Origin of the sequence: Streptomyces sp. NPDC058653 (genome assembly GCF_042716895.1) — a bacterium.
Taxonomy (GTDB): Bacteria; Actinomycetota; Actinomycetes; order Streptomycetales; family Streptomycetaceae; genus Streptomyces.
On the sequence record NZ_JBHXRM010000015.1, the window covers coordinates 1 to 57,671 of the forward strand.

Annotated in this window: 39 protein-coding genes, 1 tRNA gene and 1 pseudogene (1 of these 41 running past the window's edge); 18 read left to right on the forward strand and 23 right to left on the reverse strand. The window is 71.9% G+C overall.

Going from position 1 to position 57,671, the window contains the following annotated elements:
- Positions 1 to 284: 284 nt before the first annotated feature.
- From ACFWU9_RS15210 to ACFWU9_RS15250, 9 genes are all read left to right on the forward strand, one after another.
- The gene (locus ACFWU9_RS15210; protein ID WP_384318319.1) at positions 285 to 2,699 is read left to right on the forward strand and encodes a sodium-translocating pyrophosphatase; all 2,415 of its coding nucleotides are present in this window, start codon (positions 285 to 287) and stop codon (positions 2,697 to 2,699) included.
- A 288-nt stretch (positions 2,700 to 2,987) separates the two neighbouring features.
- Positions 2,988 to 3,599, forward strand: a complete 612-nt coding sequence (locus ACFWU9_RS15215; RefSeq protein ID WP_384318321.1) for a small secreted protein — start codon at positions 2,988 to 2,990, stop codon at positions 3,597 to 3,599.
- Positions 3,600 to 3,827: 228 nt separating this feature from the next.
- Positions 3,828 to 5,438, forward strand: coding sequence for a methyltransferase (locus tag ACFWU9_RS15220; protein ID WP_384318323.1), 1,611 nt, complete (start codon positions 3,828 to 3,830; stop codon positions 5,436 to 5,438).
- A 1,361-nt stretch (positions 5,439 to 6,799) separates the two neighbouring features.
- Positions 6,800 to 6,997, forward strand: a complete 198-nt coding sequence (locus ACFWU9_RS15225) for a hypothetical protein (RefSeq protein WP_384318325.1) — start codon at positions 6,800 to 6,802, stop codon at positions 6,995 to 6,997.
- A gap of 405 nt (positions 6,998 to 7,402) precedes the next feature.
- Positions 7,403 to 10,318: a type I DNA topoisomerase gene (topA, locus tag ACFWU9_RS15230; RefSeq protein WP_384318327.1), complete on the forward strand. Its 2,916-nt coding sequence runs from the start codon at positions 7,403 to 7,405 to the stop codon at positions 10,316 to 10,318.
- Positions 10,319 to 10,519: 201 nt separating this feature from the next.
- Positions 10,520 to 14,038 (forward strand): dTMP kinase, encoded by a 3,519-nt coding sequence (gene tmk / locus ACFWU9_RS15235; RefSeq protein WP_384318329.1) that lies wholly within the window; start codon positions 10,520 to 10,522, stop codon positions 14,036 to 14,038.
- Positions 14,039 to 14,205: 167 nt separating this feature from the next.
- Positions 14,206 to 15,411 carry a DNA polymerase III subunit delta' gene (locus ACFWU9_RS15240; RefSeq protein WP_384318331.1) on the forward strand — a complete coding sequence of 402 codons (1,206 nt, stop codon included), beginning with the start codon at positions 14,206 to 14,208 and terminating at the stop codon, positions 15,409 to 15,411.
- 167 nt (positions 15,412 to 15,578) lie between these two features.
- Positions 15,579 to 17,108: an alpha/beta hydrolase gene (locus tag ACFWU9_RS15245; protein WP_384318332.1), complete on the forward strand. Its 1,530-nt coding sequence runs from the start codon at positions 15,579 to 15,581 to the stop codon at positions 17,106 to 17,108.
- A 114-nt stretch (positions 17,109 to 17,222) separates the two neighbouring features.
- Positions 17,223 to 17,296, forward strand: a tRNA-Thr gene (locus ACFWU9_RS15250).
- Between the two features lie 658 nt (positions 17,297 to 17,954).
- On the opposite strand, the gene ACFWU9_RS15255 is transcribed toward ACFWU9_RS15250, so the two are convergent.
- Together ACFWU9_RS15255 and ACFWU9_RS15260 are read right to left on the reverse strand one after the other, a co-directional pair.
- Complete coding sequence (locus tag ACFWU9_RS15255) at positions 17,955 to 18,218, reverse strand: hypothetical protein (protein ID WP_384318334.1); 264 nt, start codon at positions 18,216 to 18,218, stop codon at positions 17,955 to 17,957.
- 280 nt (positions 18,219 to 18,498) lie between these two features.
- On the reverse strand, positions 18,499 to 20,649 hold the full coding sequence (locus ACFWU9_RS15260; protein WP_384318336.1) for an AIPR family protein: 2,151 nt from the start codon (positions 20,647 to 20,649) through the stop codon (positions 18,499 to 18,501).
- A 589-nt stretch (positions 20,650 to 21,238) separates the two neighbouring features.
- On the opposite strand from ACFWU9_RS15260, the gene ACFWU9_RS15265 reads away from it, so the two are divergent.
- Positions 21,239 to 21,373 (forward strand): hypothetical protein, encoded by a 135-nt coding sequence (locus tag ACFWU9_RS15265; protein ID WP_384318338.1) that lies wholly within the window; start codon positions 21,239 to 21,241, stop codon positions 21,371 to 21,373.
- Positions 21,374 to 21,388: 15 nt separating this feature from the next.
- Here the strand turns inward: ACFWU9_RS15265 and ACFWU9_RS15270 are convergent, their stop codons facing one another.
- From ACFWU9_RS15270 to ACFWU9_RS15345, 16 genes are all read right to left on the reverse strand, one after another.
- Positions 21,389 to 22,933 (reverse strand): hypothetical protein, encoded by a 1,545-nt coding sequence (locus ACFWU9_RS15270; protein ID WP_384318340.1) that lies wholly within the window; start codon positions 22,931 to 22,933, stop codon positions 21,389 to 21,391.
- A gap of 4 nt (positions 22,934 to 22,937) precedes the next feature.
- Positions 22,938 to 25,382 carry a GTPase-associated protein 1-related protein gene (locus tag ACFWU9_RS15275; protein WP_384318342.1) on the reverse strand — a complete coding sequence of 815 codons (2,445 nt, stop codon included), beginning with the start codon at positions 25,380 to 25,382 and terminating at the stop codon, positions 22,938 to 22,940.
- Positions 25,379 to 26,566, reverse strand: coding sequence for a hypothetical protein (locus ACFWU9_RS15280; RefSeq protein WP_384318344.1), 1,188 nt, complete (start codon positions 26,564 to 26,566; stop codon positions 25,379 to 25,381). Before ACFWU9_RS15280 ends, ACFWU9_RS15275 begins: the two co-directional genes overlap by 4 nt.
- A complete protein-coding gene (locus ACFWU9_RS15285) occupies positions 26,566 to 28,173 on the reverse strand; it encodes an Hsp70 family protein (protein ID WP_384318346.1) in 1,608 nt (535 codons plus the stop codon). The genes ACFWU9_RS15280 and ACFWU9_RS15285 overlap by 1 nt, the downstream gene beginning before the upstream one ends.
- A 4-nt stretch (positions 28,174 to 28,177) precedes the next feature.
- A complete protein-coding gene (locus ACFWU9_RS15290) occupies positions 28,178 to 30,133 on the reverse strand; it encodes an AAA family ATPase (protein ID WP_384318348.1) in 1,956 nt (651 codons plus the stop codon).
- Positions 30,130 to 31,596 (reverse strand): hypothetical protein, encoded by a 1,467-nt coding sequence (locus ACFWU9_RS15295; RefSeq protein ID WP_384318349.1) that lies wholly within the window; start codon positions 31,594 to 31,596, stop codon positions 30,130 to 30,132. The genes ACFWU9_RS15290 and ACFWU9_RS15295 overlap by 4 nt, the downstream gene beginning before the upstream one ends.
- On the reverse strand, positions 31,593 to 32,237 hold the full coding sequence (locus ACFWU9_RS15300) for a 4Fe-4S single cluster domain-containing protein (RefSeq protein ID WP_384318351.1): 645 nt from the start codon (positions 32,235 to 32,237) through the stop codon (positions 31,593 to 31,595). The genes ACFWU9_RS15295 and ACFWU9_RS15300 overlap by 4 nt, the downstream gene beginning before the upstream one ends.
- Entirely contained in the window at positions 32,234 to 33,286 is a 1,053-nt protein-coding gene (locus ACFWU9_RS15305) for a hypothetical protein (protein ID WP_384318353.1), read from the reverse strand. Before ACFWU9_RS15305 ends, ACFWU9_RS15300 begins: the two co-directional genes overlap by 4 nt.
- Positions 33,287 to 33,288: 2 nt before the next feature.
- Entirely contained in the window at positions 33,289 to 34,179 is an 891-nt protein-coding gene (locus tag ACFWU9_RS15310; protein WP_384318355.1) for a protein phosphatase 2C domain-containing protein, read from the reverse strand.
- Positions 34,176 to 34,946: a hypothetical protein gene (locus ACFWU9_RS15315; RefSeq protein ID WP_384318357.1), complete on the reverse strand. Its 771-nt coding sequence runs from the start codon at positions 34,944 to 34,946 to the stop codon at positions 34,176 to 34,178. The genes ACFWU9_RS15310 and ACFWU9_RS15315 overlap by 4 nt, the downstream gene beginning before the upstream one ends.
- A complete protein-coding gene (locus ACFWU9_RS15320; protein WP_384318359.1) occupies positions 34,943 to 35,158 on the reverse strand; it encodes a hypothetical protein in 216 nt (71 codons plus the stop codon). The genes ACFWU9_RS15315 and ACFWU9_RS15320 overlap by 4 nt, the downstream gene beginning before the upstream one ends.
- Before the next feature lie 187 nt (positions 35,159 to 35,345).
- Complete coding sequence (locus ACFWU9_RS15325; RefSeq protein WP_384318361.1) at positions 35,346 to 36,449, reverse strand: macro domain-containing protein; 1,104 nt, start codon at positions 36,447 to 36,449, stop codon at positions 35,346 to 35,348.
- A gap of 59 nt (positions 36,450 to 36,508) precedes the next feature.
- A complete protein-coding gene (locus ACFWU9_RS15330; protein WP_384318363.1) occupies positions 36,509 to 37,186 on the reverse strand; it encodes an RES family NAD+ phosphorylase in 678 nt (225 codons plus the stop codon).
- Positions 37,186 to 37,962, reverse strand: coding sequence for a hypothetical protein (locus ACFWU9_RS15335; protein WP_384318365.1), 777 nt, complete (start codon positions 37,960 to 37,962; stop codon positions 37,186 to 37,188). The genes ACFWU9_RS15330 and ACFWU9_RS15335 overlap by 1 nt, the downstream gene beginning before the upstream one ends.
- A 19-nt stretch (positions 37,963 to 37,981) precedes the next feature.
- Positions 37,982 to 41,407, reverse strand: coding sequence for a CHAT domain-containing protein (locus ACFWU9_RS15340; RefSeq protein ID WP_384318367.1), 3,426 nt, complete (start codon positions 41,405 to 41,407; stop codon positions 37,982 to 37,984).
- 156 nt (positions 41,408 to 41,563) lie between these two features.
- Positions 41,564 to 42,172, reverse strand: a complete 609-nt coding sequence (locus ACFWU9_RS15345) for a hypothetical protein (protein ID WP_384318369.1) — start codon at positions 42,170 to 42,172, stop codon at positions 41,564 to 41,566.
- Positions 42,173 to 42,433: 261 nt separating this feature from the next.
- Here ACFWU9_RS15345 and ACFWU9_RS15350 point away from each other — a divergent pair, with 261 nt between their 5' ends.
- On the forward strand, positions 42,434 to 42,880 hold the full coding sequence (locus ACFWU9_RS15350; RefSeq protein ID WP_384318371.1) for a hypothetical protein: 447 nt from the start codon (positions 42,434 to 42,436) through the stop codon (positions 42,878 to 42,880).
- Between the two features lie 41 nt (positions 42,881 to 42,921).
- Positions 42,922 to 43,608 (forward strand): TetR/AcrR family transcriptional regulator, encoded by a 687-nt coding sequence (locus tag ACFWU9_RS15355; protein WP_384318373.1) that lies wholly within the window; start codon positions 42,922 to 42,924, stop codon positions 43,606 to 43,608.
- Positions 43,609 to 43,704: 96 nt separating this feature from the next.
- On the opposite strand, the gene ACFWU9_RS15360 is transcribed toward ACFWU9_RS15355, so the two are convergent.
- Positions 43,705 to 44,376 carry a TetR/AcrR family transcriptional regulator gene (locus tag ACFWU9_RS15360; protein WP_384318375.1) on the reverse strand — a complete coding sequence of 224 codons (672 nt, stop codon included), beginning with the start codon at positions 44,374 to 44,376 and terminating at the stop codon, positions 43,705 to 43,707.
- A gap of 93 nt (positions 44,377 to 44,469) precedes the next feature.
- Here ACFWU9_RS15360 and ACFWU9_RS15365 point away from each other — a divergent pair, with 93 nt between their 5' ends.
- A complete protein-coding gene (locus tag ACFWU9_RS15365) occupies positions 44,470 to 45,402 on the forward strand; it encodes a zinc-binding dehydrogenase (RefSeq protein WP_384318377.1) in 933 nt (310 codons plus the stop codon).
- Positions 45,403 to 45,490: 88 nt separating this feature from the next.
- On the opposite strand, the gene ACFWU9_RS15370 is transcribed toward ACFWU9_RS15365, so the two are convergent.
- Positions 45,491 to 47,206, reverse strand: a complete 1,716-nt coding sequence (locus tag ACFWU9_RS15370) for a lysyl oxidase family protein (protein ID WP_384318379.1) — start codon at positions 47,204 to 47,206, stop codon at positions 45,491 to 45,493.
- A gap of 331 nt (positions 47,207 to 47,537) precedes the next feature.
- Complete coding sequence (locus ACFWU9_RS15375) at positions 47,538 to 48,557, reverse strand: LuxR C-terminal-related transcriptional regulator (RefSeq protein ID WP_384318381.1); 1,020 nt, start codon at positions 48,555 to 48,557, stop codon at positions 47,538 to 47,540.
- Positions 48,558 to 48,750: 193 nt separating this feature from the next.
- Between ACFWU9_RS15375 and ACFWU9_RS15380 the strand changes: the two genes are divergently transcribed.
- Positions 48,751 to 49,578, forward strand: a complete 828-nt coding sequence (locus ACFWU9_RS15380; protein ID WP_384318383.1) for a BTAD domain-containing putative transcriptional regulator — start codon at positions 48,751 to 48,753, stop codon at positions 49,576 to 49,578.
- A gap of 364 nt (positions 49,579 to 49,942) precedes the next feature.
- On the opposite strand, the gene ACFWU9_RS15385 is transcribed toward ACFWU9_RS15380, so the two are convergent.
- Positions 49,943 to 52,585, reverse strand: coding sequence for a polysaccharide lyase family 8 super-sandwich domain-containing protein (locus ACFWU9_RS15385; RefSeq protein WP_384318385.1), 2,643 nt, complete (start codon positions 52,583 to 52,585; stop codon positions 49,943 to 49,945).
- Between the two features lie 183 nt (positions 52,586 to 52,768).
- Between ACFWU9_RS15385 and ACFWU9_RS15390 the strand changes: the two genes are divergently transcribed.
- The 4 genes and pseudogenes from ACFWU9_RS15390 to ACFWU9_RS15405 all read left to right on the forward strand — a co-directional run bounded on the left by ACFWU9_RS15390 (position 52,769) and on the right by ACFWU9_RS15405 (position 57,357).
- Positions 52,769 to 53,293 carry a PadR family transcriptional regulator gene (locus ACFWU9_RS15390; protein ID WP_384318387.1) on the forward strand — a complete coding sequence of 175 codons (525 nt, stop codon included), beginning with the start codon at positions 52,769 to 52,771 and terminating at the stop codon, positions 53,291 to 53,293.
- Positions 53,290 to 54,000, forward strand: a pseudogene (locus ACFWU9_RS15395) (ABC transporter ATP-binding protein); the annotation flags it as partial. The gene ACFWU9_RS15390 and the pseudogene ACFWU9_RS15395, both read left to right, overlap by 4 nt.
- A 176-nt stretch (positions 54,001 to 54,176) precedes the next feature.
- Entirely contained in the window at positions 54,177 to 56,627 is a 2,451-nt protein-coding gene (locus ACFWU9_RS15400) for an FtsX-like permease family protein (protein WP_384318389.1), read from the forward strand.
- Positions 56,628 to 56,715: 88 nt separating this feature from the next.
- The gene (locus ACFWU9_RS15405; RefSeq protein ID WP_384318391.1) at positions 56,716 to 57,357 is read left to right on the forward strand and encodes a GNAT family N-acetyltransferase; all 642 of its coding nucleotides are present in this window, start codon (positions 56,716 to 56,718) and stop codon (positions 57,355 to 57,357) included.
- Positions 57,358 to 57,567: 210 nt separating this feature from the next.
- On the opposite strand, the gene metE is transcribed toward ACFWU9_RS15405, so the two are convergent.
- Positions 57,568 to 57,671, reverse strand: the 3' end of a protein-coding gene (gene metE / locus ACFWU9_RS15410) for a 5-methyltetrahydropteroyltriglutamate--homocysteine S-methyltransferase (RefSeq protein ID WP_384318393.1). The gene runs 2,218 nt beyond the window's last position; only the last 104 of its 2,322 coding nucleotides appear in the window; the start codon falls outside the window, past its right edge; the stop codon is at positions 57,568 to 57,570.

The following is a 57,671-nucleotide window of genomic DNA, read 5'->3' on the forward strand; positions in this document are numbered from 1 at the left end:
CGGACGGGCGGCCCGCCCGTCCGGGAGCGTACGCAGACGGAGCGGGAGCAAGAGCGTGATCCAATTTCTTTGGGGCCCTGCTGAGCAGGGCCTTTTCTATTTCTCCCGGGAAATTGATCACGAGTGAATGCGCTGATCCCATTACGTATTTCCGGGTGTCTTTCAAGTCCCGATCATTTGCGACACCGTAAGTCAAGGTCAATTACATGGGGCGCACCCTGTTTTGATCAGCTTCCGCTCCCTACAATCCGTCCATCTTGAGCGCTGAGCGTCAAGGAGGACGAATGGCGGGGCACATCGATCCACAACTGTCCGAGCACCCCACTTCTCTCGCCGCCGCGGTACTGACGGACGGCAACAGACTGATCGTGATCGTCGTCGCGGTCATCGCGCTGGCGGCGCTGCTCGTCGCCCAGCGACTGGTCCGTCAGGTGCTGGCCGCCGACGAGGGCACCGATTCCATGAAGGAGATCGCGGCCGCTGTACAGGAAGGCGCGAATGCCTATCTGGCACGGCAGTTGCGCACCCTCGGCGTTTTCGCCGTCGTGGTGTTCTTCCTGCTGTTGTTGCTGCCGGCCGACGGTTGGTCGGAACGTGCGGGACGTTCACTGTTCTTCCTGGTGGGTGCGCTTTTCTCGGCGGCCACCGGATACTTCGGCATGCGCCTCGCCGTACGCAGCAATGTGCGCGTCGCGGCGGCGGCGCGAGAAGCGACCCCGGCGGAGGGAGAACCTGAAAAGGATCTGACCGCCGTCGCGCACAAGGCAATGAAGATCGCTTTTCGCACCGGTGGTGTCGTCGGCATGTTCACGGTGGGCCTCGGCCTGCTCGGCGCCTCCTGCGTGGTCCTCGTCTACGCCGAGGACGCGCCCAAGGTGCTGGAGGGCTTCGGTCTCGGCGCCGCGCTGATCGCGATGTTCATGCGTGTCGGCGGCGGCATCTTCACCAAGGCCGCGGACGTCGGCGCCGACCTCGTCGGCAAGGTCGAGCAGGGCATCCCCGAGGACGACCCGCGCAACGCGGCGACCATCGCCGACAACGTCGGGGACAACGTGGGCGACTGCGCCGGAATGGCGGCCGACCTCTTCGAGTCGTACGCCGTGACGCTCGTCGCCGCGCTCATCCTCGGCACGGCCGCGTTCGGCGACTTCGGGCTCGGCTTCCCACTGATCGTCCCCGCGATCGGCGTCATCACGGCGATGATCGGCATCTTCGCCGTCGCACCGCGGTCCTCCGACCGCAGCGGGATGACCGCGATCAACCGCGGTTTCTTCATCTCCGCGGTGATCTCGCTGATCCTGGTGGCCGTGGCGGCGTACACGTATCTGCCGTCCAGCTACGCCGAGTTGGACGGCGTGACGGCCGAGGAGATCACCTCGCACTCCGGTGACCCGAGGCTGTTCGCGCTGGTCGCCGTCGCCATCGGTATCGTGCTCGCGGCGCTCATCCAGCAGCTCACGGGCTACTTCACGGAGACCAACCGGCGCCCGGTGCGCGACATCGGCAAATCGGCGCTCACCGGGCCGGCCACCGTCGTCCTGGCCGGTGTGGCCATAGGTCTGGAGTCCGCCGTCTACACCGCGCTGCTGATCGGTCTCGGTGTGTACGGGGCATTCCTGCTCGGTGGTACGTCGATCATGCTCGCGCTCTTCGCGGTGGCGCTGGCCGGCACCGGACTGCTCACCACCGTCGGTGTGATCGTCGCCATGGACACCTTCGGTCCCGTCTCCGACAACGCCCAGGGCATCGCGGAGATGTCCGGGGACGTGGAGGGCGCGGGCGCGCAGGTGCTCACCGACCTCGACGCCGTGGGCAACACCACGAAGGCCATCACCAAGGGCATCGCCATCGCGACCGCCGTACTGGCGGCGGCGGCGCTCTTCGGCTCGTACCGCGACGCGATCGCCACGGCGGTGGCGGACGTGGGGGCGGGGGCGGGTGAGATGGGCCTGAGCCTGGACATCTCGCAGCCCAACAACCTGGTCGGGCTGATCCTGGGCGCCGCGGTCGTGTTCCTCTTCTCGGGGCTCGCGATCAACGCCGTGTCGCGGTCGGCGGGTTCGGTGGTCTACGAGGTGCGGCGGCAGTTCCGCGAGCACCCCGGGATCATGGACTACACGGAGAAGCCGGAGTACGGGCGCGTCGTCGACATCTGTACGAAGGACGCGTTGCGCGAGCTGGCGACGCCGGGTCTGCTCGCGGTGCTCACCCCGATCGCGGTCGGGTTCTCGCTCGGCGTCGGGGCGCTCGGGTCGTTCCTGGCGGGCGCGATCGGTACCGGCACGCTGATGGCCGTCTTCCTCGCCAACTCCGGCGGGGCCTGGGACAACGCGAAGAAGCTCGTCGAGGACGGTCACCACGGCGGCAAGGGCAGCGACGCCCACGCCGCGACGGTGATCGGCGACACCGTCGGTGACCCGTTCAAGGACACGGCGGGACCGGCGATCAACCCGCTGCTGAAGGTCATGAACCTGGTGGCGCTGCTGATCGCTCCTGCGGTCGTGCAGTTCAGCTACGGGGAAGACGCCAACGCCGGGGTGCGCGCGGTGGTGGCGGTGCTCGCGATCGGTGTCATCGTCGGAGCGGTGTACGTCTCCAAGCGGCGCTCGGTGGCCGTGGACGACGGGGGCGACGGCGCAGGCGGTACCGGGGACGGGGACGGGACGACCAAGTCGCCGGATACGGTGGTCGCTTCGTAGGAACGGTACGTAACCGCCTCGTAGCGCTCAGGGCGGGGCGGGCCCGACCGGCGGGCGGGCGGCGCGACTTGACGCGTCGCCCGCCTGTCTGGCGCCGAATGTCTTCCGTGGGTCGGTGGGTCGGTGGGCCGTGGGCCGTGGGCTGTGGGTCGTGCGGCGAGGGCGTGAGCGTTCTCTCCCTGGGTGCAAATGCATCCAATAGCCAATTCATCGGACACATGGCGTGCGGTAGGCGTGCCCATGGCGTGTATGTTCCGGGGCCGAGAGCCTTGGAAGGGACCCAATCCGGTGAACAAGAAGCTCGCAGCCGCGCTGTCCGGCGGTTCGATACTGCTCATGGCGCTGTCGGGGTGCAGTGACGACGGCGGCAGCAAGGTGAACGACTGGTCGAAGAAGGTCTGTGACCAGGTCCAGCCGCAGCTGGCGAAGATCGCGAACGCCAACGCCTCGATCCAGCAGGCGACCTCGGACAGCAGCACGCCCGCCGACGTCAAGAAGACCGACGCCGCCGCCTTCCAGTCCATCTCGGACGCCTACAAGGCGCTGGGCGCGGCCGTGAACGGTGCGGGCGCCCCGCCCGTCGACGACGGCGAGACGACCCAGAAGGAGGCCGTGAGCGAGCTCAACGCCACCTCCACGGCCTACGCGGGACTCAAGACCAAGGTCGACGATCTGGACACCAAGGACCAGGCGAGGTTCGCGGACGGCCTCAAGGGCGTGGCCGACGAACTCGACAAGCTCAGCAAGACCGGTGACCAGGCGCTGCGGAAGCTCCAGTCCGGTGAGGTCGGAGCGGCGATGGCCAAGCAGCCCGGCTGCCAGCGGCCGAAGACGTCGGTGCCCGCCGGGACCGGATCGGACGGGGCGTCGACGGAATCGAGCGCCGGCCAGGCCTCCTGAGGAGGCGGCCTTCTGCCGATTCGTCAGAAGAACGCCCGGCGGTCGGAAGAACGCTCCGTGGGCTCCGCAGACTCCTCAGGCTTCTCGGGAGCCGCCACGAACGCTCCTCGGCTTGAGCAGGAAGGCGCCTGAGCGCGCTCCTTAGTACATAAGCCTCACACCACAGGTGCCCCGTTATCGGGGGCCGGGCCGCGGGCGTTTGTCAGTGGCAGCCGCCACAATGGAGGGGTGAGTACGACCAGCCTTCCCGCGCCCGACAACTCGCCCCGACTGCGCGAGGCCCTGCTCGCCGCCGGCTTCACCGTCGACGGCCTGCTCGACCTGCTCGGCGCGCCCGCGTACGCCGCGCTGGCCCGCAGCGAGACCGTCCCGGCCCTGCGGGCCACCCGTGGCGACAGCCCGCTCGTCACGCTCGTCAGACTCTTCCTGCTCCGGCGGGCGGTCCCGGCCGAGCGGGCCCGCGCGGCGCTGCCGTTCGCGGAGTGCCTGGCCGACGGCTGGGTCGTGGAGAGCGACGGCGCGGGCGGTGGCGCGGAGGCCGGAACGGCGGACGCGGCGGCGGCCGGCGTGACGGCGGCCACGGAAGGCGGTACGGGGCACGACCAAGACGGCGCGTTCGTCCGGGCAACCGTGGACGTACGGCCGTACGGCGGCCCGGAAGGAGAGGACTGGTTCATCGTCTCCGACCTGGGCTGCTCGGTCGGCGGTGCCGCCGGGGCGTCCGGCCACGGCGGGGGTGTCGTGCTCGGCGTCGGCGGGGCATCCACCACGCTCGCCGGGCTCACCGTCCGTACGCCCGTCGCCAGGGCCCTCGACGTCGGCACCGGCTCCGGCATCCAGGCCCTGCACGCGGCGCGGCATGCCACCACGGTCACCGCCACGGACCTCAACCCGCGCGCGCTGGACTTCGCCCGGCTGACCCTCGCCCTGTCCGGGGCGCCCGCCGCCGACCTGCGCGAAGGGTCGCTGTTCGAACCGGTCGAGGGCGAGAGGTACGACCTGATCGTGTCGAACCCGCCCTTCGTGATCTCGCCCGGCGCCCGGCTCACCTACCGCGACGGCGGCATGGGCGGCGACGACCTGTGCCGGACGCTCGTCCAGGAGACGGGCGACCGCCTCGCCGACGGGGGGTACGCGCACTTCCTCGCCAACTGGCAGCACGTGGAGGGCGAGGAGTGGCAGGACCGGCTGCGGTCCTGGGTGCCGCGCGGCTGCGACGCGTGGATCGTGCAGCGGGAGGTGCAGGACGTGACGCAGTACGCGGAGCTGTGGCTGCGCGACAGCGGCGACCACCGGACGGACCCGGAGGCGTACGAGGCGCGGTACGAGGCGTGGCTGGACGAGTTCGACGCGCGGAAGACCAAGGCGGTCGGCTTCGGCTGGATCACCCTGAGGAAGTCGGGGCACGAGTTTCCGTCGGTGGTGGTGGAGGAGTGGCCGCATCCGGTCGAGCAGCCGCTCGGGGAGACCGTACGGGCGCACTTCGAGCGTCAGGACTACTTGCGCGCCCATGACGACGCCGCGCTGCTCACCGCGCACTTCGCGGTCGCCCCCGAGGTCGTCCAGGAGCAGGTGGGGCTGCCTGGCGCGGAGGACCCCGAGCATGTGGTGCTGCGTCAGAACCGCGGGATGCGGCGGGCGACGAAGGTGGACACGATCGCGGCGGGCTTCACCGGGGTCTGCGACGGGTCGCTGAGCGCGGGGCGGATCCTGGACGCGATCGCCCAGCTGGTCGGGGAGGACCCGGTTCTGCTGCGTGACCGGACACCACAGGCGATCCGACTCCTGGTGGAGGAGGGCTTCCTACTGCCGGTACCGACGCCGACGGCGGAGGTCTGAGGGGGAGCGGGGGGCGGACCCGGGGTGCCGGTACGGGAGGGGCTCGTGGGCTGAGGGGAGCCGGTCCCGAGATCTGACGGGAGCCCAGGCCTGACGGGGAGGCAGTGGGGCGGCGGCCCGACGTGACCGACCGGGCGGGGCCCGGCCCGGCCAGCGGCACGCCGGTCGTACGGCGCGGTGACACGGCACGCCTGGCCGCACGGCACGTCGGCGCCGATGCGCAAGTCGCACCGCGCCGGTTCCGGTCGCCCGGGCCGTGCCCGCCCACGCCATGCCCCTGGCGTAAGCCGAGTGCGCCCGGCGACGGAGACCGTACGGCTACGGTCGGCGGGTGCCGGAGCCCGAATCGGGCACCGCGCGCGGGGCGCTACCGCCGTACGGCCACCCGCGTACGCGCACCTGAGATGGCGCCATCCCCGCGCAGCGCCGACCCCGTACCGGCACCTGTGTACCGGCATCCGCGGGGGCACCACCCGCGTCCCCGCCCCCTCGGGTACCGCCACCCACCTATCCCGTACTGGCACCGGCGGGCACCGCCGCCGTACCGGCTCTCGCCTACCGGCACCCCCGTTCCGCCGCTGCCGTACCGGCACCCGCGGGGCCCCCGCCGTACCGGCGTCCGCGTCCCCGCACCCGTGGGGGCACCACGCCACCCGCGTCCCCGCACCCGCGCAGCGCCACCGCCGTACCGGCGACCCGCAGGGGCGCCACCCGCGTACCCGCACCGCGCAGCGCCGACCCCGTGTCGGCTTCCGCCTACCGGCACCCGCGCAGCGCCGACCCCGTACCGCCAGTGCACGGGGGCGCCACCGCTTACGGCCACCCCCGTACCGGCACCCGTGGGGGCACCACCCGCGTCCCCGCGCCCGCGCAGCGCCACCGCCGTACCCGCACCCACCTACCGGCACCCGCCGGGCGACCCCCGTGCCGGAACCCGCGCGCCGCCAGCGCGGCACCGGCGCCTGCGTTCCGGCACCCGTGGGGGCGCCACCCCCGTCCCCGCCACCCGCCACCCGCCACTCGCTCACGGGCACCCGCAGGGCCGTCCCCCGTACCGGAACCCGCGCAGCGCCACCCGCCTACCGGGACCAGCGCAAGCGTCGCCCCCGTATCGCCACCGCGTACCGGCACCCATGGGGCCTCACCGCCGTACCGGCACCCGCGTCCCCCCCCGTACCGCCACCCGCAGGAGCGCCACCCCCGTACCGCCACCCCCCCACCCCCCCCGTACCCGCACCCGGCGGATACCGCGGGAGTGAACCCACGCGCCGTTCACGCGGAATTCGCGCCAATGACGTACCGAGGTGCCAGCCTCGGGCCCCGGGGCCAGCTCGGTTCCGGGAATCGAACGGGGTACGGGCATGGAGAGCGGGCCGGCGATCTTCGCGGGGGCGGCGTTCGCGCTGTTCGGAGGCGCGCTGTTGCTGTGGACGGGAGCGCGCGTGCTGCACCGCGCCCCCGTGGCGCACGGTGTCAGTCCTGCGACTTCCATCACGCTGGCGACCCTCGCGGGCGTGTCGTTCGTGGCCCTCGGCTTCTGGTGCTTCGGCCGGATCTGATCCCTGACCCCGGGGCCCGGCCGGGCCTCTCCCAGGACCGGCGCGCCCGACCGGTCGTACGGTGGCCGGAAACGCCGGGATCCCGCCCGGGGTATGCCCGTCGCCGACCCCCGGGACCTGCGGCGAAGCGCCTCCCGAGGTCCGCGGCCGGCCCGCTCCGTACGGCGCTCACGGGCCGTCCCGCGCGGCGGGCACATGGGTCCGGGCGGCAGAAACGTACGGACTCGGGTTACCGTTCGAGTGGCCGTTGCGGTCTTTCGCCGTTTGACACGGGGGCGGGTTGTACCGTCACACTCCGCAGCGAAGCAGCGTCATAGCGGGGCATGTCCTGCCCCGCGCTGCCGCGCTGCCGTACCGCGTCAGGCTGTACGGGCCATCGAGTGCCGACCGGAGAGAAGAGCGAAGTTGTCCCCGACCAGCGAGACCGGACACGCCGGCCGCCGACTCGTCATCGTCGAGTCGCCGGCCAAGGCGAAGACGATCAAGGGCTACCTCGGCCCGGGATATGTCGTCGAGGCGAGCGTCGGGCACATCCGCGACCTCCCGAACGGCGCCGCCGAGGTGCCCGAGAAGTACACCGGCGAGGTGCGCCGCCTCGGTGTGGACGTCGAACATGACTTCCAGCCGATCTATGTCGTCAACGCCGACAAGAAGTCCCAGGTCAGAAAGCTCAAGGAGCTGCTGGCGGACTCGGACGAACTCTTCCTCGCCACCGATGAGGACCGCGAGGGCGAGGCCATCGCGTGGCATCTCCAGGAAGTGCTCAAGCCCAAGGTCCCGGTCCACCGGATGGTCTTCCACGAGATCACCAAGGAAGCGATCAGGGCCGCTGTCGCCAACCCCCGCCAGCTGAACAAGCTGATGGTGGACGCGCAGGAGACGCGCCGGATCCTCGACCGCCTGTACGGCTACGAGGTCTCGCCCGTCCTGTGGAAGAAGGTCATGCGCGGCCTGTCCGCCGGCCGTGTCCAGTCCGTCGCCACCCGGCTCGTCGTCGAGCGCGAACGCGAGCGCATCGCCTTCCGCTCCGCCGAGTACTGGGACCTGACGGGCACCTTCGGCACGGGCCGTACGGGCGACGCCTCCGACCCCTCCGTACTGAACGCGCGGCTGTCGGCCGTCGACGGCCGCAGGATCGCCCAGGGCCGCGACTTCGGCCCGGACGGGCAGCTCAAGTCCGACCAGGTGCTGCATCTGGACGAGGCCAACGCGCAGGCGCTGGCCACCGCCCTCCAGGACTCCTCGTTCGCCGTCCGCTCGGTCGAGTCGAAGCCGTACCGCCGCTCCCCGTACGCCCCCTTCCGTACGACGACGCTCCAGCAGGAGGCCTCGCGCAAGCTCGGCTTCGGGGCGAAGTCGACGATGCAGGTCGCGCAGAAGCTGTACGAGAACGGCTTCATCACCTATATGCGTACGGACTCCACGACCCTGTCCGCCACGGCCGTCTCGGCGGCGCGGGCGCAGGTCACGCAGCTGTACGGGGCGAGCTATCTGCCCGACAAGCCGCGTACGTACGCGGGCAAGGTCAAGAACGCGCAGGAGGCGCACGAGGCGATCCGTCCCTCGGGTGACCGCTTCCGTACGCCCGCCGAGACCGGGCTGACCGGCGACCAGTTCCGGCTCTACGAGCTGATCTGGAAGCGGACTGTCGCCTCCCAGATGAAGGACGCGGTCGGTCACAGCGTCACCGTCAAGATCGCGGGAACGTCGAGCGACGGCCGGGACGCCGAGTTCTCCGCGTCCGGCAAGACGATCACCTTCCACGGCTTCATGAAGGCCTATGTAGAAGGCGCCGACGACCCGAACGCCGAGCTCGACGACCGTGAGCGCCGGCTGCCGCAGGTCGCGGAGGGCGACGCGCTCTCGGTCGAAGAGATCACCGTCGACGGCCACGCCACCAAGCCGCCGGCCCGCTACACCGAGGCCTCGCTGGTCAAGGAGTTGGAAGAGCGCGAGATCGGCCGCCCGTCGACGTACGCGTCGATCATCGGCACGATCCTCGACCGCGGCTACGTCTTCAAGAAGGGCACGGCGCTCGTCCCGTCCTTCCTCTCCTTCGCCGTGGTGAATCTGCTGGAGACGCACTTCGGCCGGCTCGTCGACTACGACTTCACCGCGCGGATGGAGGACGACCTCGACCGCATCGCGCGGGGCGAGGCGCAGTCCGTGCCGTGGCTCAAGCGGTTCTACTTCGGTACCGGTGACGACTCCGACGGCGCCGCCGCCGTCGCGACCGCCGCCGCCGCGGGCAACGGCGACGGGGACCACCTGGGCGGGCTCAAGGAGCTCGTCACGGACCTCGGTGCGATCGACGCCCGCGAGATCTCGTCCTTCCCGATCGGCGACGGCATCATGCTCCGCGTCGGCCGCTACGGCCCCTACGTCGAGCGCGGCGAGAAGGACGCGGAGGGCCACCAGCGGGCCGACGTGCCCGAGGACCTGGCGCCCGACGAGCTGACCGTCGGGTACGCGGAGGAGCTGCTGGCGAAGCCGAGCGGCGACTTCGAGCTCGGTGTGGACCCGGGGAGCGGGCACCAGATCGTGGCCAGGGACGGGCGTTACGGCCCGTACGTGACCGAGGTCCTGCCCGACGGCACGCCCAAGACCGGGAAGAACGCGGTCAAGCCGCGGACCGCCTCGCTGTTCAAGTCGATGTCCCTGGACACGGTGACGCTGGCGGACGCGATGAAGCTGATGTCGCTGCCGCGTGTGGTCGGTACGGACGCCGAGGGCGTGGAGATCACCGCGCAGAACGGCCGCTACGGCCCGTATCTCAAGAAGGGCACCGACTCGCGGTCGCTGACCGGCGAGGAGCAGCTCTTCGACATCACGCTCGACGAGGCGCTGGCGATCTACGCCCAGCCCAAGCAGCGCGGTCGGGCGGCGGCGAAGCCTCCTTTGAAGGAGCTCGGGACGGACCCGGTGAGCGGGAGTCCGGTGGTCGTGAAGGACGGCCGTTTCGGGGCGTACGTCACCGACGGCGAGACCAACGCGACGCTGCGGACGGACGACAGCGTCGAGGAGATCACGCCGGAGCGCGGTTACGAGCTGCTCGCCGAGAAGCGCGCCAAGGGACCCGCCAAGAAGAAGACGGCGAAGAAGGCCCCGGCGAAGAAGGCGACCGCCAAGAAGGCTCCTGCCAAGAAGGCGACGGCGACGAAGAAGACCGCGGCCAAGAAGACGACGACGGCCGCCAAGAAGACCGCCACGAAGTCGACGGCCGCGAAGAAGTCGACGGCGTCGTCCCGTACGGGAACAGGAACAGGAACAGGAACGGGAACGGGCTCGGGCACCAACTCGGGTGCGGGCGACGGCGAATAGGGCACGAATAGGGTACGGAGAACGGCGCGGGGCGTCGCGGCGAGCCGAGCGCGGAGAACAGCGCGAGCGCAGGTGAGCAGGGCGCCGGGAACGGCGTGACCGCCGCACGGAGCCTCCACCGGGACCGCCCGGAGACCCGTGCGGCGGTTCTTTGTTCGGGCGGGGCTCGGAGGACAGGCGGGCTCCGGATAGGCTGGGCGGATGACGCGAGCCGAGCAGCCAACGGTCGTGAGCCCCACCTCCGACTCCGACGCACTTGCCGCAGACTCACGAGAGCGTGCCGTACGAGCTTTGTTGCGCTTCCCTCCGCTCCGGCGGCTGTGGGGCGCACAGCTCGTGGGCGGCATCGGCGATGCACTCGCCCTTCTCGTGCTTCTGCTGCTGTCGTTGCAGGCGGCGGTCGCCGAGGGCTCGTTCGGGGCGGGATACCGGGGAGTGGCGTTCGCCGTCGCCGCGGTGTTCGGTGCCCGGATCCTTGCCACAGTGCTCTTCGGAGCCGTACTCCTCGGGCCGCTGGCCGCCCTCACCGCGCCCGGGTCCGGGACGCGGGCGACCACGTCACGGGGTGCGAAGGCGGCCGCCGAGGGTGACCCGGCAGGCGCCCCGACCACCCCCGCGCCCGAGGTCGCCACCGGTACCAAGGGCGGCCCGCTGGACCGGCGCTGGACGATGATCGTGGCGGACGGCGTACGCCTCGCGCTCCTCATCGTCGCGCCGCTCTGGCTCGACTGGAGCCCCGAGAACGCGCTGCCCATCCTCCTCAGCACGGTCTTCGTCGCCGGTGTGGCCGAGCGCTTCTGGACGGTGGCCAAGGAGAGCGCGGCGCCCGCCCTGCTCCCGGCGCCGCCGCCGGAGGGCTCCGCCGTACGGCCGATGCCCGACCACCTCGACGCGCTGCGCCGGCTCTCGCTGCGTACCAGCTTCGTCGCGATCCCCGTGGCCGCGGCCGTCCTGCTCGTCGTCACGCTGATCGGGAATCTGCTCGGCACGGGCGTCGAGTGGTTCTCGCAGCACCAGGCGGCCCTCGGGTCGTACGTCGCGGCCGGACTGTTCGCCGCGTCCGTGTCCACCCTCTTCATGCTGGAGCTGCCCGGCGGCCCCACCCCGCGCCCGCGCTCGCCCCTCGAAGGGCTGCGCCGACCGACGACCGGGACCGGTCCCGACAAGGGCCGTACGGGCGCGGTGTCGCTGCTCGTCCTCGCCTCCGGAGCCGTCGCCGCGGCGATCGCGTCCGCGGTCGCCGTCTCCGTACTGCACGCCAAGGACCTGGGCGGCGGGCCCGTCGCCTTCGCTCTCCTGGTCCTCGCCCTGACGGGCGGCGTGGTGGTCGGTATCCGCGCCGCCGCGAAGGTGCTGCCGGGGCTGTCACGCCGCCGGCTGCTCGCGCTGGCGATCGCCTTCACCGGCGTCGCGCTGCTGGCCATGGGTCTCGTACCGGACACCGCGACGGTGCTGTTCGTCGCGGTGCTCGCCGGTGTGTCCGCCGGTGTCGCGGCGAACACCGGGCACGGGCTGATCGACCAGGAGACCGAGGAGTACCGGCGCGACCGGCAGACCGACCACCTCCAGGCCGTCGTCCGGATCTTCGTGGCGCTGGGCGCGATCGCGGCGCCCCTTCTGGCCGCGGCGATCGGACCGCACCGGCTGGCCTCGGGCGACTTCGTCTTCGCCCACGGCGGCGCGGCCTTCACACTGATGCTGGCCGGCGCGCTGCTGCTGCCCGTGGCCGCCGTCGTCCTGGCGAAGACCGACGACAGGTCGGGCGTACCGCTGCGACGCGATCTGCGCGACGCGCTGCGCGGCGGGGCCGACCCGGCCCAGGCCCAGGCGGCGAACGGCTTCTTCCTCGCGGTGGAGGGCGGCGACGGCGCGGGTAAGTCGACCCAGGTCGAGGCGCTGGCGGAGTGGATCCGCGCCAAGGGCCACGAGGTCGTCGTCACCCGCGAGCCGGGCGCCACGGCGGTCGGCAAGCGGCTCCGGTCGATCCTGCTGGACGTGTCGAGCGCCGGTCTGTCCCACCGCGCGGAGGCGCTGCTGTACGCCGCCGACCGCGCGGAGCACGTCGACTCGGTCGTACGCCCCGCCCTGGAGCGCGGCGCGATCGTCATCTCGGACCGCTACATCGACTCCTCCGTGGCCTACCAGGGCGCGGGGCGCGATCTGGCGCCGACCGAGATCGCGCGGATCTCGCGCTGGGCCACGGACGGTCTCGTACCGAATCTGACGGTGCTGCTCGACGTCTCGCCCGAGGCGGCGCGTGAGCGGTTCACGGAGGCGCCCGACCGGCTGGAGTCCGAGCCGGCCGAATTCCACCAGCGGGTACGGGACGGTTTCCTCACGCTCGCCGCTTCGGACCCAGGCCGGTATCTGGTCGTGGACGGGGCGCAGGAGCCCGAGGCCGTCACCACCGTCGTGAGGCACCGGCTCGACCAGATGCTGCCGCTGTCCGCCGCCGAGGTGAAGGCGCAGGAGGACGCGCGGAAGGCCGCCGTCGAGGAGGCGCGGCGCCGGGCCGAGGAAGAGGCGGCGCGCAAGGCCGAGGAGGAGCGCCAGGAGCGCGAGCGGCAGGCGCAGCTCGCCAAGCTCCGGGCCGAGGAGGAGGAGCGCAAGCGCCGCGAGCTGGAGGAGGCGCGGCAGCGCGAGGCCGACCGGCAGGCGATGGAGGCCAGGGAGCGGGCCGCGGAGGCGCGCAGGCTGGCCGAGGAGGAGCGCGTACGGCGCGAGGCGGAGGACGCCACGCGGCGGGCGGAGGAGGAGCGGCTGCGGCGGCTCGCCGAGGAGGAGAGCCGGCTCAGGGCCGAGGCTGAGGAGCGTCGGCGCGAGAAGCAGCGCAAGGCGGAGGAGGCGCTGCTGCGGGCCGAGGAGGCGCGTCGGCTGGCGGAGGCGACCGCTGCCGTGCAGGCGGCGGAGGGCGAACATCCGCAGTCGGACAGCGAGTTGACGGTGCCGACGCCGGTGGTGCCGGAGCCGTCCGAGGACGCGGCTCGGGAGAAGCGGGTGGTCACCCCGGACGACGCGACGCAGGAGGTGCCGGCGCCGTCGGGCGGGGAGGGCGAGTCGGGGGGCACTGGTGACTCCGGTGGTTCGCGTGGTTCGCGTGACTCGGGCGGTCAGGGTGGCGCTCGTGGCTCAGGTGGCTCGCGTGGCTCAGGCGCCTCGGGTGCCTCGGGTGCCTCGGGTGCGGACAACGACGAGACGCGGGTGATTCCGAAGGTTCCGGAGCCGGGGGAGGAGTCGGGGCGGTCCGGCTCCGGCGGGTCCTCGGGGTCCGGTTCCGGCAGTGGCTCCGGTGCGTCGGGTTCGGGTTCGGGGCCGTCGGGAGGGGTGAGCATGGCGCTCGACGAGACCGCCGTACTGCCGCCCGTACGGGACGCGCATCCGGCCGACCGGGTGCCGCCGGGCTACTTCCGGGACGACGCGCCGGGATCCGCTCCCGCCCCGTCGGTGCCGCCGGCGACACCGGCTGCGTCCGGGCAGCCCGGGCAGTCGGCGCAGTCCGCGCCGGCTCCGGTGACTCCGGTGGCTCCGGTGGCGGGCAACGACCAGACGCGCGAACTGCCGCAGGTCGATCCGGAGCGGCCGTCCCGGCGGCGTTCGGACTGGGCCGAGGAGACTCCGCTGGACGATCTTCCGTCGCTCGCCGACGAGCTGCTCGGCCCGCGTGACGACGACGAGGGCACCGGCGGCGGGCGCGGCGGTTTCGGCCGGGGCCGTCACTGAGGCTCCGGTTGTGCCGAGGCAGAGGGCGGGGGCCGGAACGTCGGCCTCCGCCCTCTGTGGGACGGGATTGTCAGACCCCGGCCCCACAATGGATCTCGACAGTCGGCGTCCGGTCCCGATCCCGGTCCGGATGCCCAGGCGCGCGACTTCGGAGGCGGTGACGGCGCATGACCGTATGGGACGACCTGGTCGGGCAGGACCGCGTCGCCGAGACGCTCACGGCCGCCGCCCGTGACGCGGACGCCCGTGTCACCGCCGAGGCCGCGGGCACCCCGCCCCCCGAGGCGACCAGGATGACGCACGCGTGGCTGTTCACGGGCCCGCCGGGCTCCGGCCGCTCCACCGCGGCCCGTGCCTTCGCCGCCGCCCTCCAGTGCACCAGCCCGGACCGCGCGCTGGGCGGTGTGCCCGGCTGCGGGTTCTGCGACGGGTGTCATACGAGCCTGATCGGTACGCACGCCGACGTCGAGGTGATCCGCACCGACCTGCTCTCCATCGGCGTCAAGGAGACCAGGGAACAGGTCCGCCGGGCCCAGCTCTCCCCGGCCGTCGGCCGATGGCAGGTCATCGTCCTCGAAGACGCGGACCGGCTCACCGAGGGCGCGGGCAATGTGCTGCTGAAGGCCATCGAGGAGCCCGCGCCCCGTACGGTCTGGCTGCTCTGCGCCCCGTCCTTGGAAGACGTCCTGCCCACGATCCGCTCCCGCTGCCGGCACCTCACGCTCCGTACGCCACCGGTGGACGCCGTCGCGGACGTCCTGATGCGGCGCGACGGCATCGAGCCGGAGGCCGCCGCCGCCGCGGCGCGCGCCACCCAGGGGCACATCGGCCGTGCCCGCCGTCTCGCCACCGACGAACGGGCCCGCGCCCGCCGGGCCACCGTCCTCAAGGTCCCCCTGCGCGTCGACGACATCGGCGGCTGCCTCCGGGCCGCCCAGGAACTCATCGACGCGGCGGGGGAGGACTCCAAGGAGGTCGCCGAGGGCGTGGACGTCAAGGAGACCGAGGAGATGAAGGCCGCGCTCGGGGCGGCGCCCGGCGGCCGGATGCCGCGCGGTACGGCGGGCGTCATGAAGGAGCTGGCGGACCGGCAGAAGCGCCGTTCGACCCGTACGCAGCGGGACAGCCTCGACCTGGCCCTCACCGATCTGACGGGCTTCTACCGGGACGTTCTGGCGATCCAGTTCGGCTCGCGCATCGGGCTGGCCAACGAGGACGTACGGGACGCGCTCGACCGGATCGCGAGAGCGTCGACGCCCGAGGCGACGCTGCGCCGGATAGAGGCGATCGTGGCCTGCCGCCAGGCGCTCGACCGCAATGTGGCGCCGCTGCTGGCGGTGGAGGCGATGACGGTGTCGCTGCGGGCCGGCTGAGCGGGCGGTTCCAGCGGGCGCCCGCCGAGCGGCCGGTCCGAGCGGGCGCCCGCCGAGCCGTCCCGGTCGGCCTTCCGGGTGGGGCGTGTAGGGCCGTCCCGTTCGCGGGGGCCATCTGCACGAGGAGGGAAAAGCGGCACCCGCCCGGCGACGGCTACGCTCCTCGAATGGACTTCAGGCGCCTCCTCCGTCTCTCCGCCGCCGGGCTCGCCGCGGCCGGTCTGCTCCTGTCCGGCTGCTCCTCCGAGGACTCGTCGTCGGGCGAGGCGTCGCCGGAGTCGGGGGCTCCCGCCGCGCTGAAGAAGTACTACGGGCAGAAGGTCGACTGGCGCGGCTGCGGAGTTCCCGATTTCCAGTGCGCCTCGCTGAGGGTGCCGCTCGACTACGACCGGCCGAACGGCACCGAGATCAAACTCGCCATCGCACGCAAGAAGGCGACCGGCCCCGGCAAGCGCCTGGGCTCCCTCCAGGTCAACCCGGGCGGGCCCGGCGGCTCGGCGATCGACTACCTCCAGGGGTATGCGGGCATCGGCTACCCCGCCCCGGTCCGGGCCCGCTACGACATGGTCGCCATGGACCCGCGCGGCGTCGCCCGCAGCGCGCCCGTCGAATGCCTCACGGGCAAGCAGATGGACACCTACACCCAGGTCGACCAGACACCCGACGACCTGGCCGAGCGCGGCCTGCTGTCGGGGTCCTTCAAGAAGCTCGCGGCGACGTGCGAGAAGCGCTCGGCCGAGCTGCTGCCGCACGTCTCCACCAAGGACGCCGCCCGTGACATGGACATCTTCCGGGCGGTTCTGCGCGACGAGAGGCTGACGTACGTGGGGGCGTCGTACGGCACGTTCCTCGGCGCCACGTACGCCGAGCTCTTCCCCCGGCGCGTGGGCCGCCTCGTCCTCGACGGCGCGATGGACCCCTCGCTGCCGGCCGAGAAACTCAACCGCGACCAGACGGAGGGCTTCGAGACCGCGTTCGAGGCGTTCGCGGCGGACTGCGCGAAGCAGCCGGACTGCCCCCTGGGCACCGGGTCGCCCGAGTCGGCGGGCCGCCGTCTGACGGCCTTCTTCAAGTCCCTCGACACGAGGCCGATCCCGACGGGCGAGCCCCGCAAACTCGGCGAGGCCCTGGCCACAACGGGTGTGATCAACGCCATGTACGACGAGTCCGCCTGGCCCGGCCTCCGCGAATCCCTCAGCAGCGCGATGGACGACGACGACGGCTCCGGCCTCCTCGCCCTGGCGGACAGCTACTACGAACGCGAGGGCGACGGCTCCTACACGAACCTGATCTTCGCCAACGCGGCCGTGAACTGCGTGGACCTCCCGCCGGCCTTCACGAAGCCCGAGGAGGTCGACGCGGCGGTGCCCGCGTTCAAGAAGGCCTCCCCGGTCTTCGGCACGAGCCTCGCCTGGGCCTCGCTGAACTGCGCGTACTGGCCGGCCAAGGCAACCGGCACCCCCCACCGCATCGAGGCGAAGGGCGCCCCGCCGATCCTGGTGGTCGGCACCACCCGCGACCCGGCGACCCCGTACAAGTGGGCCAAGTCCCTCGCCGAGCAACTCTCCTCAGGCGTCCTGCTGACGTACGACGGCGACGGCCACACGGCGTACGGCCGGGGGAGCGACTGCGTGGACACGGCGATCAACACCTACCTCCTCGAAGGCACCCCTCCGAAGAACGGCAAGAAGTGCTGACCACACCCCCCTCCCTCCCCCCGGACCTGGTTCGGGGCACCCCCGACAACCCTGTAGACTTGCGGCTGCTGCTGATGCGAACCTGACCGTGCGCGGACAGCCGATCCGCAGCTTGCCGCCTTAGCTCAGTTGGCCAGAGCAACGCACTCGTAATGCGTAGGTCTCGGGTTCGAATCCCGAAGGCGGCTCTGTGAAGGCCCCAGAACTCACTCGCCGTGATCTGGGGCTTTTGCTTTTACCGGGGTCGGTTGGGGTGTGGCGGGGCGCGTGAGCGGAGCTGCGGATGACCTGCTTCTGGGACTTCTTCTGCTTGCTCGTTCTTCGGGCTTTGGCCGGAGCATCATCCTTCTTGGCGGCCTTGGGGGCTTTCGCTTCCTCGCCCTTGCGCTGGCGGGGGACAACTTGGCGGTGGCCTTGGCGGAGCTCTTGCCGACGTGGGACAAGGCGCTCTAGTAGATGCCGCGTGTGATGGGGGTTTGTGCCCGAGGGCGTCGGACACGATCTTCATATCGATTCCGACTACAAGCATGCGTGTGCTTTCGCAATAGCGTAGGTCGTGCGGGCGGATCGGCGGGATGCCGGAAGTGGGGCCAGTTGTTGGCTGATGCCAACCTGGCACGCACTCGTCAAGGTCGACGAACTGCCCAAGGAGGAGCGCAAGGTCCTCGAGGACAACGGTGATTGCGACGATGTGCCGTACTACCGCCCGGACCCCTGGCTGGGGGACCTTACTACTACCAACAAGCAGCTCAACTTTCTTCAGCACATCGGGACTTTGCTCACCGAGCGAGGGCGAGCCGCTGTTGTTCTTCCGGACAACGCCCGGATGATGCGTGCCTTCCCCCATCATGCCCTCAGCCTCGAGCCGCCTCGCCGAAGTTTCTTGTGACGGGCGAGTTTGATCGCGAAAACGAGGAGGGGCACCGCGAGTCTGGGGACGAGCATCAGGCTTGAGAACACATCGAGGAGCATCCCGCCGAGGACCACACCGGCGACGGAGCTTGTTGCTATGACCAGGGCGAAGCCGCAGCTTGAGCCGAGCACAGCGAAGCTGCCGTCACGGCTGTACCGCGCGAAGGTCACCAGCAGTGACAGGCTTCCGGCGGTCATGATGTCCACTCCGAAGAGCAGCAGGATCAGGCATACGACAGCTTAGACAGCCGACCGATCTTGTGGGCGGGTTACTACAGGGGTGGTGGTCAGCTTGGCAGGTCCCCCACTACCCGGCCAGCCTGGCAGTGTCCGCTACGGGGCACCGGCAGGTGCCAGCCGTAAAACATGACGTTTACGTGATCCCGAAAGGCGCCTGCCGCCGCCTCGCTGAAGCGCTTGTTCGACCGCTTGCTGTGGTGAGCGAGCAAGTGTTCCTTAGCCTGCGTTGCGGCGTTGCCTACACTCGTTCCTGTTCCGCCCGTTCCGCCTGTTCGTCAAGCAATGTCCGTGCCAGTTCTGAGAGGGTTGCACCACCGTCCAGAGTCCACCGTGCTGGGCCCTGGACCGCCACAGGCGCTTCCTCCCAGCCGGCGAGCTCGTAGAGGTTCAGGACCAGGCGCGTTGGCGAGTAAGCGCGTCCGTCGACCGCCCACACGAGGCATCGCGTTCGGTCGTTCACCCAGGTCGCCTCGCTGCGGCGAGGGTCTAGGGCAAGCCAGGACTTGAGCGCGTCAATCTCGGGTTTGTTCAAAAGGCGTAGACGGACTGGCGTTCCATCCGTAATTCTTCCGTTGTCGACGAGGGTCGGCACAGCGTTGGGGCGGCGCGGCTTGCGCTTACTCTCCTTGGTGGCTTTATAGATGGCCGGGAGATCGGGGATGACCCCTTCCCGTTCGGCGTCGTGCAGCACTAGCTCCGCGAGCCGTTTGCAACGCCTGGCGTCAGTAAGTGTTCCGCTAAGGAAGGACGTTGGCCCGTACTCCGTGTCGATGTGATGGATAAGCCAGGACAGGACGCGATTTGTGAGTGCTGGGACTTCTTGCAGGGATGTGTCCCAGTCGCACTCTGGATCGTCGATGCGGTCTTGATCAAGAAGTTGAAAGACCAGATGTGTAACGAGTAGGTCACCTCGCTGACTTACGTCGGCGGCGCGGTTCTGGAATCGCTTGCGTTCTTCGTTCAGGGCGGCGCCCACGGCGCGGTGTACAAGTACCGAACGCCAGATCTGGAAGGCCCCTGGGCGCTCTCCGAAGAGACGATGGTAGGCACCTCCGCTGCCACGCTCCCAGAGAAGGTCTGTGTCCCGCTTAGCGCGGACTACCAGTTCGGTTCCCCGATACGCACAAGCTAGGGCAATGGCTGCATGCACAACAGAGCAACCCTCGTCTGGCGCGGGGTCGGGCTCACCGCGCTTAAAGACGTAGGACTTTTGGAGGGACAACATAAAGTCCTCGCGGATCATCGCCTGAACTTCGTCCAAGGCGATGAAGTCGCGCTGCTCGACGTGGTTCTGAGTATTGGTTGTCTCGGTGATGCGCTGGGCGAGATCAAGCATGCCCTTGTCGACGACGATCACTTTGACCGTGACCTCGGCGTCCTCGACTGCCTCGGAGGACGTCTTCGCGGCGCGGTGAGCCGCTGCGACGGTTTGCGCACCGTTTACAACGCTGACTCCTGAGAGATGTAGGTGTACGGGCTCGTCAGGACGACGGCGCCCCGGCCATTCCTCTTCTAGATGTTCGCAAAGCACCGTCACGCCATTGTTGAAGAGCCAAAAATTCTCTGGCTCTTCAACGAGAGTGCTGAGCATGCCTGAGTTGACTCGAGTTGTACCAAGAGACTGACGCAGGTTCTGTTCGTACAGCCGGTTTTCATGCTTGTGGTACCACTCGGCGATATTGCTAGCCGGAACGGTTCCTTGGTACGCGGTGAGGGGTGTGTTCCGCCGTATCCAGTTTGTCATTCTCACGATTACCCGCACAGGTTCGGGAGTGAGGTCTTCACGGATCTGCCGCAGGATGTCAGCAGCATGAACTACCCGATACTCGAGGACTGGACCCAGGCCATTGAATTCTTTTCGAGCATCATTGAGAATGTTTGCGGTTTCCTTGCTGAGCGTCCCCACGCCCATAACAGCGACTACCAGAGTCACCTTGAGCCGGGCATCGTGCATCGCGGCGTTGACACGAGCGGCGATCGGCTCCAGACGGTCGTTGAAGCGGTCAAAACTTCGCTGCTCGATGAGGCGAAGGCCGGCGATGAGCTTGTGCGCCGCATTGGTGTCGAGCTTGCCCTTCCCGTCGTCACTCCATTTGGCTTGGACGAGCCAGATTTCTTGCGTGCCCTCGGTGACTGCCACACCGTCGATGCCTTGGTCATCTTCTCCATCGATGACGGAGGCGCCAGCGGTCTTGTGGTCACAGCCTGTAACTTCGCGGACAGCAGCTGCTGTCAACGCGCGTGAAAGGAAGCGCTGATCGTAGCCCTTTTGGTCGTACCCCTTGAGGTCCTCGTCGTAAATGAGTCCCTCGTATTGCTGCAGAAGGGCACTGCGGATCTGGTGGATACGGATGGGCGCCGTTGCAGCCCTGCGTTGTGTCTCTTCCAACTCTGCCCCCAGTGCTGTGGGCTGCGTCGCCCTGACACAGTCTAGGGACAAAACGCGAGGGCGGGGTGTTGATCGTCACCAAAATGACTCTCGGGCTGGACACGCTAAGGCACAGTCATCCTGCTCGGACGACGCCAAAACGTGAGCCGACGGGGTGGGACAGGCTGGATTGGGCAGTTTGAGGTGCCAGGCCGGATCTTCCTGGCCTGGGGATGCAGGATTCCGTGGAATTGTTCGGCGTCAGCCGGGACGATCTTGCAGGCCCTCGCTAAAGCGTAGGTCAGGGGTTCGAATCCCGAAGGCGGCTCCGTGAAATCCCAGGTCAGGCGTTTGTTGGCCTGGGATTGTTACTTCCCTCCGGGGTGGTCCTCTTCGCGTGCGCGCGGCTCTCGAACGCTCGTGGCCGCCCCCGTCGGGCCACGTCTCCCCGATGTGTCGTGCGCGGGTCTGGCGACAGACGGTGACGGTGTCGCTACCGCGAATGTTGTCCGGTGATGCGAAATGACCCCAAGGACCCTGTACGGAAGCCGAGTTGGCGGCGCCCGCGACCCCGGGGTGGTCGCCGGGCTGGAGGGGGCGGTTGCGGTAGTTGCTGTGGGAGGATCCCTCCGCGGTCGCCGCGCTCCAGGTGCTGATCGCGGTACACAACGCCATCGGCGGTGGGGAGTTCCAGCAGATGGTCATCCAGGCGGGAACCATCCACGGGGGTGTGCATCAGGGATGACGCCCTCACCCCTCCTCAGTCCCGCAGGCACCAGTCGGTGAGGACCTCGATGCTGGGGTCCACCCGGCCGTCGCCGGTGGTCACCGCCGCCGTGCAGAAGAAGTGGACCTCGGCGAATTCCAGGTCCATCGTCTTCACCAGATTGCGCAGGCCCAGACGTTCGCACAGCCACTCGCGGGTCGCGGCGCTGTCGTCCGGGTGGGTGGGGAGCAGGGCGGGCTGGTCGGTCAGGAGGTCTCTCTTGCTGACCGCGACCGCGAGGCGGGCTCTGGCCAGGGGCGTGCCCATCGTGCGTATCGTCTGGATCGTGCGGGAGAAGACGTCCTCCGGGTCGACCGTCGAGGCCAGGGTGCGGTCCACCTGCGGGCCCGCCGGGTCGAGGCGGGTCCAGAACGCGTCGACGGCCATCGGGTCGAGGACGAAGAGGAAGGTGCGGGCCGCGCGGACGTAGCGCAGCGCGTCGGTCTCCTCGCGGTTGAGGAAGCGCTCGCCCGCCGTGTCGAAGACATGGACCAGCCGTTCCGCGCGGCCGGTGCCCCGGACGAAGGAGTGGGCCCGGGGCAGCGACTTCTGCGTGGGGCGGGTGTGGCCCTGGATCTCCAGCACCTCGTTGAGGACCCGCTGGTTGGTGGTCGACTCGGGGTCCGCGAGGCGGATCGGGGGGCCGCCGTTCGCCGCGCTGTCCTCCAGCGACTTCACCATCGCCGCCATCAGCTGGGTCTTGCCCGCGGCCCGGCCGCCGATCAGCGGCAGGATCAGTTCGGGCATGTGCCCGGCGTCCGGGTTCATCGGGCGCCCGCAGTGTTCGTGGACGCAGTGGCCGCTCAGCCGGGCGTTCCTGCTCATCAGCATCAGCAGGGTCGGTACGCGTTGGTCGCAGGCGCAGCGGCGGCGGAGGAGGCCGAAGGTGCCCGGGCGGATGTCGGCGTGCCGGCGGCGGCAGGTGTCGCGCGGGCAGTCGTACGCCGGGTAGGGGACGCGTTCGAAGCAGCTCGGGCACAGCATGCCCCGGGGCAGCCCGCGCAGGATCATCATCGCGCGGTCGACGGCCCGCAGGGTGAGCGCGGTCAGCCGGGCGCCGGCCATCAGCAGGACGACGCCCAGCGCCTGTACGCCGAGGAGCAGGCCCAGCACGGGGACCGCCGCGGCGGCGCCGACGCCGAGACCCAGATGGAGCGTCACGCCGTACGGGACCGAGACGGCCCGGTGCCTGGAGGGCGCCCTGAACTGGTTCGCGGTGACCCGGCGGAAGGTGTCGGTGACCGTACGGACGTACAACCGCCGCCCCTGGGTGAGGAGTTGGCGCAGATCGCGAGTGGCGGGGCCGAAGAAGTAGTTGCGGTGGGCCAGTTCGTCGGCGGGGCGGTACGGCGGGACGCTCACGTACTCGGGGGTGCGCAGGCGCAGCACACCGTTGAGCAACTGGCAGTAGCGCCAGACCAGTTCACTGACCAGTGCCGCCCCGCGCAGGCCCGCGACCACCGGGACGAAGGGCAGACAGAGGAGCAGCAGCGCCAGATAGGCGGCGGGGACGAGGATGAAGGTCACGATGTCGTCCATCTGCTCACTCCTTTTCCGGTCGGTCGCTGTCCGAGGACCCCCGCCGGCTGCGCTTGCGGCTCCACTGGCGCATCCGGCCCAGACGGTTCTCGGCGTACTCCTGATAGGCGTCGGCGAGCCGCGAGTCGTAGGGCCGGAGCGCACGGGCCAGACGTTCCAGGTCGCCCGAGCGCCAGTGGCCGGCGGTGTGCAGCCGCACCGCCTCGACGATCTCCAGATGTGCCTGCGGCAGTGCGACCCGTTCGCCCCTGACCGCGATCACGCCGGTGACATGGCTGAACAGCACATCGCCGACCCGGCCCGAGGTCACGGCGGCCCGCTGCACGGCGCGCAGATAGCCGTCGGCGAGGGAGAAGCCGAACTCCCCGATCTCGGTGCGCAGTCGGCCCGGGTCCGCGTGCAGCCGGAGCATGGCGGGGAGCAGCCGGTGGTGCTTCAGGGCGCGGGGCGGCGCCCACGCGTCGATCTGCGGGATCCGGAACGTACGGGCGAGCGCGGTCGCCTCGGTGGCCTCGCGCAGGGCGGTCTCCAGCCGGAGGGTGGTCCGTACGCACTCCTCGGTGACCGGCCGCAGCCAGTCGCGGCGGCCGGGCGCGGTGAGCGTGTCGCACAGCACCAGACACGCCCGTAACGCCCGCTCGTCGTCGACCTCCTGTTTCACCGCACGGTCGAACCACTCGCCGACCGCCTCGTCCACCGCCTCGTCCAGCGGCAGCCGGCGGGCGATCTCGGTCGCCTCCTCGTACGTCCAGGCCGGCGACGGCTGCCGCCACAGCCCGCGCAGCAGCTCCGCGTCCGGCGAGGACCGGCCGCGTACCTGAAGGATTCTGAACAGCAGGTCGACCGTGCGGGCGGGCTCCCGCTCGGCCTGCGCTCGCCAGTAGTGCTCAAGGAGGACCGGCCGCCCGTCGAGGTCCTCCTCGCCGAGCAGAGTCGCCGGCCACTGGGCGAACAACTGCTCCTGACCGCCGCGTTCCGCCAGTACCTCCTGCACCGAGGTCGCCAGCGCGGCCCTGAACTCCGGGAGGAGGCGCACGAGTCGGGCGACCTCCTCGCGCAGACCGGGGCCCGAGCCGGAGAAGCCGAGCAGGGCGCGGGCCAGGTCCAGGCTCTGGGCCGCGAGCACCTCGGGCGGCGGGGCGAGCCGCGCGCCCACCGCCCACAGCAGCAGCCGTACCCGCTGACGGCTGGTGGCGGCCTCGCCGAGCAGCCGCTCCCACAGGGCGGTGGCCTGCTCCCGGTCGGTGGGATTCGTGAGCGGTACGGGGCCGGGGGCGTTCTCCACGCCCGTCACATAGGCGCGGATACGGGACTGGTGGAGCTTGCCCTCCAGCTCGCGGTGCAGCGCCGTGTCGCCGCCGCTCTCGGCCGCCGCGCTCAGGGCGGCGAGCTGGTCGTCGTCCAGGTCCCGGTAGGTGTGGTGGATGTCCGCCGCCACCGCCGCCCGCCGGGGCCCGAGATGCCCGGCGTCGGGCAGCCAGTCGGTCACCGCGCGGACGTCGGCCGAGGTCAGCTCCACGCCGCCCGCCGCCGCGGCGGCGGCCACCGGGGCGTGCCAGTCGCCCAGCGCCCGCTCCTGGCCGTGCGTGTACTCGCCCGTCCAGGACCAGACGGAGCGGATCGACCCGAATCCGATGCGGACCAGCAGCCGTACCAGATGGTGGGTCGGGACCACCTCGGGGAACCGGCCCGCCGAGAAGTCGAAGACGGTGTACGACTCCTCGTCGTCGGGGCCGAGATCGGGGTGCGCCTCGGGCACCGTGCCGATCAGATGCAGTCGGCTTCGGGTGGGGCGGAAGAGGTACGTGGCGAAGGAGAGGTCCCGCGCCAGCGGAGGCGGCAGGAGGTAGGAGACGGTCGCGAACCAGTGCGCGATCCGGTCCGTCGTATCGTCGATCACCACCACCGAACCGTCCTCCGCGAGCGCGGCGAACACCGCCGCCAGCAGGGCCGGCAGCTGCTCGGCGTACGGGTGCGCGCGCAGGAAGGCGCGCGCCGAACGGGGCGACAGCGGGCCGCGTGCCAGCGGCCCGGGCAGCTCCGGGATCTCGGTCGTGGCGGCGACCCGCGCGGTCCACACCGGCGAGTCCCAGAGCTCGATCGCGAGCAGCCCGCCGCTGTCCGCCGTGAACTCGCCGTCGGTGTGCAGGGCGTGGGCGAAGTAGTTGCCGAAGCGGCGCGCGGAGTCCCGGCCGACGTACCGCACGCTCATCGTGGTCGCGCCGGCCCCCCGGCCCGGTGTGTGGCACAGGTTCACCGGGCAGCGGGCCAGCGGCCCGGGGGCGTCCGACTCGACCAGGGAGCGCGGTGGTTCGTACCCGGCCAGGCCCTCCACCCGGTGCCGGGTCTCGGCCGAGACCCGCTCGCTCACCGCGTTGAACTGGAAGCCGGACGAACCGCTGAGCCCGTGGTCGCACGAGGTGTAGTAGAGCTGCTGGAAGCCCCTCATCCCCGGCCGGCCTTCGGCACCGAGCCGAACTCGCTCAGCAGCCAGAGCAGCGGGTCCGCGACCCGGTAGGGCTGGATACCGGTGTCGGCGACCCGGGCCTCCCTCGTGGCGTCGCGGCCCAGCGCGGAGACACCGAAGTAGCGGTAGCGGGCGAACGTGTTCTCCAGGGACTGGTCGATGGGCACGCCGTCCCACTCCCTGAGCAACTGCCGTACCTCCTCGTGGACGTTGAGGCTGTCGGTCACGTCGAAACGGCCGAGCGCGGGCGCGTGCGAACGCAGCGGGCTGCCGTTCTCCATCAGATGCCAGAAGGCGTCCATCTTGGAGAAGACCACCGCGATCGGGGTGTCGACCTTCGCGGCCTTGCCGCCCCGCGCGGCGAGCAGCATGCCGCTCACCCGGCTCAGGACGTTGATCGGCGGATCGATGCCGTCCATGGCGGGCAGCTCGGTGCCGGGCGCCGCGTTGTTCCGGGCACCCGGCATCTGGAGCGGGTCGAGCAGCAGGATGATGCCGTCCGCGTTCGCCAGATAGCGGGTGTTGAGCTCGACGCTCTCCCTGCTGTTGAAGTCCTCGCCCGCCGTGTCGAAGAAGGACAGCACGGTGTGCTGCGGCTTCTCCCTGAACAGCACCTTGCGGCGCAGCCCGAACCGGAACACCAGCGGCTCCACCCGGTTGGCGTTGGTGGTCGCCGTCTGCGTCGGCGGGAACATCTGCCGGTCGCGGTAGAGCCTGTCCTCGTACTCCGAGCTGTAGCGGCGCATGGTGGTGTCGTCCAGGCCCATCAGCGAGGCGCCGTACGCCTCGCCGACCTGGTTGCGCATCTCGTGCAGCAGCACGGTCATGTAGATCGTCTTGCCGGAGGACCGCGCGCCCACCATGGCGATCAGCCGGTTCTCCACCATCCCGAACTGCACGGGCAGTTGGACGTGGCAGACCGGGCAGATGCGGTAGGTCGTCTCGCCGTCGCAGTCCGGGCAGACCGCGCTCGTCGCACGGCCGTCGGCGGCGAAGTCCGGGCCCACGTCGTGCTGGGGGCGCCTGCCGAACCGCTCGTCGAGGACGGGGTCGCGGCGGCGCTCGCACTGCTTACGGGTGCGGCTGAGCCGGCAGTTGCAGCGGAACCGGATCTCGCGCGGGGCGAAGGTCTCGTAACAGTAGGAGCAGGTCAGTCGTCTGGCCATCAGGTCACTCGCAGCCGGTGCAGCGCCGTGGGGCGGATGTCGATGTCGCGGGCCTGGTCGGGGTCGGGGCCGTCCACCGGGAAGCAGACGAGCCAGGAGGGACCCCGGGTGCTGGGGAGGGGGAACTCCACGGTGAGGGGCGTGCCCCGGGAGAGGCGCTGGGCGGGGACCTCGTGGAGGACGACCCCCTCCGCCGTGCTGGTGGGCCGGTAGCGGCCGAGGCCGTGGACCACCCGGAGGGCGGGGAGGTCGCAGGAGGTCCGGGCGGTGAAGGTGACGGTCGCGACGCGGGCGCCGGTGAGCCGGCGGCGCAGGGAGGGCTCGTACTCGACGATGGGCGGTTCGGCCGGGATACGGAGGGAGGCGGCGCCCTCGGTGTCGAGGGTGGAGCCGGGGACCAGGGCTTCGACGGTGAGTGTGAGCGCGCCCCGGCCGAGGGGGAGATCGAGGCCGCCGTCGTGTTCGTAGACCCGCCGCTGACAGCGGATGTCGCCGTCACGGGGGCCGTCGCCGGACGCGGTCGCGTCCTCACGGCGCCAGCGGACGCGAGCGGTGAGGGCGGAGTCGGGCCAGGCCCAGAGGACGAGGAGGTGGTCGTCGCGGCGGATGTACTGGAGTTGGGTGACGGGGACGGAGTGGAGGGTGGAGGTGGCAGGTGAGGAGGGGGTGGAAGGGGAGGCGGGTGAGGGCTCCGGCGGGGACGCCGGGGCGGGCTCCGGCGGGGGCGGGGTCGCGGGCGCTGGTTCTCGCTCGGGCTCCGGCTGGGGCTCCGGCTCGCGCGTGGGCGTCGGGCCGGGAACGGTCGGCGCCGTGACCGGTTCGCCGGCGGACGGGGGCGGCTCCTCGCTTCTCGGCGCCGGATCCGGGTGAGCCGGCGGCGCGGGCTCCGGTTCCGGGAGAGGGTGCCAGGGGCGCGGATCGGGGTCCTGCAAGGGAGGGGGGAAGTAGCTCCTCGTCGGTGCCGGCCCCGTGGCCGTGCGCAGAAGGCCGAAGTCCTCCAGCAGCAGAAGGCCGTGTACGACGGCCAGTTCGGGCTCCCGGCAGCGGACCGTCACACCCTGGGCCTCGGGCAGGTTCTCGATGTCCGTGGCGTGCGCCTCGGTTCCGTACAGCTCTCCGGAGAGAAGCACGGCGTCCGGGGCCGCCCCGGAGAGTTCCCGGGCTATCGCCGTGAGGGCGTGGTCGTCGGCCGGCTCCTCCGTGCGCGTGGTGACGGTGCGTACCGTCAGGTCCGGGGTGATGGCGAGGACGGTCAGATCCGCCGTCGTCCCCGCCTGGTCGACCACCAGGACCGTACGGTGCACGCCCTCGTCGATCGCGCCGTAGTGCAGGGCGACCGCCACCGGTTCCGGGACGATCCTGCTGACGTGGAGGCCGGCGTCCTCGGCGGCGCGGCGGAGGCGGACCTCGGCGTCGCGGTCGGCGGACGCCGGCAGGGCGAGCACCGCCTCCTCGTCCGTGGCTCCCGCGAGGACCGTGGCCAGGGCGGTGGCGGGGTCGGCGACTCCGTCCGTCCCGGCCAGGTCCGTCACCGTCACGGCCGGGCGGCCCTCGGCGTTGATACGGCCGTGACGGGCGATCCGGTGGCCGATGGCGATGGCGATCATGTCCTCACCCGTTCCCTTCCTCGGTCCTGGCCCATGGCGTGCCCGCGCTGTCGACGCCGATCCGGACCCGGCTGCCCGGGGCCGGGCGGTGCGCCAGGAAGTGCGCGACGACGGCGGCCCGCAGCCGCTCCAGTTCGTTGCGGATCTGCCGGCCGCCGTACGCCTGGTGCTCGGGGTCGCTCATCCGCCCGGTGATCCAGGGGTGCAGCGTGTCCACGTCCGGGACCAGTTCGACCTGGTGGCGTTCGCGGACGGACTCGGTGAGCTCGCCCAGCAGCCGGTCGGCGATCTTCACGATGTGGGTGCGCCGCAGCATGTCGAAGACGACCACGCCCGGTTTGAGACGGCCGTAGATCTCCGGTCGGCCGATCTCCCGGAACTTCTCCTCCACCGCCCGGGTGAAGTGTGCTTCGAGGACCGCGTACGGCGCCTCCTCGTCGGCCTCGGACAGCAGGTCCCGCACCGCGTCCGCGCCCGTGTTGGAGGTGAAGATGATCAGGCACTGGGAGAAGTACGCGGTCTGGCCCCGGCCGTCGGTGAGGCGGCCGTCCTCAAGGATCTGGAGGAACTTGTCCAGCACCCGGGGGTGCGCCTTCTCGATCTCGTCGAAGAGCAGGACGCTGAACGGCCGTTCCTGGACCCGTCGGGTCAGCTCGCCCCCCTGCTCGTGGCCGACGTAGCCGGGCGGCGCGCCCGCGAGACGCTCCGCCGCGTGTTCCTGCTGGTACTCGCTCATGTCGAAGCGGGCGTACGCGCTCTGGTCGCCGAACATCAACTCGGCCACCGCCTTGGCGAGTTCGGTCTTGCCGACGCCGGTCGGGCCGACGAAGAAGAACGCCCCCCGGGGACGGGCCGAGCCGGAGCCGCCGAAGTCGATGCCCACGAAGGCCGCCTGGAGCGCGGCGGCCACGGCGTCGACGGCCTTGGACTGGCCGACCACCCGGGCGCCGAGTTGGTCGCCCGCGCGGGCGACGGTCTCCCGGTCCAGCTGGGTCCACGGGTCGACGCTCACGTTGAGCCGGTGAAGTTCCAGGAGCTTGTCCGGTTTCTGTACGGGCGCGTCCCGCAGCCACGACGTCCTGGCGAGCGCGTCGACGTCCCAGCCGGACATGCCGTCGGTCGCACCGACCAGCGCCTCGATCTCGTGGCGCGTGGCGTCCGGGGCGCCGTTGAACTCGCCGCGCAGCCAGGTCAGCCAGAGGCGGCGCTCGCTCGGGTCCGGCGGGCCGATGTGCAGGGTGGCGATCCGGGGGTCCTCCAGATGGAACCAGCCGGGCAGCCGGCCGACGTCGCCCACCGCGCACAGGACGGCGTTGCGCGCGTGCGGGTGGCGGCCGGCCAGGGCCGAGCGGGGCGTGACGGCGTCGGTCATCGCGGCGCGCAGCCGGAGGTAGCCGGCATTCGACTCCGGCTGGCCGGGCGGGAGATGGTGGTCGACGTCCTGGAAGACGAAGGCGGTCGCCGCGTCGGGGGAGGCGGCGAGCCGGTGGACGGTGGCGACCACGTCCTCGAAGGCGCGCGGCGGTGCGGCCGGGCGGGGCGAGAGCAGACTCGACCGGTCCCGCCCGCGTTCGGCGCCGCGCCGGGTGCGCGGGTCGCTCCCCTGTCCCTCGTCCGCCGGTGCCTCCCGTCCGCCGTGCCCGGTGGCCGCGCCGGGCCGGTCGGCCCCCAGCCGGGCGAAGCGCTCCGCGTGGCCGGGCAGCGGGAAGGTGAGCCCGGTCACCGGGTCCCACCAGCCGACCACATCGGCGCCGCGCGCCTCCAGCACCCCGGCGACCAGCTCCCGGAAGGACGCGGGCCGGTCGTCGAACCACCAGCGGTCCCTGATCTGCCCGTTGACGATCACCTGCCGGCCGCGCCGCAGCTCCCAGCCGAGCGACACCGCCCACAGGGGCATCATGCCGTCGGCGGTGACGGGGCCCGTACGGTCGTCGCCCTTCGTGAAGTCGATCGCGTTCACTGGTTCGTCCACCTCCGGGAGCTGTCGCGGGGCAGCGGTTCGGCGCGCCGGCCCGGCGGTTTGCCGTCCCAGGTGAGCTCACCCGGGACGAAGCCGTCGTCGCCGCCGAGAGCCTGGTGAACCCGCTCCAGCAGGGCCTCGGTCGTGTCGCACACCGCCGCGTCCCGGTGGGCGTGCAGCGTCACGTCCGGCTCGCCCTCCACGTGGTAGACGAGGACGGGAGTGCCGTCGTCCTCGGTGCCGACCGTGGTCTCGTACGTCGCGCCCGTCGGCCGCGTGAAGTGCAGCCGGAAGCTTCCCCCCTCGTCCTCGCCGCCCTCGAAGGCGAACCCCTCGCCGGTCATGGCGTCCCGCAGCGCCTCCACCAGGTCCCGGCGCCGCTGGTAGGCCAACTCCAGCTCGTCCAGCCGCCGTTCGGCGTCGGGGAGCCGTCCTTCCAGTTCCGCGACCGCCTTCAGCGCCTCGGCGGCCGAGCGTGCGGTCAGTGCCTCCGTGACGGTACGCAGGCAGTCGCCGATCTCGGCGGCGAGGCCGGGCTCGCCCAGTTCGGTCGCCGTGCCCACCACGCCCATGGCCGCCGGGCGTACGGCGTCGAGCCGCTCGGCCGCCTCGGCGACGGCCGACTCCTGGGCCGCCCGCGCCGCCTCGCGTTCCTGTTCCGCGAGCGCCTGCCGTTCGGCGGCTTCGCGCGCCTCGGCCTCCTGCGCCACGGCCGCTTCCCGCGCCTCCGCCTCTCTCGCCACGGCGGCTTCCCGCGCCTCCGTGACGGTCGCCGCGTGCCGGGTGAGGGCGTGCTCGACCGTGCCGAGCAGGGCCTCGAAACGGACCCTCGTCTCCGCGCCCGTGGCGTCCCGCAGCCGGTCGAGCAGCTCGGCGCAGCGCCGATCGCCGTCCGCGTCGAGAGTGGCGCCGTCCGGGCCGATGGCGGAGAGCCGGCGCTCCAGGCCCGCCAGGACCGCCGCGCGGTCGTCCGTACCGTCGTCCCCTTCCGCCGTCGTACGCAGGCTCACGGTCCGGCCCCGCAGCTCCTCCACGGCGTCCCCGAGCGGCTCCCCGCGGGCGGCCCGCTCACCCAGCTCGGCCAACCGCCGTTCCAGGGAACCGATGTCCGCCCGCGCGCCGGCCCGCTGTGCCTCGGCGATCAGCTCCCGCACCTCGTCGAGACCCCGCTCGTCGGCCCGGGCCTGCTCCGCCCGCGCGCGTGCCAGCCGGGCGCCGCGGTCGGCCGCCCGGCGGGCCGCCAACTCCGCTTCCCCGCGGGCGATCTCGGCCCGCCGCCGCTCCGTCTCGACACGGGCGCGTTCGCGCCGCGCGGCGGCCTCCTGGGCCAGCCGGGCCCGCTCGGCGGCCCGCCTGCGCTCCCGGGCCCGGCGCTCGTCGGCCCGGCGCCTGCGCTCCGCCGCCTCCCGCTGGGCGTACAGCTCGCCGACACGGACGCTGCTGTACTTCGGTGATCCGCTCATCGTTCCTCCGGTGCCTCGGTGTGCAGCGCGAACCCCCGCGCCGCGAGCCGGTCCTCAAGTCGTCGCCGGAAGCCGGGGGTCGGTGGCACCCCGGCCCACGAGAGTGATCCGTCGGCGTCCGCCGACAGCTCGATCCCGGCGGTGGTGTCCGGCTCGGCCAGGGCCCGCGCGTAGCGGTCGGTGAGCGGGATCAGCCGCTGGTTGTCCGAGCCGCGCCAGCGCAGACTGCCGTGCCGTCGGGCGACGTACGGCCCGTCGACCAGCAGGTCCAGCCGTTCCAGCAGGGCGAGCCGTTCGGGGCCGCCGCGCCGCAGTGCCTCGTGGCGGAAGCCGGAGTACGCCATGGCCCCGAAGTCCGGGCGCCGTTCCCGTACCGCGTCGAGCAGCTCAGCCAGCCCCCCGGCCTGGCTGAAGGGCTCACCGCCGGAGAACGTGACGCCCTCGATCCCGTCCAGCCGGCAGAGCCAGTCGGCGAGTTCGGCGACCGGCCGGCTCGTACCGCCCTCGAAGGGCAGGGTCTCGGCGGCCACGCAGCCCCGACAGCGCAGCGGGCAGCCCTGTACCCAGATGACCGCGCGGCTGCCGGGGCCGAGGACCGTGCAGCGGTCCAGCGTCCGGGCCACGGAGAGATGGCTGGTCATGTCTCCTCCCCGGGCCGGCCGGGGTAGCTGTCGGCGCCCCGCTCGGCCTGGTCGCACCAGGGGCACCACGGCCGTTCCACGGTGTGGACGTGGTGGGAGTTCACCGCGCACGCCTTCAGCCGGCCGGGGGCCAGTTCGGCCGCGAGCGCGTGGGCCCAGTCGGCCGCCGTCGGGCGCGGGCCCGCCTTCGCGAACGCCGTCCGGAACAGCTCCGCGATCCGTCGCGGCAGCAGGTCGGCGGGCGGTACGGAGCGGGGCAGCAGCACCGACGTACGGTCGACCAGCCGGCAGCGGCCGTGCAGCACGTTGTCGTCGTACGACAGATAGTCGCCGCCGTCCGCCGGGTGGCCCGCGAAGGGATGCAGGCCGGCCACGAGGAGTTGATGGACCAGGACGGCCAGGGCGAAGTCGTCGTGCGCGGTACGCAGTGGTGTGCCGGGCGGGGCGCCGATCCGCTCGGGCGCCGTGTATCCGGGGGAGCGCATCCGGCCGGGGAACACCTCGCGGCCGTCCGTGAACTCCCACGAGTCGACGTCCGCCATCGCGACCCGGCCGCTCTCGTCGACCCAGAGGTTGTCGGGTTTGAGATCGCCCACCACATAGCCCTCGGTGTGCAGTTCGGCCAGCAGCCGGGCGAGGGCGAGAGCACAGCGCAGACCGGTCGCCCAGGTCGCCCGGGGCAGGAAGGCGGCGCGGGCGGAGGCGCTGAGGAGATGGCCGAACGGCAGGTGGGCATGGCGCATGTCGGTCATCACATAGCCGTCGACGGGGTCCGCTTCGGGGCCCTCGGGCGTGCGCACCGACACCAGCGGCCAGGCCAGCCGGACGGGGGTGCCGGAGAGCAGACCGACCGTGCGCGGTTCACGGCGCTGGCGTACGAGACGGGCCACGCGGCGCCGGTAGGCCTCGGGATCGGGCGGGTCGGGGACGAGTTTCGCGACGAGGGGGCGCGCGTCGTCCACGCCGTACACGAACCCCTCCGAGCCGCTGCCGATCTGCTCGGTGAGCCGCCATGTGTGTCCGCTGCCCGACACCACCGTGAGTCCCACGGTCACCCCTCTTCGACGAGTGCGCAGAGGATGGTCAGATCGTCACCGGTCCGGGCGGCCTCCGGCCCGGAGAGCCAGCGTCGGAGGGGCTCGGCGTCGCCCTGGTTCTCGCGGAGCGTCGCGGTGAGACCGCGGAAGAAGCGCTCGGCCGGTAAGGGGCCCGCCTCCGGGGGGAGTTGGCGGACGGAGGGGTGGTCGAGGGTGAGCGGGGCGCAGCCGTCGGTGGACAGGACCACGCCGCCGAGTTCCGGCTCCCAGACGACGAAGGTGCGGACGCGCAGCGCCGCGCCGGGGGAGGAGAGGAACGTGGGTGGGGCGGTGGGCGGCGGGAGGACCAGATGGCAGCGGTCGTCGCGGGTCAGCAGGGTGCCGAAGCCGTCGCCGATCGAGACGAAGGCCGTCCAGGGCGGTTTCACGAGCGCGGCGGTGAGGGTGGCGGCCAGGGCGCCGGGGTCCGCCGAACCCGTGGCCGGGCCCGTGTCCGAACCCGTACGCGCGCCGTTGGCCGGGCCCGTGTCGGACGGCGTGCTCGACGACGTGCCCGAGGACGGGTCCGAGACGCTGCCCGCGCCCGTGTCCGAAGAGGGGTCCGTGCCCAGCACCCCCGACACAGCCCGCAGATACTCCTCGACCACCCGCGCCCCGCGCCCGGCGATCCACCGGGTCCAGGCCTCCGGCGGCTCCTCACCGTCCGGTATGTCCTGGGCGAGCAGCCGGCAGGCCGCGTCCACCGCGATGTGCGCGCCCAGGGCACTGCGGTCGCGGCTGCTCGCACCGTCGGCCACCGCCAGGACCGCCGTGTCGCCGAGGTCGATCGCCTTGAAGGCGTCCTGGGGGCCCTGCCCGGTGGCGAGATGGGCGGTGCCCTGGACGGAGACGCCCGAGATGATCACCGGAGGCCCCTCTCCACCCGCTCCATGCGCGCGAGCCGGGCGGCACGCTCGTCGAACTGACGGTGGAAGAGATCCGCGTCCTGGTTCGGGCTGGAGTCGTCCGTGCTCTGGAAGACGAGTTCGAGGATCCGGACGAAGTCCACCTCCCCCAAGGTGGAGGTCGCCTTCGGTGCCAGCACCCGGAGCATCGGCAGGTCGGCGCCGCGCACCCCGATCAGCTGGAAGATCCACTCCCCGCTCTCCTCGCCCCGGCGCACCTGCTCCGCCGTACCCGCCAGGGCCTTCGCGTCCAGGGGACGGCCCTGGGCGTCGCTCGGCGCACCGTCCGTCAGGACCCACAGGAAGGGGCGGCGGACCGGTACACGTTGGTCCTGAAGGGCGCGGTAGCGGGCACGGGCCAGCTCGATCGCCCTTTCCACGGCCTCCGTCAGCCGGGTCAGACCCTCGGCGCGCAGCGTGGGCGGGTGCAGGCTGTCCACCGGGACGAAGAGCCGGCCGGTGTCTGCCTCCCCGAACGGGACCAGCCTGCCGGGCCCGGGGTCGTAGACCCGTACCGCCGAGTCGAACGTGATGAGGCAGACCTCCACGCGGGTGCGCAACCGCTCCTGCGCGCGGATCCCGTCGAACCAGCGGGTCAGCGCGCCGTTCAGCTCGTCGATCCGCGGGTGTTCCTCGGGGCGGCCCATGGACGCGGAGGTGTCGAGGAGGAGGACGACGGGCTGCCGTTCGTCGTAGCCGGTCCCGAACCGGACTCCCTGGACGCTCATTCGGCCGCCGCCCCGGTGTCGTCCGCGTGGGCCACCAGCCGCTGCCGCTCGGGGTCGTGCCGTACGGTGACGGCCGTGCCCGGCGGCAGGCCGGGCGGGTCGGGGACCATGCGCAGCAGGACGCCGTCCACCAGAACGTACATGTCCGGCGCGGGCCAGGTCACCGTGCGACCGGCGCAGCCGTGTGCCCACTCAACCATCCCCCTGGTCATGCGGACACGGTATGTGACGTTGGCACCAACATGTGCGTTCCTTACGTGAATTGACACCGCGTCAGTGACAACGGCCGTCGCGTCGGCGGAGTGGGACGTCCGGGGCGCGGGTCGTCCCGGGCCGGCGCGGGCCGCCCAGGCGGCAGACACCCCCCGGCACCCCGGCCGGGCGACCCGACCCCTTCAGTCAATCGGACCGGCCGGGCGCGGACTGGGCGCGCCCCGGGCGGGTCCTGGCCGCGACGCGCTCCACCGCGCGGGCCGCCTCCGGCGCGCGGACCACGAAGTGCACGTCCCAGCGCGCCCCGCGCGCCAGTTCCGCCTCCACGGCGCTCCATACGGCGGCGGCGCTCACCCGGTACGGAAGCCCGCCGCGCCCGGAACCCAGCAGCGGGAAGCAGACCGAGCGCAGTGGTGGGGTGTGCCGGTCGTGCTCCTCGGCCAGCAGCGCGATCGCGCGCGAGGCGGCGCGGGTGATGTCGGCGGGGAGCACGTCGTAGTGGTTGGTGCCGGCCCGGGGTACGGCGACCGCCGCGTGGTAGATCCGTCGGACGCCGTACGCGGCGAGGGCTCCCGAACCGGTCGGCGCCACCGTGCCCGGGATCACCGGACGCCCCGAAGTGCCGTTCCGGGCACGCCACTTGCGCAGCTCGTCCTCGACCGGGTCGTCCAGCAGATCGCCCGTCACCCCGCGCACGGACGCGGCCCGGCGAAGCGAGGCGGAGACGGAGGACTTGAACGGCTCGGGCAGCGCGAAGTAGGTGTTGGCGGGGGAGACCACCACGTCCACGTCCCGCAGCAGGTCGACGGGGTGGATGTGGAGGGTGAGGCGTACGGCCCGGCCGCCCGCCAGGACGTCCACGGAGCGGTGGGTCTCCCCCGCCCAGTCGCCCTCGCCCGGCTCCTCGCCGCCGCTCTCCGCCAACTCCACGATGTGCTCGGCCACTTGGCCGAGCACCATCACCTCGTGGTGCTTGCGGAAGCGCTCCTCGCTCACCCGGTACACCTCGGCCGCGCGGGCCCGCCGGGAGGACGCGGGCCAGTCCCGGGTGCCCTGGGCCAGGCCGAGCGTGTACTCGGCGGCCGTACGCAGTGTGCCCGCGTCGAGCCGCTCCACCGCGCGGCGGATCAGCTCCTCCACGGCGCCCTCGCGGGTGCGCACGCTCGCCGAGGAGGCCGCGGCCGACTGAAGGGCGGGCAGCTCGCGGCCACGCAGCCTCAGCAGTCCCGCCCGCCGGACCGCCTGTAACTCCGCGAGGACCGAAGGGTGATCGATGGACGGCGGTGCCATACCGCCCACGATGACACCGCGGTCACACGGGGACAAGCGGGTTGCGGGGAGTGTCGGGCTCAGCGGTGGAGCGGCTCCCTGATCGCCGAACGGAGCGGTTCCAGCAGCTGGTTCGCCTCCTTGACGCCGTCCGGGGAGCCCAGGTCCGCGATGCTTCGGTAGGGCAGTGCTTCGAGCGGTCCGTCGGCGAGGTGGGCGAGACGGTCTCCGAAGAGCACCAGGGCCTGCCGTGACGGGTTGCGTTTGGACCCCCAGATCATCCCCATGGCGTCGGGGGCGTGGGCGCGCAGTTCTCGTGCCCAGTCGCGGGTGTTCCGGTAGTGCTCCTCTCCCTCGTTCTCCAGCAGCAGGTTGTCCTGGCGGACGGCGGCGAGGGCCGCTCCGGAGCAGAGCGAGACCAGTTTCAGTTCGCGGCGGGTGCGCACCACGTTCAGCGACTTGCCCCGCACGGACGCCCAGGGGACCAGCCGGGAGCCGGTCTCGATGTCGAAGGGCACCGAGCGCAGAAGGGTCTCGGCGAGGGCGGTCTCCGCGTCGGTCGCGGCGTACAGACAGGGGTACGGGTCCCCGGCGGTGGCATGGAAGCGGCCGGGTGCCGGGTCGTCCGGGTCGAACGGCTTGAACTCCTCGGCCGCGAACCGGGACGAGTGCATCCGCCACAGCCGTGTACCGGCGGGCAGCAGCTCCCAGTGCGGCTGGAAGCGGTAGACGGGGGACGGCATCGGTTCGTCGAGCATCAGACGCCCTCCACCAATGCGACGGCGGCGCCCACCAGTTCGCTGTCCGGGCGCTCGCCGAGGAGGGCGGCGGGCCGTCTGCCGCCCAGCCACGCGTTGTCGGTCAGCCACCAGTCGGCGGCGCCCCACGGGTCCGCGTCGGCGAGCAGCACGCGGTTGACCTCCAGGACGACCTCGTACGGCGCTCCGCCCCCGGGCCTGAACTGGAACTCCGGATACCGGTACGCCAGACCGGGGTCCAGGTCGAGGGCGGGGTCGGCGATCCGGATCAGTTCGGGCGGTGGCGCCGAACCGTGGTAGCGGGCGCGGACCTCGGTGGCCGAGAGGGCGGGTGCGTCGAGCAGTCTCCGCTCGACGGCGGCGATGACGGCCGCGGCGTCGGGCGCGGCGTCGGCCGGGGTTTCGGCCGCGGTGTCGCCCGCCGTGTTGGACGCGGTGTGGGGCGGCGGCGGTGGCGGGTCGGCCCTGAGCAGGGCCACCAACTGCCCCGTCCGCAGGACGACTCGGTGGTCGGGCGCCGCCGTACCGGTGAACCGGAGGGAGTCGAGCGACCCCCGGACCGGATGGCCGGAGGGAAGCATGTCCAGCAGACAGAGGCGTACGGTCTGGAAGGCGCGGCGCACGGCCTTCGGATCGTCCTGCGGGGTGTCGGCGAGCGCGCGCAGGTTGGTGAGCAGGAGCTCGTACTGCGCCCCCGTCACCTCCGCGCGGATGTCGCCGAGATGTTCCTGGAGCAGGCCGAGCAGCTTCGCCGGGCCCTCCTCGGCCGGGTTCACGGGGTCTCCTTGCCCGAGCTCATACGGTCTCCTCTCCCGGGCCGGGATGGCCCTGATGAATGAACGCGGCCCAGACGGCGGGCCGTTGGAGGTCGGAGCGGCCGACGTCCTTGCGCAGCCTGGCGCTCAGCCGGCCCGGGTCCTTCCGTTCCGGGTCGAGCATCCACAACTGCGCGGCCCGCAGCGCGTCGACGGGGTTGAGCCCGGCCCGCAGATGGTGGTGGAAGACCGCCATCAGCAGCGTCGACGCGCCGTCCTGGGCGTTCCACCGCGACCCCACCACATCCCGTGCGCCGCCCGAGACGAACGCCGTCGTGAGCGTCAGCGCCTCGTCGTGGTCGCGCGTGCTCAGGTCGGTCTGACAGGCACTCAGAACGATCAACGGGCCGTCCGGCGAGGCCTGTTCGGGGGGTCCCGGCCGGTCCAGGAGCCTGGTCACGGTGAGCGGGGCGAACTCCTCGCGGGGGTCGGTGTGGGCGAGTCGCAGGGCCGACTCCGTCGGCCGTACGCCCGCCATGCCGTGCGTGGCCAGATGGACCATGGAGTGGTCCTGGGCGAGCAGGGCCAGCAACTCCTCGGGTGTGCCGGCGGGCACCGAGTCGGGCGGCAGTCCGGCGAAGTCGCCGTACAGCCGCGCCCCCGGATAGAACGCGTCGCGCAGCTCCAGGACCTCCACCTCCGCATACGTCAGCGACAGGCTGGGGTCGGCCACCATGGCCGGGGCCGAGATCGGATCGCGCGGCGCGCGTCTCACTGTCCGGAGGAACTGGCTGCCGGAGGCCGCGTAGCTGATCACGAGGGCCTGGCAGAGGTAGTCGTGCTCGGCGTCGGCGGGGAAGCGGGCCGCGTGCCAGGGGACGATCCCGAGGCGGCCGCAGGGGACCAGCACGACCCGGGGCGTACGACGGTCGGCCGCCTCGCCCGGGAGATGCTCGTCGAGACCGGCGAGCACGTGGGCGAACACCTCGTACGCCCAGTCGCACAGGTCCGACAGGGCCTTCTCCCACGCCTGTTCGGCCTCTGCGCCGGGGTGGCGGGAGAGCGCTTCGGAGGCGTCCAGATACCGCTCAAGAGGGCCGGCGGCCTTCTCGGAGAGCACGGGCAGCGGTCCCACACCGATACCGATCTCGGGGCCGACGGCCAGCAGCATGCCCGGGGCCCCGCCGTCGGCGCCCGGGACCAGGTAGATCAGCGCGTCGGCGCCGGCCTCGCCCACGCCGTTGGCCAGTTCAGGCAGGGTGGGGGTGCCGAACAGGCCTCCCGGCTTCCGGTAGCCGAGAGCCTCCAGGGCCTGTCGGCGCAGGGTGCTGGGGAGCTCGGCGGGCAGCTCGGTGCTGTCGGCGGTGCCGGACCTCAGCCAGGCGGCGGCGAGGTCCGGGTGGCCGCGCTCCTCCAGCAGCTCCGGTACGGCCCGGGAGGTGGCCGCCGCCTGCAACACCAGCGCCCGGCCCAGCTCCAGGGCGGTGACCGCGTCGTCCACCCTCCCGTGGGAGGCGGCCCACAGGGCGGCCCGTACGCCGAGGGAGGCGCCGTTGCGGGCAGTGGTCAGACGGTGTTCCGCGCCGTGCTGGAGGAGGACGTCGGCGGAGAGGGCCTCCAGGGCCTCGTTCGCGGCGTCGGTCGCGGCGTTCGCGTCGGACTCGCTCCGCGTCCGGTTCCACCGGACGCGGTAGTGCTCGGCCAGTGACCAGAGGGAGTTGGTGGCGACGCGGGGGGCCCGGCCCTGCCGGATGTGCTCGCGGAGCCGTTCCATCGTGGTGATGGCGGCGTCGAGATCCGCCGGGTCCTCGGTGAAGTGGTGGCGCAGGGCGAGACGGTCCGCCGCGGAGTGCAGCCGGTCGGCCGAGGCGTCCGGCGGCGGTACGTCCCCGTCCGGAATGTTCGTCATGTCCTCGGTGAGGAAGGAACGCAGGGCGGCAAGGTCGGGGATCATGCCCGCGAGCTCCTCCTGCCCGATCGGGAGGGGGCTGTTGTCCGCCGCTCTGCTGCCTGCCTCGAAGTCCGCGAGTCCGCTCAGGAGCAGGTCCTTGTCCATGGTGGAACGGCCCAGCATGAGGCGGGCCATGCCGCGGTTGAAGATGGCCATGAAGAAGAAGTCGTGGTCCTCGGGGACCCTGTCGGCCAGCGCCTCGGCCTTGGGCAGAAGCTCGCGGAGCCGCTCCTTGTCCTCGGCCTGCCCGGCCGTACGGATATCGGTCATCAGGCCCATGACCTCCGCCACGACCCCGAAGCTGTCGGCCATCGGGATCGAACTCTCCGACGTGCGCCGGATGTAGTCGGTGATCGTCCCGGTGTGCGCGAGGCCGAGCGCCTGGTCCTCAAGGGTGCCGCCGGCGCCCTCGCTCGCGTGGAGCAGCAGGGCCATCAGCCCTTCGAGAGCGTCCTTGCCCGGCGCGCCGCCCGGTAGCCCGTCCAGCGCCTCGCGCAGCCGGCCGAGCTGCTGGTTGACGGCGGCGGGGTCGCCGCCGCCGACCATGTCCACGAAGTCCACGGACGTGGTGTTGACGGCTTGGGAGGCGGCGAGGAGGCGGCGGATGTCGTCGACGCCGAGGGGCGCGGCCGGGGCGCCGGTGGCTGCCCGGTCGGAAGGGCCGGGGGCGGCGCCGGTGTCGCTCGGGTCGTCGGTCGCGCTCGGTGTGCTCTGCGCGCTCCTGTCGCTGGTCGCGCTCGTCCCGCTCGTGTCACTCGTGTCCGGGCCGGGCGGCGTGCTCCCGCCGCTCTTGGGGGTGTTCGTGGGGGTGCTCGTGGGGCCGGCGCCGCCGGTCATCCTCGCCAGCACCCCCGCCATCATCTGCCGCAGCTGATCGGTGCCCGGACGACCGTCGTCGGGCACAAGGCCCATGAACAGGTCGGTGATCCCCTCTGCCGACGGATTGGCGTGGAGGTCGCGCACCTGCCGCAGGTGCTTCAGGGTCTCCGGCGGCAGCGGCAGTTCGGCCGCTTCGGTGACCAGCTCCCGCATCTCCGCCGCGAGGGCGGTCATCCCGCTCGGTCCCTCCCGCATGACCATGTCGAACATCGCGGTCATGTCGGGCTCCGGCGCGAGCCCGCCCAGCATCTCCTGCAACGGCAGCGCGTGCGTCAGCAGGAACAGCGCGGCCCAGCGCCGGTCCTCGGTGGAGGCCGTCGCTCCGATCGCCGTCGTGGGGTCCCGTGCGTCCCGGAGCAGACCGTGTGCCCGCTCCCGGTCCTCGGGCGTCCCGCCCCCGGCGGCGTGCCGCAGGGTGAGAGCGCCGCCGAACCATACGGTCACCGAGCTGCGCAGCTCGGGATCGTGGTCCAACAGGCCCGCGAGCGCGCCGAGTTCGGTGATCGAGTCGTCATGGGCGCGGGAGTGCCGGGCGACCGCGTCCGGCGTCGGCAGCAGCCCCCTCGCCCGCCCGACGGCCTCGCCGGCCCAGGCCCGTAAGGCCTGAACGCCTCCGGTCTCCTCTTCGTCTCCCACCGGGCACTCCTCACTTCCCGAGGACATCGACAGCCGGAGGACATCGACAGTCGGTCCCGATTTCCATGATGGCGATTTCGATGATGGCGATTTCCATGATGACGAGACGCGTCCACGAAGGCGCCCGGTCTCCGAGGATTTCCGGCCCACGCCCGGTCAACACCCGGAACTCGCCCTGTTCGCGCCCGGATCGGCGCGGGAGAGACGGGGGCCGGTGCCGGAGGTGCCCGGCAGGGGCCCTCCCGGAGTTCCCAGGTCCGCCCTCATCCCGCGCCGCAGCTCCCGCAGCCGTTCCCACAGCGCGTCGATCTCCCCCTGCGCCGCGTCGGGCGAGTCGCCGGCCCTCGGGACTCCGTCGTCCAGCCGCCGGAGTCTGCCGTACAGGGTGCCGAGCCCGTGGGTGACCTCGCCGGCCAGGGTGAGCACGGGGTCACGCAGCCGCATCTGGGCCTCCGCGTACACGTCCCGGTGCAAGTCCCGTGCCTCGGTGAGGCGTTGCCGTACCGAGCGCGGATCCTCCGTACGTGTCAGGGCGTGCAACTGGTCGGTGAGTGCGGCCAGATACTGCCGGGAAGCGGAGTTGAGCGCGACGTAGCAGCTGCGCCGCTCCTCGGTCTCCAGCGCCTTCGCCCGTGCCCGTTCGGCCCGTTCCTGCTCTTCCGACCGGCCGCGCTCGGCCGCGCGCTGGGTGAGCAGGGCCGAGAGCAGCGTCCCGACCACTCCGACGACCGCCGCGATCAGCGCGTCGGCACCGCTGACGTTCATCTCCCCCACCCCCGTGTCGCCGTCCCCGTCAAGCGAACCGGTGCCGTCCCTCTTCGGGAACCCCTCGACCGAGGGCCGCCCGGTCTTCGCCCGGGTCCCGACCCGATCACGTCCGCGCGTCACACGTACGGGTGCGACTCCGCCTTCCGTCCAGCGAGAGTGAACGGTGTTCTTGACTCTGGTCCGGGCGTCGGGCATTGTCTTGCCCGAACGGAGAACGGTGTTCTCGATTCTTGTCACCCACCAGAAGGAAGCCCTGCCATGACCGCAGTAGCCCCCGCCCTCCCCACCGCCCCCGCCCGCCGTTGGGACCTCCTCGGCCGCGGTCTGATGGGGCTCAACTCCGCCGTCACCTTCGTGGTGTTCATCAACGGGTTCTTCCTGATGGCGGACGCCGCCGACGACCGGCTGATGGTCGAGGGGTGGCGGACCTTCGGCTATCTCGTGTTCAGCGCGATGTGGGCGATGCTCGCCTACCGGCCGCGGCGGGTGCCGGCGATCTGGGAGATGGTGATCTTCCACAAGGTCGCGGCGGCCGTGCTCGCCTTCACCATCCTGGACACCACCGAGGGGATGCAGTCCTCGATCACCGACACCTCGGTCGCGTCGCTGACGATCTTCGCGTACGTCGTCTGCCGCGGATGGGAGTCGTGGCGGGTCCTCCGGGGCGCCGACGCCCCCGCGCACTCCCCGGCGAAGGCTCTCTGAACCGTCATCTCCGCCGTCGCGCCGCCAATAAGGTGGATTCCATGGTCACTTCACGGCAGGCAGCCCGCGAGCAGATGATGAGCGACATCGTGCGGGTGGGACGCGAGCATCTGGCGACCGTGCTGCCCGCCGACCTCTCCCTACGGGCCGTGGCCCGGGACATCGGGGTCGTACCGTCGGCGCTCTACCGTTACGTCAAGGACCGCGAAGCGCTCATCACGCTGCTGATCGTCGACGCGTACGACGAACTCGCGGACGAGGTGGACGCGGCCCTCGCGACCGCCGCCGCCCGGTCGCACCGCGAGCGCCTTGAGGAGGCCGTCCTCGCGGCGCGCGCGTGGGCGGTGCGCGAGCCGTCCAGGTTCGCCATGCTCTACGGGACACCGGTGCCCGGCTACTCGGCCCCCGGCGAACAGACCGTGGCGCCCGGCACACGGCTCGCGCTGGCGCTCGCCCGGCTGGTGGAGGACGCCTGGCGGGCGGGCAGGCTCAGAGTGGTGGAACCCCCGGCGGACCCGACGGTCCGCGCGGACATGGAGCGGCTGCGGGGGGCGTTCGGTTTCGAGATGCCGGTGGGGAACGTCTCCCGGGTCTACGGGCTGTGGTCCGCGGTCATCGGCGCCATCCTGTTCGACACCTTCGGCCAGTACGCGGCGGACACCCTGAGCGATCCCGCGGCATTCCTCCGCGCCCACACCGAAGGCCTCGCGGACACGGTCGGACTCTGACCGCCGACCCCTGACCACTGACCGCTGGCCACTGATCCCTGACCCCTGACGTCTGACCTCCGATCACGACGGTCGGGCGGCGGGGACTCACGGCGTTCAGCCGGCGGGGACCTCCGTACCGCGCGGTGTCGCCGGGAAGGTGGCGGCTGCCGCGAGCGCCGTGAAGGCCCGGCGGGTGTGGGTGGACAGGGGGTCGGCGGGGGTGGCCGCCCAGGTCGTCAGGGCGCAGTGGAACGCGGCGACGACCATGTCGATCGCCAGCCGGAGGCGCGGGTCCGCCGGGTCGGGGATGTCGAGACGGCGGTGCAGGATGTCCATCGCCGTGCGGGTCGTGCGGTCGCAGAAGTGGAGACCGTGGGCGTCCATCGAGGGGGTCCGCCCGGCCAGGTTGCGGCTGAGCAGGACCCGGTGGGCCCAGTCGCCCGTGGTCATCCGGTCCACCGTAGTGAGCAGCGTGTCCTGCGCCAGGAGCAGCACCGGGCGGTCGGCGGGGCCGAGGTCGGCCGTTTCGAGTACGTCGAGGAACGTCAGCCACAGGTCCTGGGTCGGGGCCATCGCCACGTCTTCCTTGCTGGTGAAGTAGCGGAAGAACGTGCGCTTGGAGACCTCCACCGCGTCGCAGAGCTCGTCGAGGGTCACCTTGCCGAAGCCGCGCTCCGTGAACAGATCCAGGGAGGTGTCCACCAGGAGCTGACGGGTGCGCAACTTCTTGCGCTCGCGGAGCGGCAGCTGCGCGGACACATCGGGGGACCCGGGGGCACTGGTCATGACACCACCGTACCCGAAAAGCGAATGCCTCTTGTGCGCGTATGCCACTCAGTGGCACATTGAGCCCGAGCCCTTAACGAAAGGCGTACGCCCATGCGCGCTCTGCTCGTCGATCACTCCACGCCCGCCGGTCTCCGCCTCGGCGAGGCCCCCGACCCCGAACCTGCGGCACACCAGGCCCTGGTCCGCGTGGCCGCGACCTCCCTCAACCACGGCGAGGTCCGATTCGTCCTCAGGGAGGCCGAGGACGGAGCCGTGCTCGGCTGGGACGCGGCCGGTGTCGTCGAACGCGCCGCGGCCGACGGCTCGGGTCCGCCCGTCGGTACGCCGGTGGTGACCCTCGGCCCGGACGGCGCCTGGGCCGAGCTGCGCGCGGTCGACACCGCCGGGATCGGTGCGGTCCCGGCCGGGACCGATCTCGGGGCCGTCAGCACCGTCCCCGTGGCGGGCGCCAGCGCCCTGCGCGCGCTGGCGCGGATCGGGCCGATCCTCGGCCGGCGGATACTGGTCACCGCCGCGACGGGCGGCACCGGGCGGTACGCCGTCCAGCTCGCCCGGGTCGGCGGCGCCCATGTCATCGCCTCCACCGGCGATCCGGACGCCCATGGCGACAGCCTGCGGGCACTCGGAGCGCACGAGGTGATCGCCGGTCCCGCCGCGCTCGGCGCGCCCGTCGACGGGGTCGTCGATCTGGTGGGCGGTGACCAACTCGTGCACGCCTTCGAGCGGTTGGCGCCGGGCGGGACACTGGTCTCGGTCGGGCACGTCGCGGTCGACGAGGGCGAGAACTTCCCGTACGGCGCGCTCTTCGGCAACGAGGGACGGCACGACCGCTCGCTCGTCACCTTCTTCCTGCTCGACTGCCCGGACCTCGCGCCTGACCTCGCTCTGCTCGGCGCCAAGGTCGCCGCCGGCGAACTCGACGCGCAGGTCTCCTGGCGCGGCGGCTGGGACAAGGCGCCGGAGGCGGTCGGGGCCCTGCTCGAACGCCGCCTCCACGGAAAGGCCGTCCTCGACCTGCCGTGATCCGGTACGGCGTCGGCCCCCGGGACACGTCCCGGGGGCCGACAGTTCAAGCACGTTCACCCAGCCTCAACGAGGCCGACTGAAGGGGTCAGTTGGCGTCGACCAGCTCGTGCGCCGGGACCTTCACCGTGCGGGCGCCCGGCTTGCCGCCGAGGACGACCTTCCGCAGCGCGCTGTTGTTGTCGAGGCTCGTCTCCTTGAGACGGTTCTCGGGGTTGGCCAGCACCTGGATGTAGTAGGTGCCGTTGGGCAGGTTGGTGATGTCGAAGGACTGGCCGGGCAGGTCCTGCGTGTACGTGTCACCGGAGCCGACGTCCAGCACCTCACGGACCGAGATCGAGTTCTCCTGGCCGCACGCGGTGGCCAGGTCGGTGTTGCCCGGGTGCCAGTTGGCGTTCTTCACCGTGTAGTCGACGGCGTCGGTGTTGGCCAGGCAGAACGCCTCCTTGCCGCTGCGCACCTGCTCCTGCTGGTCCGCCTTCAGCAGCCGGTAGCTGGCGAAGTCGGTGAAGTGCCAGTGCTCGTGGCCCGGACGCGGGTCCCACTCCATCGTGCCGGTGGGGGTGTAGCCGACCTGCGTGCCGTCCGCGTCGTAGAAGTACTGGTAGGCGTCCATCAACTCCTTGCCGGGGCTGCGGAAACCGTCCACGACGAGCTGCGCGGGGCCCGCGTTCCAGACGTTGGCGCTGAAGGCGAGGTAGTCCTTGCCCTTGACGTCCTGGCCGCCGTCGCTGATCTGGATGCCGTAGGCCGGCAGCGACCGCAGGTCGGGCTTCGGTACGTCCGGGACCGCCGCCTTGCCGGTCGGGCGCTTGGCGTTCGGCTTGACGGCGGGCGCCTGGCGCGAGCCGTCCGTGCGGCCGGGGCCGTCACCGACGGGCGCCACCGCGCTCTTCAGCGAGGCCTTCTTCAGCGCCCACGGCAGGGCCGGCGGAGCCGGGATCAGCGGGCCGTGGCCCACGTTGTACGAGGGGCCGGCGCCGCTTGTCGGGGCGGCGGGGGCCTCGGGACGCATCGAACCGTGCCCGGCCATGGCGGACATGTCGTGGCCGCTGTGACCGGCCATCGCGCTCTTGCCGCGCATGCCGACCGCTCCCTCGTCCTCCCAACTGCGCTCGCGCACCGTCAGGTTGATCAGCTGCGGCTTGCTGGAGATGCCGAAGAGGTCGCGGTACTTCTTGTTCACCGTCACCTTGGCGGTGTACTTGCCGGGGGCGAGGTCGACCGGCGCGGAGTCGAAACCGGCGTACGTGTTGGACGCCCAGCCCTTCTCGACACCCCACACCGAACCGAGCGTGAACGCGTTCGGCGGGCAGCTCTCCGGGTACTTCGACCTCGCCGGTCCGTCCGGGTCGATCCGGCCGGCCGCGTTGTTGGGGCAGTACTTCTCGCTCTTGTTGAGAACGACCTTGCGGTTGGTGTCCGTGACGCTGATCTGGGCGAAGTCCGGCAGCCCCGAGAAGTCCTTCACCAGGCCGGCGGGAAGCTCCTTGGTGGTGGTCCCGGTGCCGTCGTGGATGATCTGCTCGGCGACGACCGGGTCCTTGTACGACTTGCGGGTCACCTTGAGCTCGAACGGCCCGCCCTCGGCGGTGAGGTAGGTCCCGAGGTCGAGGTAGACGCCCGGGTCCTCCTTCCACGAGTCGAGGGTCAGCGTGTTGGTCGCGGCGATCAGGCTGAGCTTCGGCGTGGTCGGCGCCGGGTCGCTCTCGGGCGCCGCGGCCACGACGCCGGCGGTGACGGCGAGGGCCGCGCCGGCGGCCAACGCCGAACGCCGGAGCCGGGCTTGGTGCGTTCTGGTCATCGTTCCTCGTTCTCCGAGTTTCCGGATGCCTTCCGAGCGCATTCCGGATGTCTGGGTGGACGGTGGACGAACAGCCGGCGCGACACAGGCACTCAGATCGCGGAACTGTCTTCCCCGTACCTGAGAGGCGAAGGAAGGGGCCCCGGGTTGTCTGTGAACCCTGGAGATCTGGATCGTTGGCCGAAAGGCGTCCATAGATGCCGTATCCGGCCGACTTTATGGCGTTTTGGCCTGACACCCGTTCCGGCCGTGGTAGTCGGTGGCGGTGGCTGACGGGGTGGCTGGCGCGCTGTCGTACGCGGTGTCGTACGCGGTCGGGAGGGAGGACCGCTCAGTCGAGATCGCGCTCGGGCGACGTCGCCCACCAGTGGACGAGCTGGTACACCGTCTCGTAACCCAACTCGGCGCGCAGATTGGTCAGATGCACGTTGATGGTGCGCGAGCTGTAACCGAGCGCCGTCGCGATCTGCTGCTGGTCCTGCCCCGAGACGAGCGCGCGCAGGATCGTGCGCTGGAGCTGTGTGCTGACCGCCCTGCCCCCGGAGCCCTGACCGGACCGCTCCGGCGCGTGCCACTCCTGGGCGAGGGTCCACTCCTGCTCGAAGGACTTGGCCAGATACGCGCAGACGGCCGGGTCCCGGACCATCCACGCGCCCGCGGAGTCCGGGCGCCCCTCCAGATGGTCGGAGAAGAAGGCGACCTTCCGGTCGAACACGAGCACCCGCAGGAAGGGCCTCGCCAGGGTGCGGAACAGCGCGCCCTTCGGCCCCATGACGGCCACCCGCTCCCGTACGTTGGGGTTGGTGCGGGCGCTCACGTGGTACAGCGTGCGCAGCGAGACACCCCTCGACAGCGCGGCGAGATCGCGGTTGAACGCCTGCGTGAGGATGCGCCGTGTACGCAGTCCCGGCTGGGCCGCGAGCAGTTCGCGGGCCTCGTCGGCGGCCTCACCGATATGGCGGTTGGCGGCCTCGACCCCCGCGATGTACCGGGACCCGCCCGGCAGGGCCTCGGCCACCGACGGCTGGTGCGAGCGCAGTTCGTCGAGCAGCGCCGGGATCTCGTCGAGGCGCCGCGCGGTCCGCGCCAGTTCACCCTGTACGGAGGCGCGCAGCCGGCGCTCCAGCCGGTCCAGCCCCACGGGGGTGTAGCCGCCGATCGGTTCGGCGATGACGGCGCCGAGTTCGAGGAGGGCCGCCACCCCCGGTACGTCCTCCGACACGGTCTCGCCCGCGACGAGGCGTGCGTAGAGGGCCCGTGCCTCGGGCGGCAGAATCGAGTCGGCTTCGACCGGATTCGCCGTCTGGTCGTCGTCCCTGTTCGTCGCCTTCGGGTTCGTCTCGGCCGACATCGCCCACGCCTTATCGCCCACGCCTTCAAATCCCGGAACTTCCGACGTCTGAGCAGCCGTATTCCTTGATCCGGGCGGCAGAACGAGACAGCCTAACCTCTCACCGGCCGTCCGCGCCCGGAGGGGCGGAACCGGCTGACCCGCCCTCGGAACGGGGGCAGGCGGACGGGCGCGCTCGGGCGAGAGGGAGACAATGAACGTTCGGCTTCTGGGCCTGATCCAACTGGCCGACGGCGGTCGGGCGCTTCCGCTGCCGTCCGCCCGTGCCCGCGCCCTTCTCGCGTCGCTGGCCTGGCAGCCGCGCACCGTGGTCACCGACTCCGCGCTGATGGAACGCATCTGGGGGAGCGAACTGCCGGACAATCCGCGCGACTCGATCTACACGGCCGCGAAGCGGCTGCGCCGGGGCCTGGAGGTGGCCGGCCACACGCGACGGCTGGTGCGGCTGCGCGGCGGCTATCTGCTCGACATGGATCCGGCCGAGATCGACGTCCACCGCTTCCGCTCGCAGGTCGCGCTCGCCCGGGACGCCGTACGCCGCGGCTATCTGTGCGAGGCGGACGACGCGTTCGGATCGGCGCTGCGGGACTGGACGGGCACGGCGCTGGCGGACGTCGACAGTTCCTGGGCGGGGCAGTGCCGCGAGACGCTGGGCCGGGAGCGGCTGCTGGTCCAACTGGCCGCGACCGAGGTCAGGTTGGCGCTCGGCCGGCACAGCGAGGCGGTACCCGAACTGTCCGAGCTCGCCGCCGAGCATCCCCTGGACGAAGGGGTCGCCGCGCTGCTGATGACCGCGCTCCACCGCTGCGGTCTGCGCGGAGCCGCCCTCGCCGTGTACGCGGACACGCGCCGGCACCTGGTCGCCGAACTGGGCGTCGAGCCCGGGGAGGGGCTGCGGCGGGCGCACCGGGAACTGCTCGGTGAGGGCGGCGCCGTGGCGGCCGGGGCGGGGGCGGAAGCCGCCGGGTGCGCTCCCTGCGGTACGGAGACGGCGTCGGCGCGGCTGCGTCTCGTCGGCTGATCCGTCCCGATCCGTCGGCTGGTCCGTTCGGCTGGTCCGTCGGCTGGTTCCGGTCCGTGGCCTCCTTCGGGCCGCCCGTCACTTTCTCGCCCGTACCTCTGTCACGTACCCCCGGCCGGCCGTCGTCCGTACGGAGCGGAGCCCCGCGCACGCTGCCCGCCGCGGCCGGAACGCTCCCGCGACGGACGGCGTGAACTCCCCCGAGTAGGGGACTCTCCACACCTACGGCTCCGGACCGGCCGGGCCGCTCCGGTTCGTGCGCGGCGCCGCCGCACGGACCGGACAAGACACACCCTGCATCAGCCGTCGGTCTCGCGTCGGTCCCGCGTCGGTCCCGCATCGGTCCCGGGTCGGTCTCTCCGGCTCAGGAAAGGACCCGGCGCAGCCGCGCCGTCAGGCTGCGGCCGTGCGCCTGGTGGGTGTCGACGTCGATACGCGTGCCACCGAGGACCCGTCGCACCCGGACCCCGTCGTCGGACGACACGGCCCGCAGCGGACGGCCGCGCAGGGTCACCGAGACCGAGCGCCGTTCCATCGTGGGGTCCGAGACCGCGATCGAGACCGTGCCGTCGGGCGCCGTCCGCAACAGCACCGACGCCGCGCCCTCGATCGACAGCCGGCCCGCGCGGTGCGTGCCCGGCGTGAAGGTGTTGGCGGCGAGGAGGGACAGACCGCGGTGTTCGACGGCCTGGAGGCGCGTGGTGTTGGCGACGACCGACAGCGGCCCCCGCCCGTGTCCGCGCCGCCCGCCGTACGCCTTCAACTGCCCTTCCGTGGCGTTCGGTACGAGCGCGTGGGCCGTCGACAGGCGCCGGGCGCCCGCCGGTTGGTCGACGGAGAGCGAGAACACCCGCTTGGTGACCGGGGTGTCGGGGTTCGACGTCCGTACGAGGCGACGGCTCCTGGTGACCGTGTCCAGCGCGACCGTCGGAAGGGCCTCGCGGTCCCCGTCCAGGAAGACGTACCCGACCGACACCCCCTGTCCCGCGTCCGCGTACCGCAGCCAGGACACCGGGCCCGGAGCCGTACCGCCTCCCCCCGCGCCGCCCGGCCAGGGCGCCCCGTCCCGGAGCCGCCCGGTGACGGTGACCGTGTCCGACGGGGCGGCGATCCTGGTGTCGAGCGTCGTCGTCACCGCGCGCCCCGCCGGGTCGCCGACCCCCGCCGCCAGGACGACGATCTCCTCGTCGAACATGAACCACGACTTGGTGGCCGAGGCGTTGCGGTGGACGACGAAGTCCTCGGGGAGCTCCCCGGCCTGCTTCGCCGCGTACGCGACGTCGTCGCCGAGCACCAGCCCGACCGCGCCGTACGTGCCCAGACGGGCGCCGCCGGAGAGGGTGTTGGTGCCGCGCGGGAAGTAGACGTAGGTGTTCTGGGACTCGGAGGACGAGGTGAAGCCGTGCTCCGGGTTGTCGTACCAGGCGGTCCCGTACAGCTCGGGGACCGTCCGGCGGGTCTCCACCGGCGCGGTGACGCCCGCCAGCCGGTAGGGCGACACGGCGGTGTAGTAGTCGACGCCGAAGGCGAGCGTCTGGTCCTGGCCGGCGAGATAGAGGTAGTGCGCGCCGTCGCCCTGGAACCACGGCATCAGATTCTCGCCGCTCATGTACTCGTACTTGCTGATCCGGTCGGAGCTGCGGGCGAGCGCAAACGCGTAACCGGGCCGCCGGTGCACGGTCTTGTCCATCGCGTTGAACGCGGTGTGGCTCTCCGCCTCCCCGAGGTCCCGCGCCGGCGCTGACGGGTCGGCGAGGATGTCGGCGTAGCGCGCGACGCTGACGGGTGAGACGAAGACGGCCGGGTCGAGCGCGGCCTTCGACGTCTGCCGTACGAACTTCAGGTACCCCTTGAGCGCGGTGGCGTCGGTGCCCGTCGCGTGTCCCGAGAGGTCGACCACGGCCTCGACGACGACCGCGACGTCCGTGTAGCCGGTCGCCGTCCGCGACACCCCGCGGCCCTTGACGACCTCCATCATCCAGCCCTCGAAGACGAGCGGCGCGAAGCCGTCGGCCACCCAGCCCTGTACGACGGCGACCAGGTCGGCGGTGTCGATGTAGCCGGTGGACTCAAGGATCTTGACGGTCTGTACGGCGCGGGTGAGCAGCACCTTGCCGTACGAGCCGGTGTAGGCGACCGAGTCGTGCTGGATGAAGGAGCCGTCGGCGTAGAAGCCGTCGGTCACCCCGTGCTTCGGCCGGTACGGATCGACCGTCGCGTAGACCGTCAGCTGGTCGGCGACGGCCTTGCTGACGCGCGCGTCGTCGCCGGTGACGGCGCCTTGGAGGATCCGGTTGGTGGTGATGTCGGCGAGGTTGGCGCCGGTGTGGAAGCGGGAGTCGAGGTCGACGTCGCCGTCCTCGCCGTTGCGCAGATAGGCGTCCATCGAGGCGAGGTAGGTGGCGGCGAGGCCCGGCCGGTAGGCGGCGAGTTCGTCCTTCAGCAGCACGAGGGTCTTGCTGACGCTCGTGGAGATGCCGATCTCCCAGTTGAACCAGTTGCCGTAGTAGCCCTTCGACTGGTCGCCGTAGTAGGTGTCGTGCAGCCATGTCAGGCCGTCGATGACGCGCCGCTGGACGCTCACGTCGTCGCGGAGGTCGGACGCGCCGGGGCCGGGGGTACGGGTGGCGAGGGCGATCTCGTACAGATGCAGGTACGAGGTGTTGAGGTTCGCGTCGCTCGTGCCGAGGGGGAGGCCTTTGAAGAGCTCCCCGGGGCCCGCGCCGTCCAGCGCGGTGAGACGGGTGCGTGCCGTGGACGCGATGGCGGCGAGCTTGGCTCCGAGCTCGGGGCGGGCGTTGGACTCGGCGGTGCCGGCGAAGATCGCGAGGGCGTTGGCGAGGATCGCGGCATGGTCGGTGGCCGGTTCGCCCGCCCGGCCCCCGGCCCGGTCGTCCGCGCCCCCCGGCGCCGGTCGGCCGGCGGCCCGGGCATGCAGGGGCGCGGCCACGGCGAGCAGGGCGGAAGCGGGCAACATCGTCAGCAGGGTGCGGCGCGAGAGCTGCAAGGGAGTGCTCCAAAAACTCGGCAAACTCGGCCAGAAAGCGCTTGCTGCATCCAAACAACCGGGGTTCCGCCTGTCAATGAATGGGTGGCCGTGACGGGGTCGCGCGCAGGTCTCTCCGGAGCCCCGCCTCCGCGACGGCCCCTCTATACACACCATGTATACGCCGTGTGTAGAGTGTCGGCCATGTCAATCGGTCACACCCTCCTCGGGCTCCTCGAATCCGGCCCCCAGCACGGCTACAACCTCAAACGCGCCTTCGACGACTCCTTCGGCCACGACCGGCCCCTGCACTACGGGCAGGTCTACTCGACCATGTCCCGGCTGCTGAAGAACGGGCTGGTCGAGGTGGACGGCATGGAGGCGGGCGGGGGACCCGAACGCAAGCGGTACGCGATCACCGAGGCCGGCATCACCGATGTCGAGCGCTGGCTCGCCCAGCCGGAGAAGCCGGAGCCGTATCTCCAGTCGACCCTCTACACGAAGGTCGTCATCTCGCTGCTCACCGGGCGCAGTGCCGCCGATCTGCTCGACACACAGCGGGCCGAGCATCTTCGGCTGATGCGCGTCCTGACCGAGCGCAAGCGCCACGGCGATCTCTCCGACCAGCTGATCTGCGACCACGCGCTCTTTCATCTGGAGGCCGATCTGCGCTGGCTGGAACTGACCGCCGCCCGCCTGGACAAGCTCGCCGAGGAAGTACGCCGATGAGTGCCACGCCCCCCACGCCTTCCGCCACCCCAGCGGCTCCCGAGGGCTCGCTGCTGGCCGCGTACGACCTGCACAAGTCGTACGGCGCCACCCCCGCCCTGGACGGCGCCTCCTTCTCGATCCACGCCGGCGAGATCGTCGCCGTCATGGGCCCCTCGGGATCCGGCAAGTCGACGCTGCTGCACTGCCTGGCCGGCATCGTGCCCGCCGACTCGGGGACCATCAGCTACCAGGGCCGCGACCTCACCGAACTGTCCGACAGGGCGCGCAGCGCGCTGCGCCGCTCGGACTTCGGCTTCGTCTTCCAGTTCGGCCAGCTCGTGCCCGAGCTGACCTGCCTGGAGAACGTGGCGCTGCCGCTGCGGCTGAGCGGCACCCGCCGCAAGGAGGCCGAGCGGATCGCGCTGGAGTGGATGGAGCGCCTGGAGGTCACCGACGTACGCGCCCAGCGCCCCGGTGAGGTCTCCGGCGGCCAGGGGCAGCGCATCGCCGTCGCCCGCTCGCTGGTCACCTCGCCCCGGCTGCTCTTCGCCGACGAGCCGACCGGCGCGCTCGACTCGCTCAACGGCGAGCGGGTGATGGAGCTGCTGACCGACGCGGCGCGGTCGGCGGGGACGGCGGTCGTCCTGGTGACGCACGAGGTGCGGGTGGCCGCGTACTCCGACCGCGAGGTCGTCGTACGGGACGGCAGGACGCGCGACATGGACGCCTACGCCTACGCCAGCGGCGCGGGGCAGGGCGGCGCGGGCCGGAGTGGCGGAGGACAGAGCGGTACGGGCCAGGGCGGCGGAGGCCGGAGTGGCGGTGGACAGAGCGGTACGGGCCAGGGCGGCGGAGGCCGGAGCGGCGGCGGTCGTGGCAGTGGCGGCGTGGGGCACGCGGCATGACGCTCCTCGACCGGCGGGTGCCACCGCTCTCCCCGCCGCCCCCACCCCCACGCCCGGCGGCCACCGCCCCCACCGGCCTCCGCGCATGGGCGCGGGACCTCGCGCTCGGCATGCGTTTCGCCGTCTCCGGCGGGCGCGAGGGCTGGGCCCGTACGGCGCTGACCGCCGTCGGTGTCGGCCTCGGCGTCGCGCTGCTCTTCACGGCCGCCGCCGTACCGGGGATCCTCGACGCCCGTGAGCAGCGGAGCCAGGCGCTCGACCTCCCGTCCGCCGCCTCGCAGGCGGTCGGCGGGGGCAGCACCGACACCTTCCTCTGGGCCGACGCGGGAACCGAGTACCACGGTGACCCGGTGAGCGGCCGGCTGCTGCGTCCGGAGGGCGCCGCCGCCCCGTCGCCGCCGGGCGTCGCGAAGATCCCGGGCCCCGGCGAGATGGTCGTCTCGCCCGCGCTGCGCGAGCTGCTCACGTCCTCCGATGGGGAGCTGCTGGCGCGGCGGCTGGACGACCGGATCGTGGGCACCATCGGGGACAGCGGTCTGGTCGACCCCGCCGAACTGCGCTACTACGCGGGCAGTTCGACCCTGAGCGTCGACACCGTCGGCATCCGGGCCTCCGGCTACGGTCACCGGGAGTCCGACGCACCGTTCAACCCGCTGCTCGTCGTGCTGGTCATCCTGATGTGCGTCGTGCTGCTCGTGCCGGTGGGCATCTTCATCGCGACCGCCGTCCGCTTCGGCGGCGACCGCAGGGACCGCAGGCTGGCGGCGCTGCGACTGGTGGGCGCCGACGCCAGGACGGTGCGACGGATCGCGTCGGGGGAGGCCCTGTTCGGGACGGTGGCCGGGCTGGCCCTCGGCGCCGTGATCTTCCTGATCGCCCGTCAACTGGCCGGCCACCTAAGGCTCTGGGGATTCAGCGCCTTCCCCTCCGACGTGGCCCCCGAGCCCCGGCTGGCCCTGCTGATCGTGCTCGCCGTGCCGGTCGCCGCCGTCCTGGTCACCCAGACCGCGCTGAGTTCGGTGGCCATCGAGCCGCTCGGCGTCGTACGCCGCACCGGTCTGCGCCGGCGCAGGCTCTGGTGGCGGCTGCTCCTGCCCGTCGTCGGCGTCGGCGTCCTCGCGACGACCGGGCGGGTCGACGAGGCCACGACGGCGGTTGGCCCGTTCCCCATCGCGGTCGGTGCCGCGTGTGTGCTGATCGGGCTCGCCGGTCTGCTGCCCTGGCTCGTCGAAGCGGTCGTCTCGCGGCTGCGCGGCGGACCGGTGCCCTGGCAACTGGCCACGCGGCGGCTTCAGTTGAGCAGCGGCACGGCGGCCCGCGCGGTGAGCGGCATCACCGTCGCCGTGGCGGGTGCCATCGCCCTCCAGATGATGTTCGGCGCCATGCAGAAGGACTTCCTCCAGGTCACGGGGCAGGACACGGACCGGGCGGACTTCTACGTCTCCGGCGAGTACGGCGACTCGGCGCTCGCGGAGCGCATGATCCAGGACTTCCGCGAGACCAAGGGTGTCTCCAAGGTCATCGGCATCGTCGAGACGTACGTGGTCGCCACCGGCGTCCCCACGGAGCAGGGCTGGCAGCCGACCACGAGTCTCACGGTGGGAAGCTGCGCCACGCTCAGGGACATCGCCGAGCTCCCCACCTGCCGGGACGGGGACACCTTCGTGGCGCATCTGGACTCCAGGGCCGCGAAGCGGGTCGGACCGGGTGGGGCGAAGGAGCAGAACGACCGTACGGACGAGGCCGCCGTACCCGGCGAGAAGATCGACCTGACCGGGAACTACGGGGAGGGCAAGGGCGAGCCCGTGCTCTGGACGCTGCCCAGGTCCACCCGGACGGTGACCGCCTTCCCCGATCCGATGGGCGATGTCCACGACGGCATCCTCGTCACACCGGGCGCGCTCGGCTCCGGCGGGCTGCCCAGGGCGACGGCCAGGGCCGCCGTCAAGGTCGACCGGACGGTGCCGGACGCGGCCGAGTACGTACGCGGAACGGCGGCGGACATCGACCCCACACTGCGGGTGCACGCACTGCGCAACCTTGAGCGGGACAAGCAGTACACGAGTGTGCGCGACGGCCTCCAGGTGGGCGGCACCCTCACGATGATGCTGATCGCCGCGAGCATGCTGGTCTCGCAGATCGAGCAACTGCGCGAGCGCAGAAGGCTGCTATCCGTCCTGGTGGCCTTCGGCACGCGGCGCGCCACGCTGGCCTGGTCGGTGCTGTGGCAGACGGCGGTGCCGGTGGTGCTCGGCACGGGGCTGGCGATCGCCGGCGGGCTCGTCCTCGGCGGATTCATGCTGGGCATCATCGGGAAGTCGACCGGCGACTGGTGGGTCTTCGTCCCGTACGCGCTGGTCGGTGCCTCGGTGATCCTGCTGGTGACGCTGGCGAGCCTGCCACCGCTGTGGCGGATGATGCGGCCGGAGGGGCTCCGGACGGAGTAGCGGGGACCGGGCCGGTGGCGCGTGCCGGGGGGCGCGTCGACAGGTAATTCGGTCGACGCCCCGGCGGCCGGTTCGGCAGGCTCTCGTCATGGAACCTCATGTCTGGCCCCTCTACGGCCTGCGGATCACGACGCCCCGCCTCGAACTCGGGCTCCCGGATCTGGACGGGCTCTCCGACCTCGCGCGGGTCGCCGCCGGGGGAGTGCACGACGCGGACCGGATGCCGTTCAGCGTGGCGTGGACCGACGCGAGCCCCGAGGAACGGGGCCGGGCCACCTTCCAGCATCTGCTCGGCACCGTCGCGGGCTGGACCCCGGGGGCCTGGACGCTGAGCCTGGCCGTCCGCGACGAGGGCGAGACGGTCGGGCGCCAGGACCTGGGTGCGGACGACTTCGCGGTGACCCGCGAGGCGCACACCGGCTCCTGGCTGGGCCTGGCGCACCAGGGGCGAGGGATCGGCACCGAGATGCGGGCGGCCGTGCTGCATCTGGCGTTCGAGGGGCTGGGCGCGCGGTATGTGACGTCGGAGGCGATGACCGACAACCCAAGGTCGCTACGTGTCTCGGAGAAGCTCGGCTACCGCCCGGACGGGCTGTCGGTGGTGTCGGTACGGGGCGAGGCGCGGCCCTTGCACCGGCTGCGCCTGGACCGCGCGGGGTGGGAGGCGCACCGCACCGTCCCGGTCGAACTGCACGGTGTGGAGGCGTCGTTGGCCTTCTTCGGGGTCTGAGCGGGCGGGTGTGGGCGGGCGGGTGTGGGCGGATGGGTCCGGCGGGCGGTCCGGCCGGTGGGTGTGGGCGGATGGATCCGGCCGGTGGTCCGGCCGGTGGGTCCGGTGGTCCGGCCGCTCGGCGTGGTTGGGCGGTCCGAGCGGTGGGTCCGGCCGGTGGGTGTGGCCGGGGGCGTACGGTCCCCCGGCCACACCCGCACCGGTCCCCGCTCAGCCGGCCGTCGGCAGGCCCGCCCGGATCTCGCGTGCCGCCGCGACCAGGTTCCCCAGCGACGTACGCACCTCCGGCCAGCCGCGCGTCTTGAGACCGCAGT

Coding starts and splice junctions, on each gene's coding strand:
- ACFWU9_RS15210 (WP_384318319.1), top strand. CDS start 285: ATGGCGGGGCACATCGATCCACAACTGTCCGAGCACCCCACTTCTCTC.
- ACFWU9_RS15225 (WP_384318325.1), top strand. CDS start 6,800: ATGGAGAGCGGGCCGGCGATCTTCGCGGGGGCGGCGTTCGCGCTGTTC.
- tmk (WP_384318329.1), top strand. CDS start 10,520: ATGACGCGAGCCGAGCAGCCAACGGTCGTGAGCCCCACCTCCGACTCC.
- ACFWU9_RS15240 (WP_384318331.1), top strand. CDS start 14,206: ATGACCGTATGGGACGACCTGGTCGGGCAGGACCGCGTCGCCGAGACG.
- ACFWU9_RS15245 (WP_384318332.1), top strand. CDS start 15,579: ATGGACTTCAGGCGCCTCCTCCGTCTCTCCGCCGCCGGGCTCGCCGCG.
- ACFWU9_RS15255 (WP_384318334.1), bottom strand. CDS start 18,218: ATGACCGCCGGAAGCCTGTCACTGCTGGTGACCTTCGCGCGGTACAGC.
- ACFWU9_RS15270 (WP_384318340.1), bottom strand. CDS start 22,933: ATGGACGACATCGTGACCTTCATCCTCGTCCCCGCCGCCTATCTGGCG.
- ACFWU9_RS15275 (WP_384318342.1), bottom strand. CDS start 25,382: ATGAGGGGCTTCCAGCAGCTCTACTACACCTCGTGCGACCACGGGCTC.
- ACFWU9_RS15280 (WP_384318344.1), bottom strand. CDS start 26,566: ATGGCCAGACGACTGACCTGCTCCTACTGTTACGAGACCTTCGCCCCG.
- ACFWU9_RS15285 (WP_384318346.1), bottom strand. CDS start 28,173: ATGATCGCCATCGCCATCGGCCACCGGATCGCCCGTCACGGCCGTATC.
- ACFWU9_RS15295 (WP_384318349.1), bottom strand. CDS start 31,596: ATGAGCGGATCACCGAAGTACAGCAGCGTCCGTGTCGGCGAGCTGTAC.
- ACFWU9_RS15300 (WP_384318351.1), bottom strand. CDS start 32,237: ATGACCAGCCATCTCTCCGTGGCCCGGACGCTGGACCGCTGCACGGTC.
- ACFWU9_RS15315 (WP_384318357.1), bottom strand. CDS start 34,946: ATGAGCGTCCAGGGAGTCCGGTTCGGGACCGGCTACGACGAACGGCAG.
- ACFWU9_RS15320 (WP_384318359.1), bottom strand. CDS start 35,158: ATGACCAGGGGGATGGTTGAGTGGGCACACGGCTGCGCCGGTCGCACG.
- ACFWU9_RS15325 (WP_384318361.1), bottom strand. CDS start 36,449: ATGGCACCGCCGTCCATCGATCACCCTTCGGTCCTCGCGGAGTTACAG.
- ACFWU9_RS15330 (WP_384318363.1), bottom strand. CDS start 37,186: ATGCTCGACGAACCGATGCCGTCCCCCGTCTACCGCTTCCAGCCGCAC.
- ACFWU9_RS15345 (WP_384318369.1), bottom strand. CDS start 42,172: ATGAACGTCAGCGGTGCCGACGCGCTGATCGCGGCGGTCGTCGGAGTG.
- ACFWU9_RS15350 (WP_384318371.1), top strand. CDS start 42,434: ATGACCGCAGTAGCCCCCGCCCTCCCCACCGCCCCCGCCCGCCGTTGG.
- ACFWU9_RS15355 (WP_384318373.1), top strand. CDS start 42,922: ATGGTCACTTCACGGCAGGCAGCCCGCGAGCAGATGATGAGCGACATC.
- ACFWU9_RS15360 (WP_384318375.1), bottom strand. CDS start 44,376: ATGACCAGTGCCCCCGGGTCCCCCGATGTGTCCGCGCAGCTGCCGCTC.
- ACFWU9_RS15365 (WP_384318377.1), top strand. CDS start 44,470: ATGCGCGCTCTGCTCGTCGATCACTCCACGCCCGCCGGTCTCCGCCTC.
- ACFWU9_RS15370 (WP_384318379.1), bottom strand. CDS start 47,206: ATGACCAGAACGCACCAAGCCCGGCTCCGGCGTTCGGCGTTGGCCGCC.
- ACFWU9_RS15375 (WP_384318381.1), bottom strand. CDS start 48,557: ATGTCGGCCGAGACGAACCCGAAGGCGACGAACAGGGACGACGACCAG.
- ACFWU9_RS15380 (WP_384318383.1), top strand. CDS start 48,751: ATGAACGTTCGGCTTCTGGGCCTGATCCAACTGGCCGACGGCGGTCGG.
- ACFWU9_RS15390 (WP_384318387.1), top strand. CDS start 52,769: ATGTCAATCGGTCACACCCTCCTCGGGCTCCTCGAATCCGGCCCCCAG.
- ACFWU9_RS15400 (WP_384318389.1), top strand. CDS start 54,177: ATGACGCTCCTCGACCGGCGGGTGCCACCGCTCTCCCCGCCGCCCCCA.
- ACFWU9_RS15405 (WP_384318391.1), top strand. CDS start 56,716: ATGGAACCTCATGTCTGGCCCCTCTACGGCCTGCGGATCACGACGCCC.